Here is a 57,671-nt window from a genome sequence, read left to right as displayed (position 1 = left end):
CATCCTCTGCCGCGGATCACGTTGCCCTGCTTCTCTTCTTTGCCGAGATAGCTCTTGAGCCTCTGAGTATATGAGACCAGCGTGTCTCGTGCGCGGATGCCGATCTCCTCTGTCTGATTTCCGCTGACGGCGGTTTCAAGGACCGGCAGGAAACGCGCAGCGAAAGCCTTAACCACGTTCATGTCGGAAGTGTCCACATAAATTACCTGGCAGCTGCTGCAAAGGAGTTGCTTGGTGGTTGCGATGTGCTTTGCGAGGCCCTCAAGTTCGCTGTCTGCGCCGCTGACCTTTTCGAGCCCGGAGATATAGCAGAAACCGAGCTTCTGGCCCCACTCGATTATCTTAGCGCCTGTCGGTGCAAGTCCGCGCACTGCTTCGATCGCCATGTCGCTGCCCCAGACACTGATGGCATTTGAAAGCTCCGCCATCTTACGCATGCCCTGGATGTCAGTCGATGCTGTGTCGAAAACATAAATATAGTCCTTCAGTTCGGGACGGTATTCGATGAGCTGCATTATGAGCTTCAGCGACAGCCCGTTGTCCGCGGAAGGAAGCTTAACGATGTTGATGTTGCCTGTCATAAGGCCTTCAGCCAGCGAATATGCCGGGAGGAAATCCATGTTGCCTGCGGAGATGTGGAAGAGGACTCCGAGCGGCAGTTTCTTCACGCGTATCTGAGCAAAGCCGTCGATCGGATCCGTGACATACTCCTCAGTGTCGCCCAGTTCCGTAGTGAGTTTTTTATGCAGGTGTTCTTTGGAAAGCAGCGCCGTCGCCTGCTTCTTGTATGTGTCCACGACGTCTGCCGGGAAAGACTCCAGAAGGCTGTCGAATTTGCCTTTCAAAAGGTCTTCGCGCAGACAGTCAACAGCTTCTATTACCACCTCAGGCGAGAGCTGCTTTTTCGAAAGGATAACAGGTATCTTCTGTTCAAGCTCCGTGAGAAGGCGGTCCTGTTCAGAACTCTCATATGTCTTGCCGTCAAAGAGGATCATACCTTCACCCCCTTAAGGATGTCCGCGGCGCCGGCGGCACATGTCTTGATGTCTTCGGGAGCGACGCGTCCGACTATCTCAAGATACGGCGACTTCACGCCGCAGGGGCATTCGCTGCCGTCATGAAGGATCCCTAAGTCATCCGTCATTACCGACAGGATCGGCGTGGCCGTACACAGCGGCGAGATGAGATTTACGAGCCCCGTCTGACCGTTTTCGAGCGGCTCCAGAGTATCGGGATCGCGTATTACTATGTTGCTGTATACAGGCACGTGGAAATGGTGGTACGCGCAGTCCGTATAGAGTATCGGGTGCTCCACCGCGCCGAAAAATTCCACGATATTCTCTTCATCGATATCGAGCGTCTTCTTTGCGAGTTTATAGAAAGTGTCCTTGTCCGCAGCCTCCTGATAGAACTGCTTCCAGCCGCCTCCGAGCATTACTTTCGAGCCCTTCGGAAGCTTAAAGGAAAGCCCTCTTTCCTCCAGCAGTCTGAACAGGAAGAACGTGTATGAGGGGAATCCCATGAAGCGCACGGGCGCCCTGCCCTTCTCGTATTTTTTCAGCGCTTCAACTATGCTCTCGAAATCAGGTTTGTACCCGTCTGACGTGTGCTTTAAGATGAACTTGCGGCTGATGGCAGGAGCGAGGAATGTCGTAAGATATGCGGTCTTCGCGACGGCGGTCTTGTTGGAACGGTGCGGCTTGTAACCCATGACGATGTAACGGCAGGGCTTTGCCGTCATAATGCCGTGGTATCTCGTAACCTTTATGGACATCTTCAGTGCCGCCATGAGCGCGCCGAACTCAAAACGCACGTGACTCATCTTCCCGCTCGTGCCGGATGACGTCGCCATCACCATATAGCGCCCTGAACGGAAATCATGCTGCTTCATCAGCATCGTCGGAATGACAGGAATATCGGAAGGCCTGTTGATGTCTTTGGATGAACGGATACCCAGTCCTTCGCTGATCTTTTTGTAGTCATCGCAGTGCGTGATCAGGTGGTCGTAATTCTCCCTGCACGCGTCAAGAAAGATCTCCGCCTTCGAAAAGTCGTAAGGATCCTTACTCGAAAAGAGTTTTCTGCGAAGCTTCATAACGTGTTCCCCATATCAAAACAGCCGTCCGTACGGGAATATTATAACATGAGGTGATTCAGCAGTTCTCAGGTGTATATGTCCAGACCGAATATCTCTGCGGGATCTTATGAATGTAGTATCCCCTTGCGCGGTATATCTCCCTGCGTTCGATAAGGCTCCATCCCGGTCTCTCGTTTAAGTAATAACCGCTCTGACCGTCAGCGTAATAGTAGAGCTTAACGGGGTGTTCCAGAGACATTTCGAGCAGGCTTATAAAGCAGATGAAAGCATCGACTTCCATCGGCCTGTACATGAACAGCACGTTGTAATCGTTGTAGTCCAGTCCGAAAGCGTCGCCTTCGATTATCTCCACATTCGGATAACGCCTTGTCCAACGGCTAGCCACCGAAGCTACCTCAGGATTGATCTCTATGCCCGTGATCCTGCAAGGACACCCGTTGCCTACCAGATATGCTATGGCGCGGCCCTTTCCGCATCCGATATCGATAAATGAATCTTCAGGTTTCAGATCCAGGTCCCTGAGCACGATATCAAGTCCGTTGTAAGGTGCGGACTGGCATCCCGTCGCACCGATATCCTCTCCGAAAGGAGACGGAACAAACACGCCCAGCTTCTCGCCGCATATCTTCAGGTCCCTCTTATTGTCGAGGGCACATGAGATCCTGTTGGACAGGGATATGAACGGGTTGATCATGGGTCTGTTCCTTTTTTGCGGGATTTGTCTGATTATACCCCCGAAAAAGGTTCCCGGAAAAAACTGATCTTAAAACCGCGGCATCAATGTCCACTATTAAAAAATCGACCATTTCCCGGCAGAAGCAATACGATATGGATAAATACCCGATTTTTCCAGATTTATCCATATAATTCACCTGAAAATATGGATAAATACCCTCAAAAATGCATTTTATCCATATCGCGGCAATTAGCACCTGCAGCCTTCGCCGTCACAGACTATTCCCGTCTTCGTATGATTATTCCGTTCTTTAAGCTGCGAGTTCCGCAGACGCCTTTGGCGTCGAGGACCTGTCCGAAGCAGCAAAGAACGGAATGATCATAACCATTTTTTCTTCTTAAAGAACAGCAGGCTTGCGATAACGATCACGACGCTGGCGATGATGACGACGGGATAGCTCCATTCCCACTTGAGCTCAGGCATGTAGACGAAGTTCATTCCGTACCAGCCTACAATAAGAGTCAGTGGCATGAAGATGGTCGTGACTACCGTGAGCACGGTCATAATGCGGTTCTGCTTGATGTCCAGATGCGCCTTGTAAAGGTCTCGAAGCTGCATCGTATAGTCGCGCAGTGACAGCGATTCCTCATGAAGCCTTTCAGCACGGTTGATAAACAATCTGAAGTATCTTAAGTTCTCGAGCTTGAAGAATCCGTTCTCATTCTCTTCGAGTTCCTGGGCCAGATCTATGAGTTGCTCGTAATGGATGCGCAGATAGCGGATGTCGTTCCTGATGTCATTGAGACGGCCTGAAGGAAGGTTCTCGTCGCCTTCTATTATCTGCTTCTCCATCGAGTCGAGTTCGTCCTCATACTTCTCCATAAGTCTCAGGTCATCCCTGACTATCTGGTCAAGGAAGTCGTAAAGGAATCTCTCAAGGCTCGGCATCTTCCATTTTTTCGTGCGCTGGACGCCGTTAATGATATCCATGGCAGTACCGTGATCGTCTATGAACACAATGCCCTTCTCATCCAGCACGAAAGCAAACTTCATGTCATCGCCTGACGGGTTCTTCCTGTCGGGGATGGCAAATGTTCCTGTGAGGGAATCGTAGTTGACTTCTGCCTTGGTCGTATAGATATCAGTGATGTCGGGATCGATATCGATGCCCATCTCAAAACTGTCTTTTTTGGTTTTCCATTCCTCGGAAGTAAGGACCGCAACATACTGTTTGCGGGACCCTTTTATATCTTCACGGGCCACTTTTTTCAACGTCTCTTCGATCAGAAAATACACTTCAGGTCACCCTCCCAAATCCAGATCAGCATACATTTTACCATCTGTTCCTGTTCTTAGATATCAAGTTCTTTCATGATCTTCTGACCTAATGCCAGGATCCCGTCATCGAGCACGGCGAAAATGATCTCTATCTCATAGTCCGGATTATCTCTGATAAAGTCCCTGCAGGAAAGAAGCGCTCTCTCCCATGCCTGATCCTTAGGATAACCGTAGATGCCGGCAGAGATGAGCGGGAAGCCGATGGAGTGGCAGCCGTTCTCTTTCGCGACCTCAAGCGACCTTTGGTATGCGCTGTAAAGGAGCTCGGGTTCATTCCTGTTTCCGCTGTGCCATACAGGACCGACCGCGTGGATTATGTTCTTTGCCGGAAGCTTGAAGCCGGGAGTGATTACCGCATCGCCTGTTTTGCAGTGACCGATCTTCGCGCATGCCGCCTGGAGCTTTATCGCGCCTGCCGCCCTGAAGATCGCGCCGCATACGCCGCCTCCCATCATGAGGGCATCGTTTGCCGCGTTGACTATCGCATCGGTCTCTAAAGCAGTGATGCTTATCTTCTGAATGCTTATGCTGCTCATAAACACCTCCGGAGATTTTTTATTTATTATAGACTGTTGGTGTAAGGAGACAATCAGATCTTCTCACATCTGACGGTGAGCCTTGCGCTTCCGCCGTATGTGCAGGTGTAAAGAGACAAAGCCCATCCGCCCGAGAGCATGCCGTCGATATCGGTGCCGTCGAGGACTTCGATCTGCTTAACCATGTAGCGGGTGATCTCACCATCCATGTCAGTGAAAAACACCTCGTCGCCGGGCTTCAGGGTCTTGAGCTTTCCGAAGCCGCTCCTGTAATTGTGGCCCGCAATGACAAAGTCGTCTGTGTAGGGCGAGCCGTAATAACGGCAGACGGACTTGTGAAGATAGTCTTCGTTCCATGTGTCGTAGACAGGCATTTCGAGATCGGCGGAAGGGATCGCGAGGATGCCGTCAAATACGCCGTCACCTATCTGCTTGGTCTTCATCTCCGTCGACTGATCCCTGACCATCTCCAGCGGTTCGGAACCGGAGGACTCCGGACCGGCTTCGGCGTCCATCTCAGACCTCACCTTCTCCGAGAGGCTGCGGGAGGATTCGTCGAAGGAGTTGTTTTCGAGCATGTTAAAGAAAAAGAGCCCTCCTGCTCCGAGGAGCAGGATGAGGCCCGTGATTATCAGTATGTTTCCTAAAAGTCTGCGCTTATTCTTCATCTTTCCTCTTTCCGGGGAGCTTGATGAGGATGCCCGCGCATATAAGGAACGCGCCCGCAAAGACCATGACCGGCACAGGCCAGCTGACCTGTCCCGTCTGGACCAGCTGCGAGGTATTGGTTACCGTAAAATCAAAACCTGACGAAGCATATGTGGCCTTATAGTCGGCGGGAACATCGATCTCTTTGACGCTCCACTTCTTATCGGCCCGCATGTTCGTCCATTCGTACTGCCAGTTGTTGGCTGAATTCAGTTTGACCGTCTCGTATACTCCGTCTTCGTTCGACAGCTCGATCTTAACGGACTCAGGACGCGACTTCCCGTCATCGTTCCAGACCTTTTTGACAGTGACCTTAACAGGCGGATAGTAGGATATCTTCGGTTCGGCAACGCCGTCGTAGACCCATTCGGATGTGTCCTCATCGAAATAAGGAAGGAAATACATAAAAGGAACAAAAGAAGTAAATCCTTCCGGAAGGGATGTTGCTGAAACGAGATATACCCCGTTTTCGAGTCCGTCGAAGATTATCTTTCCGCCGTTATCTGTCTTTTTGGTAATACCGCTGATATCGTGTTCATCAGTATATTTGACCAGGTCGTCGATCATGGACTGGGTAATCTTGCCCTCAAGACTGATCTTCGAAGAAGCGTAATCACCGGTCAGCGTGTAACGCACAGCGCCTCCCGAGATCTCGCAAGAAGCGACCTTATAGAGTGTTATCTCCGCGCCGGAAGCATAACGCACTTCGTCGCCCTGGGACTTTAAGGTCATGGTAAGACTTACCGGTCTGTCGGGATCCGGCATGTCGAAGCCGAGAACGGACATGACGGGCACGATACTTACTGCAAGCGCAATAAGCAGTGACACGCATAACTTTTTAAGTTTTCTCATCATGTCTCTTCCTTCTCCTCTCGATAACTGCCGCCGCTATGGTGACCGCTATGAACATCGGCACGGCAATGACCGTCGCAACGATAGTCTTGTCGATCTTAAACGCCTCATTCGATACGAAGATCGGCGTCCTGCCTTTCTCACCTTCGACCCTGACGCCGCGCACCAGAAGCCTGTGAGTATTGATCCCGTAAGGAGTACATGTCACCAAGGTGCAGTAATCCTTGCCTTCCCTGATGGTCAGTTCCGAAGTCTCCTCCGGAAGCACCACCTTGATCTGGTCGACCTCGTACGTAAGTACACGGTCCAGGACGGTGATGGTGAACCTGTCACCTATCTCCATCTCGTCAAGATCGGTAAAGAGCTTTGCCGAGGGAAGTCCCCTGTGTCCCGAAAGGACACAATGGGTATTCTCGCCTCCGACCGGAAGGCTCGTGCCCTCCAGGTGACCTGCCCCGATCTGGAGTACTCCCTCATCCACACCATGGTAGATGGGGATCTCCACACCGATCTTATCAATGTCAATGTACCCCATAATGCCGGTTCCCGTAATGTCTAAGATGTCATTATATCCCGTGACTTCGGACGGCTTATAGAGCGGAGCATTGGCGGAGTATAACCTGCTGTTGTAATCTTCAGCCTGGGAGATCAACTCCTGCCGGCGCTCCTCTTCGGTGTTCTGATACACCGTGTTGTAATCTGTTATCACCCTGGCCGAGTGCTTCGAATGAATGTAATTGCTGACTGTCGGATAGAGCAGCAGCGCCGCGCCTGCCACCAGCAAGACAACTATAAGTACACTCAGCCAACGTCCTTTCATCAGCCTTTGTTAACGCTCTTCTTTTTATAGATAAGGAGCGAAACGCCTGCGAGCATCAGTACTGTACCTGCAACATAGAAGAGTGTGGTACCCATACCGCCCGTGATGGGGAGGTCGGATGTCTTCATGTTGTCTACGATCATGATGGAGATCGGAGTAGCGGTAATGTCTGTATTGTCAAATGTGTATGTCCAAACAGGAGTTGATCCTGAAAGGTTGCATGCGATTACCAGAGTATGCTCAACATCGCTCTTAACGTAACCCTTAGGAGCCTTTGTCTCCTTGATCTTGTATGTGCCTGCACCGAGACGGGAGAGGTCGATCAGACCGTTTTCGCCGACTTCGAAATCAACGACAGTCTCAGTACCCTCGAGTTCTTCCTTCTCCGTTACCATATCGAGCTTATACTTGCCTGTGTCATAAAGATCATCATTTGTACCGTCAGGTGCTTCTGTCGTATATGTACCGTCCTTAAGGCGATAGTATGTTCCGTTAGTGTTATCGAGAACATAACGCTGTGCAGTTGTTACCACGACATTGCTGGACAGACCCGTGATCTGGAATTCCGCACCGGCAAGAGTCTTGGTGGTATCGTTTGCATCAACCTTCTTGAGCTCTACCTGTGTTGTATAAGTGATCGTCTTTGAATCGGGTGTCTGGCCGTGAGGCTCGTTGTTTGTGGGAACGTTTCCGGAATAGTCCTGATAAGGGCTGTTGGAATATACGAGATTTGCGGTATTGGGGTTTCCTGCATCAGTAACTACGGCTTTGTCGTTCAGCGTAGCCGTGTATGTTATCGTCATGGCCTTGCCTGCGAAATCATCGCTGATACCCTTCGCGAGCATCTTTGCGGCATCAAATACGATCTGAAGGGAAGTTGTTCCGTCTCCATTTACGGTCTTTGAGAATGTGAAATCGCCGGTAGCTCCTTCCGTAAGTGTCGTTACGGGAGATGTTGCGATCGTGATCGTGGGAGCAGAATCGCCCTTGTATGTGAGACCTGCGCTCAGTTCATCGTTTACTACAAAGCAATACTTGTCCGTATATCCCTTGCCTCTGAGGTCGGGGATAGCCGTGGAGATCTTGTAGTTGATGTCGTCACCTACGCTTGCCGTGTTCTTCTTTCCGTCAGCCGTGATATTTGCATTAACTGTTGCGGATTCGATGATCTTATCAAGTGTCGGGATCTCTTCCTTTGTGTTGATGGTAATGGATTCATTTCCGACAACCCTGAGCATGAACTTGGAGATCGCACTCGGTTTGCCGTCAACAGTGATCGTATCAACGACCATGTAGTAACCGGAATCATCAACGCTTACTGTAGTCTGGGCGGCATTTGCATTGAGCGTTGCCTCCTCGGGCGAGCCTGTAAGATAACCGGAAATGACTTTTGCAAAACCGTCAAGCGGAGCAGAGTCATTTTCAAGGTCCTTCAAGGCATCGAGCACTTCATCGACATCCGCACATGCGGGAGTCTTGTTGAGTGCCGTTGCACCGGAAACTGCATTGAGAAGCGCGTTCATATCGGATGTGTCCACATTGTCACCCCAGGTTACGTTGTAGAGCTTTCCGTCTGTTGTTACGTCACCTTTGAATATCTGATAAACCTCATAAGTATGCTTTGAGTTATCAGTAGTATCCTTCTTTTTAATGGTGATCGTGTACGGGCCGGCAGCAAATGCCGAAAGGCCCATCGCCATTATCATAACGAATGCTATGAAAACGGATGTGATCTTTTTCATCGTCTTTGTCATTTTCTTTGTTCCTTTCTCATAGTTATTTATTTTTTGTTTTTTATTACTATCTCGAAAATCTAATGTCACAGATCCACCTCCTTACGCCGTCTGAGCATCAACAGTGTGATCGCGCTTCCGATCAGTACCGTGCCGACGGCAAGATATGGTACGATGCCTCCACCTCCGGTATCGGGCATCTTGAACTTAACGTTGTTGATAAACTTAAACGAGTAATCGTCGCCTTCGACTACAATGTTGGCTTCGAGCATTCCTCCGGAGTTCGGCTTCTCGGATATCGTTACATGAACGACGTACTCCTTTTCGCTGAAGATCACATTAGGCATCTTTGCCTGCTCTTCGGCGTCGCGTTTCTCCTTCAGTGTGTATGTGTGCACGCCTGGTTCATCGAAGGTGATCGGATCGAAAGTAACCTTACCGTTAATGTCGTTGACTTTGGACACGACCTTTCCGTTCTCATCGACCAACAGGAAGGTAAAGTCGCCGTCTTGGAGCTTGCCGTTGGTAAGTTCCTTCGTGGCACCGAACGTTACAGTCGCGAGGTTCGCGTGGACCGTGAAATCAAGACCTGAATGGTTAGGACATTTGTTGTAAGCATCGATGATATATCTCTCGCCGAGATCAAAGATCGCTCTGTCGACCGTCTTCATGATCGAATCAGTATCGGTCTCGGGATCCGTCAGCGGATAATGCGTCGGATCCGCAACTCCGTCTATTACCTTGGTATAGTAGTCCTGATCGTACTGCGGATGGTATTCTTCCGTGTGATAAGGAATCCAGTCCTTGAGATCAGGATCCCACTTTTCCTTGGTTATCAGCGTCGGTACTATATGCATTCCGACATCGAAAACGACACTCTTTACATCCTGATACAGGAAGCGTTTATCACTCATGTCAGGTTCGTGTTCATCCCAGCTGTATCCGGCAGGGAGGGTGTATTTCGAGGTCAGCTCATACTGCGAGTCACCAGGATAGAAATCAGGATCGTGCCAGTAGTCGGAGGTCTCAAAACCCGTGCAGCCTTCGATCCTTGTGAATACGTGGTTTTCGTCTTCCTGCGACATCAGTACGGGATTGCCGTCAGCGCCCTTTATCGTGCACGAATTGACCTTGCTTACGAAAGACTGGTACTCGGTCGTGATCTTTAAGATCTCGCCGTTCTCACCGATCTCAAAACTGGTATTCGAATAGACACCGCCGTCAGCGATCTCAATATCGGCATGGTCCAAGTACTTATAGTAATCCCACCACAAAGCATCGTACGGATAGTGTTCAACGATCCTGACACCCTTGGCTCCATACGCGGTAATGAAATATACAGTGTTCTCATTCTGACCGTTCCGATCGTATCTGTCAGCCGTGAATCTGAAACCTCTCCTTCCGTTCTCTTCGAAACGGTCCCAGGTATCTGAAGTCGAAAGAACCCAGCCCTGGGGATTTACTCCGTTATCCAGATACGGATAGTTATCTCCGTCAGGTGTTCCGATAACGGTTACTTTATCAAGGTAATTGACATCAAAGGTAACCGTAGTCCACTGAGGGAAGCTCGGATCATCAAGATCGATCACCACTTCCTTATCTTCCATAGGCAATACCCTGATCGAGAAACACGATTCATCAAGATCGCCTATGCCGTTTCCATATGCGTCGACCAGCTGTACGGCTACTTCGCAAGCCCTTAATGCGGTAACGGTGGCTGTTACCCTTCCGCCCACATTAGTCTGCGTGATCGAGAGATTTCCGCCGTTTCTATCCGGGTATTCGACAAATTCATAAGCATCGCCGTTGGAGGATGTTCCGATCAGTTCGACTGTTTCTCCGGGAAGCAGGATATATGGGAACTTAATGTCGTTGAGTATGTATTCATTATCCGGCGTCAGATGTCCGGCAGCTTGATCGTCCATGCCCGCTCTTTTGGCAATGAACGCGTGAACATTGTTCTGATCCTTCTCACCCGTTCCCGTAACAACATATATCGAGAACCCTTCAGCCGTAAACTGTGCCTCAGACTGTGATACAACGGCACCCTCGACTTCCTCGGCGCCTTCGTCTCCGATGTGGAACAGCTGATACTCGCCTGCATCGAGCTGCATTTCTTCAGGGATCATGATGTTAACTTCAACGGCAAAGCCTTCAAAAGGCTCCGTCTCATTGCCTTCGCTGTCCGTGAAAGTGATGTCGACGGCGATGGAACCCTTTACCACCTTATCCTCAGCAACGGCACTTTCGGCACTGGAGATGACATCTTCATCATCGACATCTCTTGCGCTCATCGTAACGCCTTCGGGGAAAGCACCCTCGGGTGCGGTTGCTTTTACTTCGATGCCGGACTCTGTAGTTGCAGAGAATTCAAGCATGGGCTGAGCATCAGTGTTTTCGGACTGCGCATCGGCACCTTCCGTAACATCAACGGATCCGTCTGTATTTATATTTAAAGAATTAACAGAAACATATCCGAATAAAGCAGCATCTTCAGCACTGTATGAGCAGGCACCGACCTTTCCGTCAACGTCGCCTTCGATCGTGCTTATCATGCCCTCAGCAACATCGGCGATAATGCCTGCGCGGTCGTACTTGCCGTCGCCGTCATTGTCGGTGAGCAGTATGTCGCCCGGCATCGGCAGAACACTCATATCTGAGATGAGACCGGCCTCCTCGAGCTTTACCTGCCATGCCCAGCATCCTGAGCCTGAAGGGATCTGATCGTTTGAGATACCCGCATAATGCATGCAGAAGGATACGAACATGACGTTCCAGTCACCCGTGGGGTTGCCGTACCAGTCGCCGTATCTCGTGTAACCGTCGGCATTCTCCTCATATCCTGTCTGTGATACGGCACAGGCCATGAGATCAGAAGAATATGTACCTGTCAACTGAGGGAGAGTCTTCTCCCAGTCCGCCTGGTTTTCGCGCTCAGGGACGGCGCTGATATAGCAGGCATCAGTGTGTGTATGCTCTTCCATACCGCAGATGAGCCTTGTCTCATAGCATTCATCGGTATGCTCGTGGTCCTCTTCGCAGATAAGGACCTTCTCATAACATTCTTCAGTATGGGAGTGCTCCGTAAGACCGCATGAGGGCTCGTCCTCCAACGCAGTACCGACACCCTTCATCAGCCAGAAGACATTGCCGGAAACGACAAGCGACAAAGCCAGGACAAGAGCCGTTGTACGTCTCCTTGCCGCCCTCAGCCTGTTGAGCCATAAGATGTAATTCTCTACACGCTTATTCAATGTCACTTACTCCCGAACGGCCATGCCTTGAACCATACACGGCCGACTATCTGGTCTTCCCCGACGGCTCCTACCGCCGAGCTCCTGCTGTCGATAGATGTCGATCTCTGGTCACCCATCACGAAAACCCTTCCTTCGGGCACCGTGTAGGGAAACTCGATATCACACTCTCCGAGGCTCTTATCGGTAACGTAAGGCTCTTCTATCGCCACACCGTTGACCGACACATTGCCTTCCCTGTCTATGTCCACGCTGTCGCCTCCGACAGCGATAACACGCTTTATAAGCAGCTTGTTCTGCCATGCGACGCAGCACAGCTGGCCGCTTGAATATTCATGTGCATTGAGCAGAACGAGCACGTCCCCGTCCGATAAAGTCGGTTCCATGCTGTCACCCGATACCTGTATTGCGGTGAAGAGAAAAGTGGACAATAAAACAGCAACTGCAGCAACTACAGTCAGTGTTCCCAACGTCGTAATGATCGTCCTGGTTACTCTCGCCCTTTTCCTGAGCCTGCGTCTCTCTTCAGCAACCTGTTTCGGGACGGGGATCTTCTTGATGCCCCGTTCGTTCTCGTTCATCAGGTTGTATAAAGTGTCGACAAGCTCCTTGCGGCTTAAGTCGCTCAGATCCTCTTTCCGCACCTTTTTTCCGCTCCATTCGTGCACAATAACAGCTGGTATACTTATTGCGGATTATAGGAATCTCAAATTACATTGACCTGAAAGCACTGTTACAGATACATTACAGCGGGTTTTAACAGACACAAACGCCGAAAATTGTACGAATAAAACGGCCTTTTCATTATGTGATAAGATTATCTCTGTTCTATGTAACCGGGGGAACTTATAGAAAATGAGCGAAAACAATGACGGCAACGTCGGCATCGACAAAAGAAAACTGACGCCGGCCGAAAAGAGACGCAAAGAGAATTTCGACAGGATCGAGCAAGACATGATCTCCAAAGGCTATAAGCGCGTCGACCTGACGATAAGCATAGCCAAAGCCAATACTGTCGGCCTTCTTGTCACGCTGCCGGTCATATTGGTCATATATGTGATCTATCAGCTTGTTAATCACGATTTCGACTTTGAAAGCATAGATAACCTGCCGTGGCCGGATTATGTAAACCTGATAATTTTCCTCGGCTCGATGGTATTGTTCATATTGATACACGAGGGCATCCACGGCCTTTGCTGGTCTTTTGGGACTCCGAACCACTTAAAGGACATAGAATTCGGCTTCATAGTCCAGATGGTGACTCCCTATGCCACATGCAAAGTGCCGCTCTCAAAGCCCATGTACATATTCGGCTCCCTCATGCCCATGACGATATTGGGCGTGATCCCGTCCATCGCCATGATATTTGTCGGGAACGGCCTGTTCCTCAGCATATTCCTGATCCAGATCCTTTGCGGCGCGGGAGACTTCCTGATCTCACTGAAACTACTTAAGTACAGTTCCAAAGGCAAGGACGTCGTATTGCTCGACCATCCGTACGAATGCGGTCTGGTCGCTTTCGAAAAGCCTGCGGAATGATCATCCGGGCTTGAAATATTTCCGGAAGTCATTTCGCGGATAAAGTTAAAACACCGGCAGAAAATCCCGTCAGATCATCGCATGATAGATCTTCGTGCAGTCGTCCTCATTGAGCGTGACAAAGCCCGAGATCGTGCCGTCGCGGCCGTCGCCGTAACACAGGTTCTTAACGAGAGTGGGAATGTCTTCTTCCTTACCGCCAAGTTCGCCCAAAGTCGAAGGCATGCCGATCGAGATGAGGAAATCCTTAAATGCATCGATGCCCTCTTCGGCGGTTTCAACGCCCCAAACGCGGTTTGCGACCTGAGTAAAGCGGGCAACATCGTGGTTCATTACATACTTAAAGACTGCAGGCATCGTGACGGCAAGTCCTGCGCCGTGGGCGCAGTCGTAGAGAGCGGAGAGCTCATGCTCGATGTTGTGGCTGTTCCAGTCCTGGGATCTGCCGACGCCGCAGGAATTCGTGTGAGCCATCGTGCCTGCCCACATTATGTTGGCGCGTGCCTGATAGTCGTTGGGATCTGCGATGACCTTGGGTCCTTCATTCTTCATGGTGATAAGGAGCGCTTCAATAAGGCGGTCCGTGACCTCAACGTCTTTGGAGTTGGTGAGATATCTCTCATAAAGATGCGCCATTATGTCCGTAATACCGCAAGCTGTCTGATAAGGAGGCAGAGTCTGTGTGAGCTCGGGATTGAGGATGCTGAACTTCGGCCTGATCCCTTCGCCGCTCGCGCCTCTTTTAAACATTCCCTCTTCCTTTGTGATGACCGAATCGCCGGAACCTTCGCTTCCGGCAGCGGCGATCGTGAGGACAGTACCGACAGGAAGTGCCTTCTCGATGGGCTTTCCGCAGTAGAAATCCCAGAAGTCACCGTCGTAAACAGTGCCTGCCGCTATAGCCTTTGAGGAGTCGATGGCACTTCCGCCGCCTACTGCGAGGACAAAATCGATCCCCTCTCTGCGGCAGAGCTCAATACCTTCATAAACAAGACCGCTCCTGGGATTCGGCTTGACTCCGCCCAATTCCACATAGGGAATGCCGGCTTCATCGAGCGAGGCCTTAACGCGGTCCAAAAGACCTGATCTTACAACGCTTCCGCCGCCGTAATGGATGAGGACCTTAGTACCTCCAAAAGCCCTGACGAGCTTTCCAGCCTCACTCTCGGTGCCCTTGCCGAATACGAACTTTGTGGGTGAATAGAAAGTGAAATTCTCCATTGTGATCCTCCTTAAACGGTCTTTATGTTATTGAATGCTGTATCTTCAGATATTATTTGCCTTGGCAACCGCTTCTTCGAGCGTCATGCCTGAAAAATCCTGAGCGTGGAATATCTGTCCGTTGACAGTGTCATCCACAAAAGCACCGACGATAACGCCGGGAATGGCGCTCTCGGGCGCGTTGGGTGCATTGGGGCCGCCCAGGTCTGTCCTGCACCATCCGGGATCTGTCAGGTTCATGGCAACACCCGTACCGCCGAGTCTCGATGCCATGTCCTTTGTGATCTTGTCGAGCGCTGCCTTTGCAGCGGAATATCCTGCCTGCTCGGGCTCCTTGTCTATGCCGCTCGTGGTATTCACGATGCGTCCGAAGCCGCGTTCCGTCATCTTCGGAAGGAAATGGTAGCAGATCATGGCAGGGGCTACCGTATTGACGTTGAAGCTTACAGCAAAATCATCTGCCGGAGTCTTATAGTAATCTGTCCTGTATGCGATCTGAAGTCCTGCGTTGTTCAGTACTACATCGACATCCACGCCCAAAGCGTCAATGTTTTCGAGCATCTTCAGAACTGAAGGGATGTCGTTTAAGTCAGCTGCAAAAGAATGGCATTTGACGCCTGATGCTATGAGCTCTTCTTCGAGCTGAGCCGTATGTTCCGTGTTCCTTGACTGGAGGATCAGGTTGCAGCCTCTGTCTGCCATGGCTTTGGAAGCAAGCCTTCCGATGCCTCTTGAAGCACCGGTTACCAATACCCATTTACCCTTAAGATCGAGCATAAGAACACCTCACCATAAGTATTTGATGCAATAATTGTAACAACAACGCCATGGCAAAATATTCAATTTATCTTTGGTTTTTATTCAGGTTTTGATGTGATTACCTGCTCACTGCCTTCAGCGCCGTCTTCCGCTCATACATGCTCTTGTCGGCTCTTATGAAGACCTCGGTATAACTATCGTCCTGTTCGGGATCGAAAACAGCCATTCCGCTCGAAATGACTACCGAACCTGTGCGGAGATTCTCATCTATCAGTTCATCAAACTTCTGTTTTAGAAGTTCCCGGTTCTCGAAATCGCTTCCCTTGAGGATCGCGACGAATTCGTCACCTCCGATACGGTAAACGGGACTGTGCTTATAGTGCTCGCAAATGATCCTGCAGGCGCTCTTCAGATACTCATCACCGGCATCATGTCCCAATGTGTCATTGATGACCTTAAGACCGTTCAGGTCAAAAACGACGACCCCGTATCCTTCCAGCGAAGATTCTTTTGTCTGAAGCTCAAGCTCTTTTAATGACTCAAGGTAAGCAAGTTTGTTCTTAACGCCCGTAAGTCCGTCCCTGTATGCTTTCTGGTTGGCATTCTCCATCTCGAGACCGTATTTTATATCTTTTTCCCGGTATATGAATGAATGGATCGCACATGTGGCAAAAAGACAACCCAGAGCATAGAACGGCATAAACGGGAACAGCATCTGCAGAGCGATAAATACCGCCATGATGATGCCGGAAAGACCGACGGTGACGTAGTGAAACTTTTTTATTCCTTCTGATCTGCCCGCTGTCACAAATGAATATATCGCAGTAACAAAGAACATTATCATCTGCAGGAATAGAGCAATATACCTTGCCGGGAGCGCCAAGTACTCCTTGTCTGCCGTAAAAGAGAATACTATCGGAACAAACAGGTTGACGGTAAGGATAAGGAGCTCAAAAAGGAATATAAACCATCCGCCGAACAATAGTATCTTCGAAAGCCTGCTCTTGCTCTCGGTAAATAAGACAACGCTCTTTACCCAGAATACGACCGACAGGACCATTGTGGAAAAATCCAGCATCGTATCAATATATGCGACAACGATCCACCGCTGTTCATAGAACAGACCCCACAATGCATCAACTAGAAAATACGCTATCAACGACAGTAAAAAACGGCGGTATTGAGTACGGAGTTCACTCGCCCTTGAACCCTTTACCTTCCTCAGCGCCTCAAAATTGACGATCACGAGGATGATTATCGATATTATTCCTATACTGGCATAATACACGGATACTTCCCTCATTTGTCTGTAATATTCAAATTATAATAGGAAGCATCGGGGTAGGAAATAAAGATTTTTGATTATTTACCGAATGTTTATAGGTTGTTTCTAAGATGCTGTCTTTATCCGGGCAGCATCTTCTCACGGTAAGGATTTTCACTCGAAGCATCAAAACCCGGAAGCAGGTACCTGTCAGGCATGTAATCATGCACATCCACATCCAGGAAGTAATTGCAGAACACGATGGCACAGTATGTGATCTTCGTGTTGCCCGTCTGTCCCTCAGGGATCATTGCATATACGAATCCGTTATATTCGTCGGAATCCATTGCGACCAGATCGTAACCGTCCGGCTCACCGGTGACTGTGTAGATGCCCTTATAATCATCAATGCCGATCGCCTGAAGCCTTTCGAGCTCCGCATCATAGGAATCGCCGTAATCCAGCGTCATGTAAACGATGTACTGGGGATCCCACGGATTGTAATACATGAGCTGGAACTCATCCGCACGGGCATTTACAGTCTCAGGGAAGATATCAAAGATAGGCTGTTTGCCCATGCTGTATTCACTGTCCAGTTTGCCGTCATGAATATATGTGTTGTACTCCGAAATATCATTCGTCACTTTTACCTTTGCACCGTAAAACAGCGCGGCAAACATGCCGATGACCAGGAAACCTATTACTATATAGTGCGTCACCACCGCAAGGAGCACTATGGTTATTACCCTAATTGCCGTGACAAGTTTTCTGTGTTTGGATATCTTCTTAAGAAGACCCGTAACATACAGAGTGATAATAGACATTGCCACAAAAGCCAGGAATGTCAGGAGTATCGCTGACGACCTCCTTAAGTCGGGATTGTTTATATCGTACGCTATTATCTGGAGCACCAGAGCTATCAGTGTTACGGACACGCCGGCGATCCCCGCTATCTGGACGCCCCTTAACATGTTGCCTTTCTCGTTGCCCGCATAGACCGCCATCTTTTCGGCGACCTCTTTAGTTTCTTTATCCATCATCTCGCTTTTCCTTTCCCCGTCTATGATCTCCCTGACGTCGACATCATAGAAATCGGCTATCTCAACAAGTAATGAGATGTCCGGAAGATTGGTGCCGGTCTCCCATCTTGAGACAGTCCTGTTGCTGACATTGAACTGTTTAGCCAGCTGCTCCTGGGTGATCCCCTTTTCATTACGTAAGGTCTTCAGAAACTTTCCTGTCTTATTCTGATCCAAGATCCGGTACCTCCTTTCGAACAGGGTCAGGATAAGTCATTCCTGCCGGAAAGAACACGACACAAAGCGAGAATTGCCGTGTTTTAGCGCAATTGGACACGGTATGTCCAATCAAATGAGGATATTATACTCCCCAATGTATCATCGTTCATAACGAAAATGAAAACACAATGACACATTAGAAATCACACGTAATAGTAAAATGAAATCAGTTACAAAAAGGTGGGTGGCGCTTATGGATGAAACATATGATTCAGATAAAAAGAAGAATATGGAAAAGGCTACCGTCACCCCGCTGATCCCTCTGAACGATCCCCGAAATGAGGATTCGCTCGACCTGATAGATTTCATGACCCTCCTCTACGAAAGGGAACATATCTGAGAGGATCGGAAAATGCAACATTATTACAGCCGCGAATGAGATATTCATACGCGGCTGTTTTAATGATGTTTAAATGATCACAGAAGTTTGAACTTGTTCGCGGTCGGCTTGCCGTGGCCGTAGTAGAGCGTTCTCTCACCGAGCGACTTTATCTTATCTGCCGTACGCTTTATCTCTTCAAGGTCGCTGTAGAGGTGTCCCGTCGCTGGACTTATCCAGTTATCCAACGCATCGCCGACGATAAGGTACTTTCCTTCCACATCAACGCCGATAGAGCCCTTTGTGTGGCCGGGAAGTTCAATGATCTTAGCGTTTATTCCGTAGGATGACAGGTCATCGCCTTCCTCTACGGTGATGATGTTTCCGGGCTTTTCAACTTTAGTCTCTCGCAACACTTTCAGTGACGCGTCGAGCACTACTTTTCCGACCAGTCCATAAGACTTCAGCGGCTGCTTGTCGTAGCTGTCGAAGAGTTCCATATCGGCCGCATGACACGCTACCGGGATCCCGAAATGCTCAGCGAGCTTGGCGGCATTTTCGGCATGATCGAAATGCACGTGCGTGAGCACGATAAGCCGCATGTTAAACTTGCTGCATTCCCCGAGGACTCTCTCGTAACCTTCGGCGCTCGCGGTGTCGACAAGTATTGCATCTTTCCCTTCGGAGACAATGTAGCAGTTATCCGTCTTGTTCTTTATCCAATGTATCTGACTCATAATGATATGTATTGTACACCAAGTGCACCGAGTTTCTTTCTTATCTTCCGAACCCTGTCATCAGGAAATCTCCTTCCGATGCAGTTTTCGAGCATTACCACTTTAACCCCCGTCTTTGCCGCTCCCTTCGCTGTCGCACCTACGCATCCGCACTCATCGAGACCGCACAGAACCACTTCGCCGTAGCCTTCCCTGCTCATGTGATCGCGGAACTCTTTCGATGAATAAGTATCAGACAGATTCTTGTCGAAGAAGAGGTCGGACACGATGTCCAGATCCTTGTATAGTTTTGCTCCTTCAGTCCCCTTTATCGAGAAACCGATGAACCACCTGTTCGTAATGATGTCAGGGAACACCTGTGAGATGTAAATGATGTCGTAACCCTTATCTTTATAGAATGCGGCAGCCCTGTTGACGTTCTTTACAAGCTGATCGGTATCGTAGGAAAACATGGGCTTTCTTTTTGCCCAAAGATAGTCGTTCTGCATGTCTATTACGATGAGAGCTCTTTTGTCTTCCATGAGTGTTTATTTCCTTCATTCCATATTATTGAACGTGTTCAATAATATCACAGGAATATGGCGGTTGCAATATGCGTGGATCGGATTAACAGCGAAGCCGTGCTCTTGCATACGCCTTTCGCTCTCATAGAAACAACCCCGCAGGATCACTCCCGCGGGGCTGTGTAATGCATGAATTTTCAGAGATATCAATCGTCGATCGAATTGTCTGTTGCTCTTGCGTAGATGGCTTCGACTTCCTTGCCCGGAGCCTTTGTAGCGAGTGTTACAACGACTGCGATGATGAGACCGCAGATGAAGCCCGGAACGATCTCATAGATGCCTGTGTTGGAAACAGCTGCAGGAATGATCGTGTTCGTAAAGAGCAGGAGCCATGCGATATCGGCAACTGCACCGCCGATGATGCCGGCAACTGCGCCTGCGTAGTTGAAGCGCTTCCAGAACAGAGAGAGGATAACGACGGGACCGAAGGCTGAGCCGAAGAGACCCCATGCGTTCTCTACCATGTTCATAATGTCTGCAGCCCAGGACTGAGGGCTGTCCAGACCCTGGCGCGCGATGAAGAAAGCAACTATCGCAACTACCAGAACGACGACACGGCCGACCCAGAGCATCTCATTGTCGGTTGCCTTGTTCTTGCGTACGAGGGGCTTGTAGATGTCGCTCGTGAATGCCGATGACGCAACGAGGAGCTGGGAGTCAGCAGTGGACATTGCGGCAGCGATGATGGCCGAGAGCAGAATGCCTGCGATGAAGCCGGGGAAGATCCTGCTTACGATCTCGATGAAGATGTTCTTGCGTCCGTCGGGAAGGAGCATCTCAGCAAGGGAAGTTCCGTCAGCGAAGACATAAGTTCTTCCGAGATAAGCGATTACTGCGGCTGCGCCAAGTGTGAGGATAACCCAAACGATGGCGACAGTTGCGGATTTCTTGATCTGGGAAGGCTTCTCGATGGACATGAAACGTACGAGGATGTGAGGCATACCGAAATAGCCCAGGCCCCAGCCCAGACCGGTGACGATCTCCTGCCAGGGAGCAACGAAAGGATTTGTGCCGAAAGCATCGACGCCGTCCTTGAAAGCTCCATAGTAAGAAGGATCGTACTTGCCTACTGCCTGCATGACGATCGGCACTGCAAGGAGCGCAACGAGCATCATGAGACCCTGGAAGAAGTCTGTCCAGCAAACGGCCTTGTAGCCGCCCAGGAATGTATAGATGAGGATCAGCACTGCGAAGCAGATCATCGCAAGGTGCGCATTATCCGAAAACCACGGGATGACTGATGTGAATACCGCTGTTCCCGCAACGAATCCGGATGCAACATATACCGTGAAACTGATGAGGAAGATGATAGCGCAAACGACCTTGAGCACGGGGCTCTGGCTTGCGAATCTGTTTGTAAGGTACTGAGGCAGAGTGATGGAGTCACCTGCAGCCTTTGAGAAACGGCGGAGCCTTGTGGCCACGAAGATCCAGTTACCGGCTGTTCCCAAAGCCAAACCGATACCGATCCAAACCTGTCCCATACCGAACGCAAAGAGCGAACCCGGGAAACCCATGAGGAGCCAGCCGCTCATGTCCGATGCCTGCGCACTCATCGCGGTGACAAACGGACCCATGTGCCTGCCTCCCAAGAAATACTCTTTCTCGTCACCGCCCTTGCTCTTTACGAAGAAATAGATTCCGATACCAAGGACGACCACGAAATAGAGTATGAAAGCAATGATCTTGTCCATAACATACTCCTTTGGGGATTGATAACTTCCGTATTATATCAGAAAAATACTGTATTGCACTAAAGCGCGGAGGTTCTCACATCTTCTCCAGATACTTTACCGGAACGCTCTTCGTCAGCCAGACTCCGTTTAAGGATTATTTAAGGAATAGATAACGGATATTTCAAGATTAATCCGGTACCGCGTATTAGAGTATAGTCAAGACAAGCGAAAAGGCGGTCATTCAGATGGAAAAGACAAAGAACAATTACGGCAGATTCCTCATGCTGTGGGCGGGTGAATTCATCTCGTCCATCGGCGGCGGACTTACGAGCTTCGGGTTGGGACTCTATATCTTCCAGAAGACGGGAAGCGCTGCGGACATGGCTCTTCTGACTTTCCTAGGCTTCGTTCCCTGTCTGCTGCTCACGGCTCCCGCGGGCGTTCTTGCCGACAAATATGACCGCCGTCTTCTCATGATGATAGGTGACGGACTCTCCGGCCTCGGCGTTCTTTTCATCCTGATCTGCATGCTTCAGGGCGAAGCACAGCTCTGGCAGATATATCTCGGAACAACCGTAAGCTCAGTATTTTCGGCACTTTTGGGACCCGCTTATACCGCCACCATCACTGACCTTCTGACAAAAGAACAGTTCTCAAAGGCTAACGGCCTGGTATCGATGGCGGGCTCCGCGAGATACCTCTTCTCGCCTGTCATCGCGGGATTCCTTCTTGCGGTAAGCGACATCAAGCTGATACTCATCATCGACATCTGCACATTCTTCCTGACGGTCATAGTCGCCGCAGTAGTAAGACACGGCATAAAGAACAACAATGAAGCCCGCGATAAGGAACCCTTCTTCAAGAGCATGAAAGAAGGCTGGGCAGCCGTAAGGAGCAAGAAGGGCATGCTCACCCTGATCGTCGTAACATCACTGATCTGCCTCTTCATGGGTTTCTTCCAGGTTCTTGGCGAACCCTTCGTTCTGTCATTTGCCGATTCGAAGACTCTGGGCGTCGTTGAGACTGTCGCAGCTTCGGGCATGCTGGTAACGAGCATCCTCTTGGGAATCAAGGGAATTAAGAAGCACTTCGTAAGGGCGCTCTGGATGGGACTTGCCGTATCAGGCATAGGCATGTCGCTCTTCGGGGTTTTCGAGAACAAGATCCTCGTGTGCATCTTCGGATTCGTATTCTTCGCCGCACTCCCTTTCGCAAACAACAGCCTGGATTTCCTCGTCAGGGCGAACATCCCGGACGAACTTCAGGGAAGGGCCTGGGGCCTTATAGGACTCATCTCGAATCTCGGTTATGTTGCAGCTTACGGCTTGAGCGGCATCACGGCTGACCTGGTCGGAAACATCACCGGGAAAGGCGTCGGAACAGGTTCGTCGATAACGATAATCTTCGCAGGCATATGCCTCGTGATCGTCGCTGTCTTCATGTCAGGTATCAAGAAGATACGTGTACTCGAAAAGTCCGCGCTGGAGAACCCTGCGGCAGGAGTTAAAAATGACGCTGCATAATCATCCGATCAAGAAATAAGATTTTCGCATATTGTGGAACATGAAATGAGAGCTGGAATCTGCTGACCATCTCAACTTTCACGGAAACGTCACGGAAACGGCGCCATCCGTGACAAAAAAATGCAAATTGCAAATTATCGTCAACGTCTTTTCAATATTTCGATACCTCGACTTTGGGAAGGTGAGCTTGAAATTATCCCAAGATGAGGTTTTCTTGCATTTGGGGATAAAAACTGAGTTCAAAATTATCCCTAAATGAAGTTTTCTTGAGGTTTGGGATAAAATGCGGGACGAAAATTATCCCAAGTGAAGTATTTTTAAGCTTTTGGGATAAAATCACCTCTGAAAATTATCCCTAGTGAAACATTTTTGAACTTTTGGGATAAAATCGCCCCTCTGAAAATGACTGATGAAACCGGGCATTTTCGTGACGTTTTGGTGAAATCCACCTTGAGAGAATAGTCTTTGGACTGCATTCTTCGCCGTGATGTCCACCCGGCCGATATTCACCTTACACCTTAAGTCTTACGAACCTGTACAGGAACTTCTTATAACCGGAGAAATCGCCGGATATCGTATTGAGGTAGTTCCTGCAGGTATCCTTGAGGAGCTTTAAGTCATCAGGGGTTATCTCGCCGTTGCCGAATGCGGCTCTGAGCGCGATGTCCGTTGCCTTCTTGGGTACGGCGACGTTAAACAGTTTTCCGATCAGCGAATAGTAATGGTAATACGAAGCAGCCTTCTCGTTGATGTTTGTTTTCGAGAACTCGCGGCGCCAGTAGAAGATGAAGCAGAGCCTCAGGATGCCCGCAAGGACGCAGAGTGCCAGGATCACGACAACGATCGTAAAGATGACTCTGATTATCTGCTTCTCGTTCTCGTTGAGAGTCTCGTTTATCGTTATTATCCCGGGCAGAGGATTCCCGGTCGTTCCGCCCGGAATCTGGCCCGGCACGATCGGCGTAGGCGTTATCACGGTAGGTTTGGACGTATCTTCTATGTCGACCGAAGGTGCGGTCGGATCAGAAGTCTCGTCTGACTCATCAGTCTCGTCCGGCGGAGGAGTATTTTCGTAGTTGTCTATGGAGAATCCGGCCGACTCGATGTCGGGATCGAAAAATGCAAGGCCGTCGATGTTGAAATTGCATGCGTCGCTTGCATAACCCGGTGTCGCGTCACCCATTACCCACCCGTACTCAGGCAGGAATACTTCGAACCAGGCGTGCGCCTGCGAAGCATAGACGAGACTCTCGGTACCGGAATATGACCTGTTGTCGACATATCCCCTGACGTATCTTGCGGGGACGCCGATCATGCGGAGAAGGATCATGGACGTTGCGGCATAGTGGATGCAGATGCCGCTCTCCGCGTCAGGTGAAAGGAACCACGGTACAAAGTCGGCATCCTCCGGCGGATAATCGGTATTCGCATCGTAAGGATGGAGATCTCTTACAAAATCCGTTACCCTTCTTACCTTCTCGGCATCGGAGAGCTCCAGGTTTCCATAATAGACTTCCTTGAACCAGGAAGGAATATTCGCGCTGACGAGCACCGCCCTCTCCGTGGCTTTCGGGACTTTGAGGCATGTATCGTAAACATAGTTCTTCAGGTACGACTCGGTATAGATGTTGCCCGTCTTTACAGGAAGCGCGGAAGCCGCATATGCACTGACATACTCATGTGTGGAATTGTAGGGATTGACCCTCAGATCGTCGTTCTCGTCGAGCGGATAGAAGTCCGTATAGTACGGCGAGATGTCGAGAGCGGATTCCTTAAGCTTATTGATGGTTATGAAATACTGGGGCTCTCCCTGCTTTGGCTCGTATTTTTCTTCATAGATCCTTTCCCAGATCCTGGAAGAAGAAAGAGTGTTGTCGCTGTAAGTGTCGAGCGACTCGAGCTTGAGATACAGTGTATGTCCGTTGAAAACACCCTGCGGGCCGTCGTATTCCATATTGTTATACCGTATGACTTCAAGTATTGTATCCTGCGGCGGGTTAAAAGGGCCGACCTTCGAGAGATTCGTGTTCATGTTGAACAGCGGTGAGAAGTAGTCGGTATTCGAATCCGAGTTGGGGTTCTTGTAGCCGTTAAGAGCGTTGTTGATCATCTCTATAAGAGGGTTGTCACTGTTTCTCGTCGCCCTCTCGGCAAAGTCTTTGGCCGAAGTGAGGATATCCACCGCCAGCTTGTTCTTGTCGTACTTCTCTTCCGGGAATACCGATCCGAAAAGGAACGTAAGCGCCACTACCGGAAGGAGGAATATGAGGAGTTCCTTCTCGGCATTTCCCCTGTTCTTTCTGCGGAAGACGTAAGTCAGAAGCAACATGAAGACGCCGATGGCAGCAACGAGGCTGGGCACCTGGGAAGGCGTCATGACGATATTTGCGACAGAGCATAAAAAGAAAGGCAGATACGGCAGGAGCGCGACGGGGATGAGCTTGCGCTTTATCAGCAGATAAGAAGTCACGCAGACCGCAATGACCATGTAGGCTAGAGCAAAGACAAACAGCGACAGATCGCCTTCATCGGGTGTCGGATAAACACCGGGGAGCTTATAGAAAGCGTATGTCTGGATGTAGTAGAGGAAAGCTTTGAATCCGTCCTTCATATTAAAGGCATTGAACACGGTCAGGATAAGGAACACCACGGGGAGTCCCGCCATGATGCCAAGAGAGACCTTCGGCTTAACAAGACAGTGGATGACGGTGAAAATGAGAGAAGCGGATAACACCGTAAGAATCGTAACGATGACATTGAACTTGAGATCGAAAGCGGTACTGTACATCAGGATGAAGCCTGCATTCAGGCATACCGAGATAAGGACCGTCAGAACGGCGGAAAGGATCTTCGGAGTGTTATCCTGTTTGACCGTGACCATTTTCTCAGTCAGCATGGATGCCCTCCCCTGCCGGCTTCTCTTTCACGGAAGCACCCGCAGACCGGTCTTCAGCAGCGTCCCTGCCCGATGTTATCCCTTCAAGGATAAAGTCATCAGGGAAGCCTTCTGACTGAGTCTCTTCATTAGGTATCCTCATTCGAAGGATCTGGGTTATGGCTCTCTCGAGATCGAATTCGGATTCTACTTCAAAAGCCACCTCGCTCCTGTCGGGCGGGATGACGCGTATCTTATGCGAAGTCTCGTGCTCGATATAGAATCTCGACGTGAAGAGGACCTGTCCCAGATGCCGGTCGAGCAGCTCCCTGTCTTCCGTCAGTCTCAGGATAACGCGGGAATGCCCGCCGTATTCCTCCAGTGATTCCTTAACGAGGAGCTTGTCCTTCTTTGCCGACATCTTCCAGTGTATCGACTTGACGGAGTCTCCCTGCTGATAATCCCTGATGTCGTAGATCTCGGTGTTGGGCTGCTTGGATTTACGGAGACTCTTGGCCTTGAATCCGTACATGTCGGGCATGATGTCCGGCATAACGGGAACCGGTCTTACAAGGATCTCGTTCTCCTTTTCGATCAGTCTTCTCGTACGGAAAAAACCGAAAAGGTCATATATCTCCAAATAGGACATCTGGTAGGAATATGCTCCGCAGTGCGAAGTGTCTATGGGTATCTTCGTGACGCCCTCATCGTGGATCCCTATTATGACCTTGCGCGATGTGCCTGCCATACGGTCGATGTAAGTCGTCCTGATATGGCAGAAAGAAAAATATGAGGCATATCCCTTCACGGTTACCCTTATGTAAGCCGGTGTGCCGACAAGAGAAGCGTTCGGGGCTTCCGTGCTGACCGAGAGCGTCTGCGCGGCGAAGATGCTCATGGCAAGCGCTATGAGCGGCACCAGCAGTATCACGATCAGGCAGAACCACGATACCCACATCTTGTAACAAAGGAAGAAGATGAAGGCTGATATGAGTGAGACTGTGTAGATACACCAAGTCTTCAGCATAAGACTGTCAGACCTTGGGTGCGAAAGTATCCTTGAGGATATCTTTTGCCACGTCAGTGGTTCTCCTGCTGTTGACTTCGGCTTCAGGCGTAAGGATGAGCCTGTGCGTGATGACGGGCAGGAATACTTTCTGGACATCGGAAGGGATGACATAGTTCCTTCCGCTCATGTAAGCATAAGCCTTTGACATGGAGGTGAGCGCCAGTGTGGCACGGGGGCTTCCGCCTCTTAACAGGTCGGGATTGCCTCTCGTCTTATTAATAAGTGCGATTATGTAGTCGACGATCTTCTCGTGAATGAATATGTTGTTGACCTCCTGCTGCATCTGCGACAGAATGACGTCATTGCATACGGTATGTACGTTATCCATGGGGTTGATGCCGTTCTTGCGCTGTTCGAGCATCGCCTTCTCATCCTTTGAGGACGGATATCCCATCGATATCCTTATCATGAAACGGTCGATCTGTGAATCCGGAAGGAGTGACGTGCCCGATGCGCCCGTAGGGTTCTGGGTCGCGAAAACGACGAACGGCTTTGGCAGTATGTATGTGTTGCCGTCGACCGTGACGCTGCTCTCCTCCATTGCCTCGAGAAGCGCTGACTGCGTACGCGAAGAAGCACGGTTCAATTCGTCTGCCAGAAACAGGTTGTGGAAGATCGCACCCGGCTGGTACTTCATCTGGTCAGTCGCCTTGTCGTACATCGAAAAGCCCGTGATATCCGACGGCAGTACGTCAGGCGTGAACTGGACACGGCCGAAGTTCAGTCCCATCGTTTTCGAAAAAGCGACTGCCATGGTGGTCTTTCCGACTCCCGGGACGTCCTCCATGAGGATGTGTCCTCCCGCAAGGATGGCCGTCAGCGTCTGGGCAATGATGTAGTCCTTGCCGCAGATAACCTTCTTCACTTCATGAATGATGCTCTCAACAGTATTGCTCATCTGATTATCCCCCGATAGAAATGCACCCGTAAAGTATACAACAAACATTATTCCGTTTCTTTAGGAAAGTATGTGATATTTGAGTGACGCGGGACATTGGGGGCATTGGAGGAAATCGAACTGCGATAACGAATCGTAATCTAAACATAAAGTCATTAATATAATCGCAATAATCAATATGTTATATTTCTTACATCTCTCATCGGGGATATGTATTTCAAGACTAACCAGGAAGACTGATCACAGATTTTGCGTCTTATCGGTCACTCCAAAAGATAGTCACCAATGAGTACGGTTTTTCGCAATAATCCGTACTGAAAATTGCACTTTTACTTCTATTTGCACTTTTGAGTACGGTTTTTGGCCAAATAACGTACTGTAACGTGCACTCCACATATATGAACACTCTCCGGGAACTGCAGATTCTTACTCTCCGATAGTTGCATGCTCTTCCGTGCTCCACTAACCTCTCACGCCTGAAAGCTCATCCCTTTTTCATCAGATAGAAAGCCGCCTGGCCCGAATAGATCGTTTCCGCCTTATACCCTTCGTCTTCCATCACGGAGAAGAAAGCGGGATTGCCTTTGGAGTTGGATGTTATGAAGTAGAACTCATCTGTCGAAAGATAGCCCATTGAATCGAGTTTTTCCTTCATAAGGTCGTAGTCGGCCGTCCTTATCCATTCGTCTGCAGCTTCGACATTGTCCGAACAGGATGACGAGTATCTTACGTCATGGATGAGATAGAAATTAAACAAGGCATCTTCACGCTGATAAAGAAGCGTCTTTTTGTTGTAAGCTTCGATGTCATACCATTCCGACACGATCTCACGGACATCGTCATCGTCCTTCTTCCATCCTTTTATTCCTGTCCTGTATATCTCCACTGCTCCGTATAGAGCAAAGCAGATAAGGACCGCAACGGTTACTGCCTTTCCTGCAGCTAAACTTTTCGCCTTTATGCGGTCGGACAGAACACCCAGTCCTGCTGAGCAGAGCACGATGACCGCAGGAATGAAAAAGAAAGAGTACTTACCGCCGAGATTTGCGGTGCCGAAGGAATCGGGATTCCAGGTGACGTTGTATCCGTAGAATGAACAGCTCACGGCTATGTAGTAGACCAGCCATGCAAAAGCGACTGACAGAACAGGATAGATAACGGCTTTCGCTTTGGTGAAAAGGCCGAAGCAACAGATGAGCAGGAGGACCAGAACGCCGAGATAAGTATAGTAACCGAACATAGATCTGAGCATCACTCCGCTGCCGGTAATGAGATCCGTCACAGGGCCTCTGACAAAGACGGGTGTATGTGATACCGAACTGCTTCCCTGCTTGCCCATCTGAGGGATCAGGAAGATAACGATCAGAGGGAAGACGGCGGCTGCAAAAGAGACAATGCCCGCAAGCAAAAACCTCTTTACAGCAGCGACTTTCTTTGCCACCGCAAAGCGGACCAATACGGCCGCGCACATACCGGCTATCATGAAAGCTGCACCATACTGGCTGTACAGCGCGAGACACGAGAAAGCGAAAAATCCTATGACCGACCTTAAGTCTTCCCTGTTCATCACCCTTATAAAGTACCAGACCGCCCATGCCATGAAGCACAGCATCAGGTTATACTCGGCACACTCAAGAGCGTAATAGACTATTCCGCGCGAGAACAGATAGAAAAAGACTGCAACATTGCTCCATATCCTGTCAGGGAGCACTTCCTCGACAGCGAGGAATATGCCGCCGGCGCCTGCCAGAGTGACAAGGATCCCTGTGAGCCTGAACAGAAATTCAGAGTCGAACACCTGAAGCCACAGGAACATCAGGACGTTATAAAGAGGCGGCTGGAAAGTAATCCTTATCCTCTCAAACATATTGGTCGTTCCGAGTCCGCCGGGCACGGTGCCGGTCATGTATTTCGAGTAGAAGTATTCAACCGCCTCGTCATACCAGAGGCCCGACTTCGTGGCGTTCAGGATGTAAAAGACGAGGGCTGCGAGCAATAGGCATGAAAAGCAGATCCATTTGGTCCGGGCATATCTGCCGGTCCCGTCCGCCGGGACCGTTAATGCTCCTTCTTTAATGATGTCTGGCTGTTTCCGCATAGGATAATAATATCATTGGCGGCTGCGCCCGTTAACACAAGGTGGCCCTCCGCCTTGAAAAACCCGCCCCAAAGTATGAAAATTATATCCGTATGGCACCTTATGTGCGCGAGAGGGCGTTTTACTGATGAAAGAGCGGATAGAAAGACTGATCGAAATGACACTTAACACCTGTCTTCCGTGGATCACGGAAAAGGACGGGAAAGTGATATTCACCGATCCGTTGGACAACGAAGAGATTTCCGCCCACTACGGCGCCACCCACATGGCGGCGGCACTTCTTATCTACGGCAGGCTCAAAGACCGGGATGACCTCGTGCAAAAAGGCGAAGCCCTCTTAAACAGCATTCTTGACCGCTGGGACGGGAGCAGACAGCTGCCCGGTTTTCACAACGATTTCAATAACTTTGCGCTCTGCCTTATAGAAAACAGCATCGACGTAGATATGGCCGCAAACACGGCCGGCAGCGCCGGAAACACCCTCCGCGAAAGGATCCGCAAAGCCGTTCTGGAAACGGCAGACACCCGTTTCGACACCGTAAACTGGCTGCCGATGAGATGGTTCGTGAATAAGTGCCGTTATGAATGGACAAACGATGAGACTTATAAAGAGAACTGCAGGCTCTGCAAGGAAAAGATAGATTCGGCGACTTTCACCGACGGCTTTATCGACGACATGCTACCTAAGGGCAGGAGCTTCAGCCTGCAGTATAACGTTGCGACAGTCGCTTTCATGCAGTTTCTCAGGATAAGCGGCGAGAATATTGATCTGGACATTCAGACGGGAGCTCTTCTTAATGCCGTCTGCCCTGACGGGGACATCAACTATATGGGGCGCGGGACCAATCAGATCTTCGCATGGGGATTATGGGTATATCTTCTCGCGAGCAGCGGTCAGGATGAGTGTGACCGTGCGCTCTCATATCTTGAGGAACGACTTCCCGCAATGCTCGAAAACAAAAACATCTTCCTTAACACTCAGCCGGGAGATGAGAAATATCTGTGGTGGGATTACCACTACTGCTCGGTCTACACCGCCCACCTGCTCTTGTGGCTCATCCTTGCATTGAGAGATCAGGGCGCCAAGAGCATAACCCCTAAGACCGTGACTGACGGAAGCAGCGGATTTCACATAATAAGGACAGAAGATGCATTCGTTGCTGTTTTCGACGGCAGGACGGAATATCTTGCAGAGCGCGGGCCTTCTGTCGAAGCTATATGGACACGTAAGTACGGAACTGTATTCAAAGGCTCCTTCGGCCCCTGGTACGGCGAATTCGGAAACCTCCACATCTGCCCTGACGCGGTAATAAGGAAGCATTTCGGGCTCATGAACATAAAGACGGATGCAGACAAAAACACAAAGAACAAAGTTATGAAGAAGCTCCGCCTCGCATCACAGGAAGATGCCGCAGAGGAAGTAAAGCCGGTTTTCGCCGCACCCCGTGTGGAGATAGCAGATAAGATCAGGATAACTTATCAGGCAGAAGATATTCCGGTGATAGTCAATATCCCCGACATGAACGGAATCGTAACCGCATTTAGCGGCGGACAGGAGCTTAAACTTACGGACGCATTGAAGATAAGAGACCAGTATGGATGGATCACGGTCAGGCAGCAGATCTTAAGATCGGGAAAGACAGTAGAGATCGAAGTGCCATGGGAATAAACAGAGTCAGTGTACTGGTTACGTTCTATAACCAGGAAGGATATGTCGACAAGGCCATGGAGAGCATCCTGTCGCAGAAGACCTCTTTCGGCGTGAAGATAATCGCGGGTGACGACGGTTCCTCCGACGGCACGGCGGATGCGGTAAGAAAATGGATGCAAAAGTATCCGGATAAGATCGAACTTTATGTCATGGAACGCGGCGAAGGCAAACAGATACCGGGGTTCAGGGCATCAAGGAACAGGATCAACATCTTAAAGCACGTCGATACCGAATACTTCATCTTCCTTGACGGCGACGACTATTTCAGCAATGACTCAAAACTCCAGAAGCAGGTAGACATCCTTGATTCGGCGGACAATCAGGACTGCACCGCATGCGGCCATAACACGGACATGCTCTATAAGGACAACACGAGAAAGCCTGCCACGGATCCCTCGCTTAAGGAGGGAAAGATCTCTGCCGCAGATTACTGGATAAGGCACTACATACACACCGACTCCCTGCTGTTCAGAAGCTCTGTCATACCCGGGCTGGATCTTAAGCTCCTCGAGAACAGCTTCAACGACAACCTTATAACATTCCCAGCCGTAAAGTCCGGGAAGATATATTACATACCTGAATCCTGGGCGGTATATGTCCAGACCAGCGACGGGATTTGGACCAAGGGAAATGAGGCGGTAAACCTCATCAGGAACATGATCTTCTACGATCTGGCAGTAAAGATCGCGCCGGAACTCAAAAAGCAGTCCCTGTGCAGGTTCAGTTATCTCTGGACAGACCTCTGGAAGATAAGAAAAGAGATAGATGCGTCAACTCTTGAAGCATATGAGGAGGAGGCAAGGAGCAAAGGCTTCGGCAACACTCTCCGCTGGATAAGATACCGTGACCTTAATGCATTTCAAAAGGCAGGACTCTGGATCAAGTCAGTCTCCGTCAGATGTTACGCCGGGATCTTAAGGCGCGTGCTCTGATACGCATCTGTCAATTAGGGAACGGCAAAAGATGGACGGCAAGCGCAACCTCAAGAACATAGTCTTTACACTGATAGGCCAGATCGTGGCCTTAGGACTTGCACTGGCCGTGCCGCGCTTCATGCTGACAGGTTACGGCTCGGACACCAACGGCCTTGTGAGCACCGTGACGCAGATAATGGCTTACATGGCAATGCTCGAAGCCGGCATCGGCCGTGCGACCAGAAATGAACTCTATAAATATATCCACGATAACGTATACGACGCAAAGAATGTATCGCGCATAGTATCGATATCGCAGAATACATACCGCAGGACAACAAGGCTTTATGCATTCATAGTAATCATTCTGGCTGCTGTCCTGCCGTTTGTCTTAAAGACTGATGCAGACCACCTGACAGTATTGCTGATAATACTGATAGAGGGCGCTTCAGGGATCGTATCATTTTATTTCGTACAGTGCTGGACAGATCTCCTGGCCGCGGAAGGCAAGCAGTATATCAGCTCCAACATAGACCTCATGTACAGGGTCCTTATCTATGCCGTAAAGATAATAATGGCGGCAGCAGGCATAAATATAATATTCATGGAGCTGGGATTTTTCGCTGCCACGATCGTAAAGCTCATCTTCTTCCGCATCTATGTAAGAAAGAACTATGCGTGGTTAAACATCACAAAGGGCACGAAGCGTGCGCAGCTCCCTGATAAGAATTCATTCATGGTCGCAGAGATCGCATGGACAGTCTTCTCATCCACTGACATGATCGTCCTGTCGGTATTCTGTTCGACAAAGATCTCGAGCGTATATTCTATCTACTACATGGTGTTCATCACGATCAACAAACTGATCGATGCTGTCTTCACGAGCCTTAAGTTCAATCTCGGGCAGAAATACCACGCCGACTCCGAAGAATACAAGAAGATGCACGATATGTTCAATTCGGTATTCCTGGGAACGGTAACATCACTGACCGCCGTTGCTTACTATCTCTGCATACCTTTCGTAAGACTTTATACTGCAGGAATCAGCGATGCTGATTACATCGACACCGCACTGCCCATGGGTTTCTCTCTGGTGCTCCTGCTCTCATGGTGCCGCATGGTCGCCGAACACCTGAACGGCATTGCGGGATTTGCAAGGCAGCTCGGCAGGATATCGGTAATAGAAGCAGCGGTAAACCTCACCCTGTCCGTGGTGCTGGTGAATTTTCTCGGGATACACGGAGTCTTATATGCGACCGTTATCGCGCTTCCTTTGAAGATCTTTTACTGCAACATACTTGCTGACAAAAAGATACTTAAAAGGAGCGGGGGCATCACCTGCAGGATACTCCTCACAAATCTCCTGCTCTTCTTTGCACTCGCAGTGCTGAAGGGATTCATCAGTCTTAACGTGGATTCATACGGCCAGTTCCTGGTCAAAGGATTCGGTCTTACCTTGTGTTCTTTGATGCTGTTCTTCACGGCAAATCTGTTTGCAAACAAGGATTTCGTCGTGCAGATCAGGCAATTTGCTTCATTCAGGAACAGACAGAATAAACAGTAAATTCCTTATTAGGAGACATCCTTTGCGCGTGATGAACCGGTCCTTACTTTCAGGGCAAGGAGCATCAGCCGGCATTTATCGATCAGGCGGTCTGATATATCCCAGAGCTGCTTCCTGTCGATCTTACCGCCGTAGCCGTATCCGGTGAAATCGTATTCGAAAATCATGTGAATGTATCTGTGGGCAAGAGCAGCCTTCACCTTTTTCCTGAGGGAGATATCCCCTATCCGTTCATCGCAGAATCCGAACAGTTCCGGATAAAGGCGCAACATCGATTCTATGTTTTTCCTCCAGTCGATGACTTCGGGATTCGTAATAGAACCCTTGTGGATCCTGTATCTGTATATCTTTTGGGGAACATATCTGACAGTCTTTGCACTAAGCAATGTCTTTACTGCCCAAAGCTCATCTTCGTGGAGCAGCCCCTTCTCGAAAAGCAATCCGTTATCTTTCAGGTATCCGGTGCGGTGTATCCCGAGCCAGACCGTTGCGGGAAAATCACCGCAGTCATCGAGCATCTTTTCCATGACACCGCATCCGGAGATGACCCCGTCACTTTCCTTGAGGCCGCGGTGTATAAAATAATCCCTTCGCTTTTGCGGAAATACGCTGCCCTCATCGTCAAAGGGCTCGGCATCCCATAAGATGATGTCCTCTGAAGAGCTTTCCGCCATGCTTATTATATTCGAAAACAGTTCCGGGACGACTTCATCGTCGGCATCGCAGAAGAATATGTATCTTCCCAGAGCTTTCCCCATGCCGGCATTCCTTGCTTCGGACGGACCTTCATTGGCCTTATGGATAACGCTGATGTTTCTGTGCTTTGCAGCATATCCGTCGGCAGCATCACCCGAGCCGTCATCTGAACCGTCGTCCACGAGTATTATCTGAACTCCGTTGATCCCGTCTGCCTTAAGAAGACTTCCGATGCATTTGTCCAGATATTTCCCGGCATTATAGACAGGTATTATCACGGACAGGCTGATACCGTCTTTATTCATATCCGTAAGATCTCCGTTCCCTGCCATGCCTTATCTTCCTTTATCAGTGTGCAAACACGTAAACAGCCAATACCATCAGCTTGTGCCTTAACTTTTTTGAGGTGCGCCATAACAGCTTCTTATCTATCTCCTTGCCGTAGCCGTAACGCCAGAAGCGGTACTTCAAGATCATGTGAAGATATCTTTTGGTAAGGTTCTCCTCCATGAGGCTCCTCAGAGGATCTCCGGAAAGAGCTTCTCCATAGTATTTGTAGAGTGCGGGATATACGTGCATCATGGCATCGACATTCTTCTTCATGTCCTTTGTCTCGGGATTGGTGACAGAGCCCTGACGTATCCTGTAAAGATATATCTTCTCCGGGATGTAATGCACGCTCTTCGCGCCCAGGAAAACGCGTGGTATCCACAGCTCGTCTTCGTAGAGCGTCCCCTTCTCGAAATAAAGATCATTCTCTAAAAGATAGCTTCTTCTATATGCTCCCAGACAGACGCTGGCAATAAGTCCTTTCCCGTCTCTTACGAGCGACTCTACGACCTGCCTGCCGGTATAGTCCTTCTCCGTTCTTTCGAGACCGCAGTGCGAGAAATACGAATCGTCCTTATGCGACAGCAGGCCTTTCTTTTCATACATTATCCCGCAGTCCCACAGGAACACGTCGCACGATGATGCCGAAGTGAGCCTGATGACCTTCTTAAAAAGTTCAGGCACGATCTCATCGTCTGAATCGCAGAAGAAGATATATTTGCCTCTGGCTTTTTCTATGCCCAGATTGCGCACGGCGGCGGCGCCTTCATTTTCCTTGTGTATCACGCTGATATTAGAGTGCTCTTCCGCATACCTGTCTGCCACGGCACCCGAACCGTCCGTCGAGCCGTCGTCGATAAGTATTATCTCAGTCTCATCTATTCCTTCGGTCGCAAGGAGCGAATCAAGACACATGGGGAGATATCTCTCTGCATTATAGACAGGTACGACAATGGACAGGTTCGTCTTATCAGGCATGCCGGTCACCGCCTCATTCAAACAACCGGTCTACTATCTTGGATAACTCCCCGCAGAATTCGGCATTATGCGATAACTTCGAATCGAGCTTTATGTCCTTTATAAGCTCATCATAATGGTCGATGCTGTATCCCAGCTCATTTATGTCTTCAATAAGGATGATGTTCTTGTAGCGTCTTTTGAACTCGCGGCATATCTCGATCTGGTGATCGTCTATGTGCTCGCCGAGCTTGTGGCTCCTAGGGACAACGATCGGCACCTTTCCGATCTGGATGACCTCGTTATAGCAGCAGGGACCGCCGTGGGTGATGACTATGCGGGCATCTGCGATGAACTGATCCATCTCGCTCTGCTTATAGAATTTCTGCCATTTGCAGTGCTTGGGTTCGACCGTGGAATATCCCGTCTGGACGATGACTTCCTCATCGTGATCCGCAGCCCACTTGTCCACACAGGCCACCAGCCTGTCGAATTGCTGCTCATGTGTTCCTACGGTAACGACTATCATGCTCAGAAAATGCTCCCCAGATATACTGCCTTGGGATAGATCTTCTTCATATCCTCCCACTGGACTATAAACACGTCTGCCATCTTATAGCACATCTTTCCCGTGAGCGACGCCTCGTTAATCCGGTCGAAAGTCTCGATGAAGATCAGCTTCGACTTCAGCATCTTCCCGACAAAAAAGAACGGGACTGCAGGCGCGGCGCCGGCAGATATTATGAGGTCGGGCCTCTCCTTGCGAAGGATCTTTATGGCTCTGTGGGTATTGATAATGAGCGCCTTAATGCTCCTGTTCGACGGATAGTAAACCGGATACATCTTCTCGCCCACCAAAAGGCTCCTGGCATCCTCCTTGTCGAAAGTTGCCCAGAAATGTTCCTTGTCTTCCCAGAACGGCTTTAAAAGATATAAATGATCCAGATGCCCGCCGGACGAGCCCACTAAGCACACCTTGATCTTCTTTTCGCTCATCTACTTCAAAACCGGAACCGTCAACACCATCACCTGTGTTATCCGGTCCGCCCTCCCGAATTCCGTTTTGCCTCTATAAAAAATCTTTTACCTCAAACAATAGAGAACACCCTTGAAAATATTATACTCCATGAAACTGATATGTGCGATTACCCGCCCGAAAACCAAACTTACGGCAATTCATAAGTCACATACCCTGTTTGTAGGTTAAAGTGCTTAATAATCGGGCTCTGTGTTACAATAAAGAACACGAGCGGAGGGTATCTGATGGAATTATTCAAGGTTTTTATCTGTGAAGACGAGAGTATCGTGCGCGAAGGCCTTCGCGATATGATCCCGTGGGAGAAATACGGTTTCGAGTTCGTCGGCGATGCACCCGACGGCGAGATGGCCCTGCCCATGATAAGAAAGCTCAAGCCCGACGTCCTCATCACAGACATCACCATGCCCTTCATGGACGGTCTTTCCCTGAGCAAGACCGTCACAAAGGAACTTCCGAACATCAAGATAATCGTAATCTCAGGCTACAGTGATTTTGAGTACGCGCGAAAAGCGATCGAGATCGGCGTCGAGCAGTATCTCTTAAAGCCCGTCACCAAGACAGACATGATCAATGCGCTCGAAGGAGTCAGGAAAAAGATCACCGAAGAGAATGAACAGAAAGATTACGTCAAGCTCTACGAGCAGGAATTCAAAAAGTTCGAGCGACTGACTCACAGGGTGTTCTTTGAGAAGCTCGTCGAGGGCTCGCTTTCCGTCCAGGAGATCTACGAGGAGGCCGACAAGCTCCACCTGAACCTCGCAGCAGACGGATATAACATTGTTATTTTCTCTATTAGGGACCTTGACCAGTCCACATATTCAGGCAATGCATCAGGCGTCACGGAGAACCTTTTGAACCAGTTCCTCCAGTACCCTGACTACATAATCTTCAGATGCAATATCTTCTCTTATGCCGTCCTCATCAAGGGCGACGAGGAGAACTTAAAGCGGATGGAGGACAAGTGCGTCAAGATGATAATGCAGCAGTGCGAGCCGTCGTCCACCCTCGACTGGCATGTCGCGGTCGGCGTCGCCACCAACAGACTGAGCGGCCTTTCATCCTGCTACCAGGATGCGAACAGGGCTTTTGCATACAGGCACATCTTCCCTAACCAGCATATCTTCACCTCCGAGCAGCTCAAGACCGAACAGTATATTCCTGATGAGAGCCAAATAAACAAGATAGATGCCGGGAAGTTCGACCCCATGATCATCCGCTATTTCGTTCAGACAGGTACGCTGAACGAAGTCGATACATTCACGGACGAATACCTGCAGAGCCTTGAGTCGAGCGTGCATTCGATCCTTTTCCGCTACTATCTTCTGGTAAGCATAAGGGTCAACGTCGAGCTCGCGCTCAAAGAGGCCGAGGTCGATTCGGAAGAGATCGCGAACAGCCTTCCCACTTTCGACACCAACATCACGGCCGAAGAAGTAAAACCTTATCTCAAGGAGGCCTTGACGGTCGCCATAAAGATGAGGGATGCCGAAGCCCAGAAGCGCGGCAACGACATCATCAACAATGCCGTGGACTACATCAATGAACACTATGCCGACGAAGACATCTCTCTTGATTCCGTCGCTGAGGAAATCAACATCAGCGCCAACTACCTGAGCGCGCTCTTCTCAAACAAGGTCGGACTGTCGTTCGTCGAATACATCACCAAGAAGAGAATGGCGAAAGCCAGGATCCTGCTGCGCAGCACGAGCAAGAAATCGGGCGAGATCGCCAACGAGATCGGCTACAAAGATCCGAGATATTTCTCATTCGTATTCAAGAAGAACCAGGGCTGCACACCCAGCCAGTACCGCAACGGAGAGACTGAGGAAGAATGAGCGCTCCTTCTGACAGGAGGAAGACTGCAAACACGGTACAGAAAAAGATGTACCGCCTCATGTTTCAGATGTTCATCCCGATCGCGGGCATCCTGATAATCATATTCGCCATGATCCTCACCCGTAACCTGATGTACGCGTCTGTGTCGGGCAACATCGTCAAGGTATCGGGCTTCAACCAGGACTTCAAGAACCAGGTCGACGAGCAGATGTACCAGTACGTCAGCGGCAGGAGCAGCGAGCTTCCGTGGGAGGACGTCGCTTCCGCAAGGATGCTCGCGGAAGACCTTCTGAAGAACACTTCAAATCCCGACGGACGCAAAGCCATGACCAACGTTCTTTCGCTCTGCGACAACCTGAGCACATACATACAGCGCATCGAGAGGACAAAGAGCTACGACGACCGCATGGACCAGCTCGAGTCGAACATCTACGGCATCACGCAGCTCATCGAAGACTACATGTATTCCTATCTGTACTACGAAGCCGGCGAGATGGCGAGCATCCAGAAGCAGCTCGATTTCTGGCTCACGATCGAGATCGTCTTCGTCGTGCTCGTCATGCTGATAGTCATACCTGTCGTTTTAAGCCGTGCCGTCAAGCTCTCGAAAAGCATCACCGAACCCATCGTCGCCATGAACAGCCGAGTCGAACAGATCGGTAGCGGCGACTTGAGTCCGCAGACCCCTGTCGAGACCGACGACCCGAGCCTTGCGCTCCTCAGCGCCGGTATCGAGGACATGGCGGCCAAGCTCGACAGGCAGATAGAACTGAACCGCCAGGAGCAGATCAAGCTGAGGGACATCGAACTCTCGCTCATCCAGGCACAGATCAATCCTCATTTCCTATACAACACGCTTGACGCGATCGTCTGGCTCATCGAGATCGGCAAGAACGATCAGGCCGAACAGATGGTAACGAGCCTTTCATCTTATTTCCGCTCGTTCCTGAGCGACGGCCGCGACATCGTAACCGTAGCCGAGGAAAAGCAGCACATCCAGAGCTACCTTGAGATCCAGCAGGTCCGTTACAGGGACATCATGGAATACGAGATCAACATCGACCCTTCCATTGAAGACACCAAGCTCCCCAAGATGACACTGCAGCCCCTCGTGGAAAATGCGATCTACCACGGGCTCAAGCCCAAGCGCGGCAAGGGAAAGATAATAGTCACCGGTACACGCGAAGACGACAACATAATCCTCAAGGTATCAGACACCGGTCTCGGCATGAACAGCGAGGAACTCGAAGTATTAAAGACGAGAGTATTAAACGAGGATACAACAAGCTTCGGCCTTACGTCCTCATACAAGAGACTTAAGATCCTCTATGGAGAAGCCTTCACCTTCGACATCGAGAGCAAACCCCAGGAAGGAACTTCCATAAGCATTCAGATACCCGGAAAGGCGGACATAGATAATGAGACGATTCTTTAGTATCCTGCTTTGCATATCCATGATCCTTGGCCTTGCCGGATGCACTGGCACCAAGCCGACCGAACCTACGGAAAACGGCGCTTTCGTCATCGGCTTCTCACAGGTAGGCTCAGAATCAGACTGGCGTATCGCAAATACCAAATCCATGACCGATACGTTCGCATTCGATGCGGACTACGAATTCATTATGGAAAATGCAAGACAGAAGCAGGAAAACCAGTTCGCCTCAGTAAGGCGCTTCATCCTTGACGGCGTCGACCTCATAATCATCGCACCCACGGTCGAGGAAGGCTGGCTCACGGTCCTTACCGAAGTCCACGACGCCGGCATTCCCGTCATCATCATGGACCGTTCAGTGGCAGTCTGGGACGACAACCTCTACCTCACCAACATCGGCTCCGACTTCCTCCGCCAGGGCAACCTTGCGGTCGAATGGCTCGAGCAGGAAACAGCGAAAGAAACCTTATCCGAAGAAGAGGAACCCGATGGTTCGACACCGGTTGAAACAACCGTTAAGATCCTGCACCTTCAGGGAACCATCGGTGCAACCGCTCAGATCCAGCGCACCAAAGCCCTCGAAGACGCAGTCGCCGCCCACAGCGACTGGGTAATAACAAGCCAGCTCTACGGCGACTTCACTGAAGCAAAAGCATACGAAGTAATGACCGAATACCTTAAAGAAAATCAGGACATAGACGTGCTCTACAGCGAGAATGACAACATGACATTCGGCGCCATGAGAGCACTTGACGAAGCAGGCATCACTTACGGCGAAGGCGGCCAGGTAAAGATCATCACATTCGATGCCACCAAAGAAGCCCTCCAGTACTGCCTCGACGGCAGGATCAACCTCTGTGTCGAGTGCAACCCGATGTTCGGTCCGCAGGTAAAAGACCTCATCGAGAAATACAGGAACGGCGAGACCATCCCCAAGCACGTATATGTCGACGAATCCGCCTACACCTCAAAAGACCTCACTCAGGAATTCGTGGACGCAAGGGAATACTGATCTCCGGTAAGATCACAACGATCCAAATAACACTTGCATCTATAAATCCGATATCAACCGATAAAACAGGGCCGCTCATCATACTTGAGCAACCCTGTCGAATAACCGTTTATATCTGTAGGTCTTATGCTGTCTTGTTTCCCGCAAGCTCCCTGATCTTCTCAAGAGAAAGACCGGAATATTCAGCAACCTCTTCCAAAGTTAACTTGTTGTTGGCAAGCATTTTAAGAGCATTTTCAGTTCTTGCCTTCATTTCTCCCTCTTCTCTCAACTCATCTATTACGCTTCCCATAGTCTTCGCTCCTTTCTCTGTTTCTTTATAAAACCTAACCCTGTCCGATAACTCTTTGTAGTTCATTTCCTCTGCTTCAGTACAGAAGAAATCGCTCATTAACTTTCCAAGTGCCGTTTCCGGCACTCTTGCCGATCCGTTTACGTATATGATATGTTCTCCGTCATTGAATGGCAAGTAACCGTCTGCTTCGATATGCCTTTCTATGCGGTATATAGGCCTGTTAAGACCCATCACATCATTCTCGGTTATGAAGATCACATAGTTCTCGTTTAACTCCGAGAAATCATCTCCCGGGTTCAACATATCAGCATCAATCATGCTCGAGTGATATCTTGCACGCTTGATGTCTGCTCCCTTATCAGCCCTCTGGACTTCAACGTTATATCTGACACCCTCCTTGTCGGTTGCATAGATGTCTAACCAGACATCACGTCCCCTAAGGCTCTTAAGCACCTTCTGCGACCTGACCTCTGTTACTGTCAGGTCATCCCTGTCTAGGATGATGTTCAGCAACAACTGTGCGCCTTCGATGTAGCCGTCAAAACATACTGTCATGAATGCGTCATCAATCAGACGAAGGGCTCTTACCCGCAGCATGTCTTCCTCACTGAGCTTCCTATCACGTTCTTTCATGCTGTACCTCCTTTTTCCATTTTTGTTAATATCATTCTAACAGAACATATGTGCTGTTAATTGGACTATTGAGGTGTTTAACGGCTTTCAGGTTTACTTTTGCGGCCAATTATCAGAGTTAATTATCAATACAAAATGATTTCACAAACAAAAGCAACACCCCAATCACTATGATCAGGGTGCCGTTGGACATTTCTCCTAGTAGTCTGGACTACAATGTTTTTCTCATAACTTCTCTCAAATATGAGAGGTTATGGGGTGGTTTGGGGTGGAAATTTTCAGTTTGTACCCGAAAACGCCCTATTTCCAATAGTTATCAGTTAATTGACTTGAGCGTCGGGAACATAAAAGCATACTCATCTATCTGTCTACTCCATCCACTTGAGCGGAATGGTAACATCTTTCGCGCTCCGTCCTTCGGCAAGCGAGACAGCAGTCTTCGCGAGCGCTTTGCAGAGAACTCCGTTATCGTATCCTAAAGCTGTCATGCCGTCACCGTAATCACGGTAATAGCAGCCGCTGTCAAAGCATGCGATGGTGATGTCTTCAGGAACGGAAATCCCTTTTTTACGGAGCAGACAGATCGCCTGATGTGCGAGCATGCCGTTCTGGCAGACAAGAGCATCATAATAAGAAGATACCTTATCCAAAAATGCGGAGAGGACTTCGTCACGGCCTGATATTATTTCCTTTTCCTGATCGTATGTCAGAAGGAGTGCGCCGTAATCCTCGAACGGAAGATCCGTGCCGAATACAGAGTCGATGTATCCCTCGTATCCTTCGCGGCCTTGAGAAGAATCCATGCGGAAGACGCAGGCCGTTTTCCTGCGGCCGTTTTCCTTAAACTGATCGGTTATCTTCTTTCCGCCTCTTCTGTAGTCGGGAGCAACGCAAAATGTTCCTTCGGGAGGGTATGCGGCATTGCACCAGATGACGGGTATCCGTGAATCAAAAGCCTCTTCAATAAGTCTTGTGACGGGGCCGGGGATAAGATCACGGGATGGTTCGATTATGACGGCGGCAGCGCGTTCCCCGATCGCACGCTTTATGGCAGCAGCCTCTTCACTGCTTCTTCCGGATGAGGAAAATGTCTTAAGTTCATATCCTGAAGCTGCAAGTTCCGTCTTAAGTCCCGAGATCAGCGCGGGGTTCTGATACCTGTCGCAGTCGTCGGTGATATAGAAGACCGTCATGTTGCGCGCCGTATCGTCAGCCAAGTAAGATCCCGATCCTCGCCGCTTGACGATCAGACCCTTAGCCTCGAGGATCTCAAGTGCGGTGCGGACGGTCTGTCTGCTGCACGAAAAAGTGCTGCAGAGTTCCTTCTCGGAAGGAAGCTTCGTCTTCCCTTCCGCTCTCATGCGCTTGAGTTCAAGTTCTAATTTATTTACTACAACTGTATACTTCTCAGCCACGGGACATCGGACTCCTTTTAACTACATTAATTATATTTCCGCGGTGTCCGTGAATATACGATAAATATTTGACGTAAAATTTCCGACCTGATAAACGGAGGAAAATTTATCCTCTTCAGGACCTGTGATGTGATGATTTCGGAGTGTTGCGGGACAGGTTGGGCAATATGACAATGGGAAAAGACGTAACGGTGCAAAAAGGTTACCGTAAATTTTTCGACAAATACGCAAAAGATTTTCGACATTTCCAAACAGAAACCATGGTTTATGTGCGGATCTGTCCGCAAACGGCGCGAAAAAGGAATATCTGTATTTATGCAGTTTTACCATTCTCATAAGGGCATACGAGATTCGTTGCGGATATATGGCGTTGGGTGTTTATTTGGGGCAGAGTACATCGGACTTCCAGACGGTCCGGGAAAAAATCTCAAAATGAAAAGGAGAATCATTATGAAGAAATTGGTTAAACTGTTGGTTTCTTCCCTTCTCGTTGCTGCTATGGCAATCGGAGTATGCGCTTGCGCCGGCGGCGGTAAAGGTGGAAACGGTGGCGGAAACAAGTTGATCAAAGTTGGTATCATCAACAACGATCCTAACGAGTCAGGTTATCGTACAGCTAACGACAAAGACATGAAGGCAACATTTACTGAGGCTAACGGCTATGAGGCTTCCTTCTATTATTCACTTAAGAATGAAGAGCAGATCGCTGCAGCTCAGAAGTTCATCCAGGACGACGTAGACTATCTCCTCATCTCCGCTGCCGGTACAAGCGGATGGGACGGCGTTCTTGAGCAGGCTAAGAAGGCCGGCATCAAGGTAATCCTCTTCGACAGAACAATCGACGCAAGCGAAGATCTCTATGAAGCATCTATCGTTTCCGATATGGCTAAGGAAGGTGAGCAGGCAGTTTCATGGCTCGCATCACAGAACCTTCCTGAATACAAGATCGTACACATCCAGGGCGTTATGGGCTCTTCCGCTCAGATCGGCCGTTCCGGCGCTCTTGATACTAAGGTAGCTGCAGAGTCCAACTGGAGCATCGTTACACAGCAGACAGCAGAGTGGTCTGAAGAGACAGCTCAGCAGATCGTTCAGGCTGTTATCGATTCCGGCGAGTCTTTCAACGTTATCTATGCAGAGAACGACAACATGGCTAAGGGTGCTGTTGCAGCTCTCGATAAGGCTAACATCTCTCACGGCGTCGGCAAGGACGTTATCATCATCGGTTTCGACTGCAACTCCTGGGCACTTCAGGAACTCGTAAACGGCAACTGGAACTACGATGGTCAGTGCAATCCTTTCCAGGCTTCCTACATCAACGACATCATCAAGAATGGTGCTAAGCAGAAGGTAGTCATCATGGAAGAGAAGGGCTTCGACGCTACAACTATCACAGCTGATGACGTTACTAAGTACGGTATCTGATAAAGGTAATTCGTTAATTAGTATTTAGCAAACCACAGGAATTGTGCGATGCGATGCAATCTCATCGCATCGCACATTCTTTTTAATGAAGGAACATTTAAGGAAAACAACAGGAGGAGAAGACCATGGAAAAAGGCGCTGTCTTGGAAATGCGCGGGATATGTAAATATTTCCCGGGTGTGCGCGCTCTTGAGCAGGTAGATTTCACTTTACGCGAAGGCGAGATCCATGCGCTGATGGGCGAGAACGGTGCAGGAAAATCAACACTCATCAAGGTGTTGACCGGCGTATATCCAAAAGACGGAGGAGAAGTGTGGCTTAAGGGATCTGATGATCCGATCCATATCAAGTCACCTCAGGATGCCCAGAATCACGGCATCGCCACGGTCTATCAGGAGATCACTCTCTGCCCCAACCTTACAGTTGCGGAGAATATGTATATAGCCCGTACTAAGGGCGCTTTCACAAACTGGAAGCAGATCAACCGCGACGCGGGAAAGCTCCTCGATGAGCTCGGCATCCCCGCAAATCCCGCAGAACAGCTCGGAAACTGCTCCATCGCGGTACAGCAGATGGTAGCCATCGCCAGAGCAGTCGACATGGACTGTAAAGTACTCATATTGGACGAGCCTACATCTTCCCTCGACGAACAGGAAGTTCAGAAACTCTTCAAGCTCATGCGCGACCTGAAGGCAAAGGGCGTAGGCATTATATTCGTTACCCACTTCCTGGAACAGGTCTACGAAGTGTGCGACCGCATCACGGTATTGCGCGACGGTCAGCTCGTTGGCGAATACATAATTGAGGATCTGCCGAGAGTCCAGCTCGTATCCAAGATGCTCGGTAAGGATTTCGACGACATGGCCGAGATCAAGAGCGATTCGGATGCTGAGAAGATCGACTATAACAGCACTCCCGTATATGAGGCAAAGGGACTTACGGGAACGACCGGGATCAAGCCTTTCGATTTCGAGATCCACAAGGGCGAAGTAAACGGATTTACGGGACTTCTGGGATCAGGAAGATCAGAGAGCGTACGTGCGATCTTCGGCGCTGACAGAGTAATCGGCGGCACGGTAAAGATCGACGGCGAAGAAGTAAAGATAAGAAAACCGTTGGATGCCATGAAGCACGGTATCAGCTATCTGCCTGAGGACAGAAAGATCGACGGCATCGTAGGCGACCTCTCGGTAAGAGACAACATCATCCTGGCACTCCAGGTCATGAGGGGATTCTTCAAACCGTTTACGAAAGCACAGGCTGAGGCTTTTGCGGATGAATACATCAAGCTCCTCAACATCAAGACCGCTTCTTCAGAGACACCTATCAAGTCACTGTCGGGCGGCAACCAGCAGAAGGTAATCCTTGCAAGATGGCTTCTTGCAAACCCCGTATATCTCATCCTCGACGAGCCTACAAGAGGTATCGACGTCGGAACAAAAGTCGAGATACAGAAACTCGTACTGAAACTTGCAGCGGAAGGCAAGAGCGTCACGTTCATATCTTCCGAGATAGACGAGATGATCCGCACCTGCTCGCGTCTTGTAGTCATGCGTGACGGCAAGGTCGTAGGCGAGCTCAAGGGCGACGATCTCAACCAGAATAAGATCATGGCAACTATCGCCGGAGGTGAATCCAAATGACAACATCCGAGAATAAATTAAGCTCCGGAAATTCCGCAAAAGGTTTTTTCAGCAAGCTTGTTTCAAACCAGCTCTTCATCCCGCTCGCAGCACTCCTGCTGCTGGTCGTATTCAATCTGGCTGCGGATCCCACTTTCTTCAAGATCTCGCTCGAACCCAGCAGCACCGGATATTACATCCTCTCAGGAAACCTTATATCCATAATCGATAACGCTTCCGAGCTTGCGATCCTCGCGATAGGAATGACACTCGTAACATCTGCTTCAGGCGGTCAGGATATCTCTGTAGGTTCCGCGATCGCCATTGCCGGATCCGTCGTATTAAGGGTCGTCAAGGGCTACTCCGAAGGCATCTCCGGCGGAGAGTTCGCAGGCATCATGATCGGCGCCTTCATACTCTGCGTAATCGTTTCCGCTCTCTTCGGCGCATTCAATGGCGCGCTCGTCGCTTACTTCAAGATACAGCCGATGGTCGCAACGCTTATCCTCTTTACAGCAGGACGTTCGATCGCGGCATGGATCAACAACAACGAAAACATCTCCATCAACGATACGAGATTCGGATACTTCGGAAACTTCCTTCCCGCTATCCCGATCCCGACGCCGGTATTCATCAGTGCTTTGTGCATGATCATAATCGCTGTCGTTCTCAAGGTCACCAACTTAAGACTCTACTCACAGGCAGTAGGTATCAACGCATCCTCTTCAAGACTCAACGGTATCAACCCCAAGACGATCAAGCTCCTTACCTTCATCATCCTTGGCGTCTGCGTTGCAGTCTGCGGATTCATCAAGGTATCACGTACTTCATCCATTACTTATGCGGTCATCGCAAACAATATCGAAATGGACGCCATCCTCGCAGTAGCTCTGGGCGGCAACAACTTAGGCGGCGGTAAGTTCAACATGACAGCTTCCATCCTCGGCGCTTACGTCATCCAGTTCCTTACGACGACTCTCTACAAGTTCAAGGTAAGCTCGAGTGCGATCTCCGCTTACAAGGCTGTCGTAGTCATCCTTCTCATCATCATGTCCGCTCCCATCGTACGCAAGTGGATCACCGATCAGAAGAATAAGCGTGCAGCTGCAAGATTAAGAAAGGAGGCTGCTTGATATGTCTGTAAACTCCAACGCATTAGGCGAAAAGAAACTCAAAGGCCGCGCCTCTCTTACAGATACGAATCTCCTTCTCATAATTACCATCGCGGTATTCATCGTAATGTATCTCTGCGCGATCATCTTCCTCGGAAAGGGTTTTACTAAGCCCCAGATGTTCTTCAACATCCTTAACGAGAATGCTTCACTTTTGGTCTTATCCTGCGGCATGACGCTCGTCATGATCACCGGAGGAATCGATATCTCGGTAGGTCAGGTCACATGTCTCGTATGCATGGCATGCGCCGTAAATCTCGAGATGAAAGGCGGCAACGTCCTCACATCCATGCTGATCGCACTGGGCATCGGTCTCGCATTCGGCATCGTTCAGGGATTCCTCGTAGCTTACCTCGAATTCCAGCCCTTCATAGTCACTCTGGCGGGAATGTTCTTTGCCAAAGGTCTTACGACCATCATATGCAGCGACCGTATCAGCGTAACCGAGCCCGGCTTTGAAGCTCTGAGCAAGACTGAAGTCAGCCTTCCCTTCATCGGTTCATACAACAAGGCAGGCGAATTCATTCCGGCATTTGCCGAGATCGGCGTCATCGTCGCTCTCCTCGTCGTCGCTCTCCTGTTCTGTCTCCTGAGATGGACCAAGCTCGGCCGCAACTTCTACGCTGTCGGCGGAAACAACCAGAGCGCAAACATGCTCGGTATCAACGTTAAGCTCACAAAGTTCCTCGCCCATGTCCTCTGCGGTCTCTGCGCAGGCATCGGCGGTTACCTCTTCTTCCTCCACGCACGTTCCGGATCGCCTCTGCACGCAACGGGCGCCGAGATGAACGCCATTGCTTCATCCATCATCGGCGGCACGATGCTCTCGGGCGGCGTCGGAAACATCGTCGGAACTCTCTTCGGCGTTCTCTCGCTCTCCACGATCAAGAACATCGTAACCTCTCTGGGATTAGACGATCCGTGGTGGACTAACATCACTGTTGCCGCAATGCTCTGTATCTTCCTCCTCGTTCAGAGTGTTATACTTGCTCGTAAGAACAATAATAAGAAATAATTTATTTTCAGGAGGCTCTTACAAGTGGACTTTAAGACAACAGCATTAGGAATCGAATTGGGTTCCACCCGCATCAAAGCGGTACTTATCGACAAAGACCATCTGCCTGTCGCTCAGGGTGATTTCGAGTGGGAAAACCGTCTCGAAAACGGCATCTGGACATATCCCATGGACCTGGTCCACAAGGGTATCCAGGAGTGCTACAAGGCTCTCAAGGCTGACGTTCAGGCCAAGTTCGGCGTCACTCTGACAGAGGTCGGCGGCATCGGCATCTCCGCCATGATGCACGGCTATCTTCCTTTCGATAAGGACGGAAAACAACTCGCGGAATTCCGCACATGGCGCAATACCATCACGGGCGAAGCAGCCGAAAAGCTCACTGAAGTTCTCGGATTCAACATCCCCCAGCGCTGGAGCATCGCTCACTACTATCAGGCGATATTAAATAATGAATCACATGTCGGCGACATCGATTACTTAACGACGCTCGCAGGCTATATCCACTGGCGCCTCACAGGCCTTAAGGTCATGGGTGTCGGCGAGGCATCCGGCATGTTCCCGATCGACAGCACGACCAACGATTACGATCAGGAAATGGTCTCCAAGTTCAATGCCCTTACAGGCGGCGACCTGCTGTCAATCCTTCCTAAGGTTCTCGTTGCAGGCGACGACGCAGGCACGCTCACGGAAGAAGGCGCAAAGTTCTTAGATCCCGACGGTGACCTCGCTGCAGGCATTCCGATCGCACCCTGCGAAGGCGATGCAGGCACTGGCATGGTCGCCACAAATTCCGTTCGTGTATACACAGGTAATGTAAGTGCCGGTACATCCGACTTCGCAATGGTCGTTGTAGATCACGCTCTCGGCGTTCACCGTGAGATCGACATGGTAACCACTCCGGCAGGCGCACCCGTCGCAATGGTCCACTGCAACAACTGCACATCTGACATCAATGCGTGGGTTAATCTTTTCGATCAGTTCGCTTCGTTATTCGGTGTTGAGATCTCAAAGAACGACCTCTACACCAAGCTCTTCCAGGTTGCGTTGAAGGGCGATCCCGACTGCGGCGGACTTCTTTCCTACAACTACTTCTCAGGTGAAGGCGTTACGGACCTGGATGAGGGCCGTCCGCTCTTCGCAAGAACACCCGACTGCAATTTCACGCTCGCAAACTTCATGAGGACTCACCTCCTCTCTGCTCTTGCAACTCTGAAGATCGGCATGGATATCCTTCAGGATACCGAGAGCGTAAGGATCGACAAGCTCTACGGCCACGGCGGTTTTTTCAAGACTCCCGAAGTCGGCCAGAAGATGCTGAGCGCTGCCGTCAACGCACCTGTGTCCGTAATGGAAACTGCAGGCGAAGGCGGACCTTACGGAATGGCTCTCCTCGTCTCCTACATGATCAACAAGGAAGACGGCGAATCACTCCCCGACTACCTCGACAACAAGGTATTCGCAGGCTCCAAGAGCGTAAGCGTGATGGCTGATGATGCCGACGTTAAGGGCTTTGCCGATTTCCTCGCTAAATACAAGGCAGCACTTCCCATGGAAAAGACAGCTACGGAGGTAATGTGATGTTAGAAGAACTCAAGCAAAAGGTTTTAGAGGCTAACCTCCTCCTCCCCAAGTACGGACTCGTTACATTCACATGGGGCAACGTATCAGGCATCGACCGCGAATCCGGTCTTGTTGTAATCAAGCCCTCCGGCGTCGAGTACGATGTCATGAAGGCTGAAGACATGGTCGTTGTAGACCTGGACGGAAAAGTCGTCGAAGGCAAATGGAAGCCCTCATCTGACACACCCACACACGTGGTTCTCTACAAGGCATTCCCCAACATCGGCGGCGTCGTTCACACGCACTCACGCTGGGCAGTAACTTTCGCCCAGGCAGGCATGGCGATCCCCGCAATGGGAACGACGCAGGGCGATTACTTCTACGGTGACATCCCCTGCACACGTCCCATGACCGATGAGGAGATTAAGGGCGAGTACGAGAAAGAGACGGGCAACGTAATAGTAGAGACATTTGCAGACAAAGACCCGGATGCGATCCCCGCAGTAAACGTCTTCTCACACGGACCTTTCACATGGGGAACGGATCCCTTCAACGCAGTACATAATGCAGTCGTCATGGAAGAAGTCGCATTCATGGATTATCATGCCATGACTCTCAACCCGGAAGCCGGAAGGATGCAGCAGACTCTGCTCGACAAGCATTATCTGAGAAAGCACGGCGCCAATGCCTACTACGGTCAGGGGTGACCCGTATTACTAACTTAGGAAAACAACATTCATAATAGTTTGCTTCTTGTCCCCGTAAGGACCCGCTGTGCCGTTATCGCAGCGGGTTCTTGCATTCAGCAGAAAAGATATCCGAACTTGGCTATCCTTGAAACAACAATGTCAATAACACGCTTTCTTATGGCTTCATCGTACATCTCAGCAGCGGTGATAATCGCTTCTGCTTCTTTTCTGCCGGCATTGATATGAATATGAGAGCCATATAACTTTTCCGCAATCTCGAGCTGTTCATCAAGATCTTCCGTAAACGTCTTCGCCTTAACTTCATTTCTCATCGCTTCATAGATGTCTGTACCCTGCGGAAAATCCATGCCCGTATCGGAAAGCAGACCCGCTCCACAGTCAAATACCGGACATAACCTGTAATCACCGTTTCTTTTTCTTATGACCGCAATGTTGTGAAGATGCCGGTCCTCATTAAGGAAGACTGTATCGATCGTCAGGATCTTGCTCATATATATGCCGAAATCTTTGATTCCTGACATTTCTTCAGTTCTGTCGACTATATACTTCAGTCTTTCCACGTGATCTTTGATCAGGTACACATCTGAATAAAAGCTCCGCCCCGTGTGATTATGATAAAGCCTCTCCAACGTTATCAGCATCTCGCCGTCATTTAGAAAATTCTGGCTCTTACAGCCGTTCATTACTTTGTTTTTGTACCGAATCGTCTCAAGTCCGTAAAGCACATACTCTTCTTTTTCAAGATCAGAATAAGTAAGCATATGCGAGATGACATACTCGGCAAGTCCCTCATACCCTGTCGAATCAGCCTTATACCAATAATCTCCGGCTTTCCACTTTAACTGGTTGCCTTTGGAAGATGCCCTGCCGATCTCAAACCGGCCTGTATCGAAGAGTTCGATCATAGTCTTACAACCTCGATATTGAAACCGTCTTCCGCCATTCTTCCTTCAGTTTTTTCTATTATCTGCAAGGGATCATAAAACGGGATCCCGATTTTCGCGAGTTCGATGTCAACACGGTGTCTTGTCCGCGGAAAACATCTGGACTCAAGGAAAGCTTCATATTCCTCATAATCAGGTTCCCTGTTGTTTCCGAAAGGAAGGTCCATACAATCGTAGCGGTAATTTGTGACCTTAACGAGTCTTTTTACTTCATCAACATCTATCACGGCGCAGATCATATCTCCGTCTTTATAGATCAGTCTCAAAGGGTATTCCTGTTCGGGCAGCCTGATCTTGTCTAAAATATCCGGATACATCCTCATAAGAAAAGCAACAACTGCCACCGGGCCGTCTATTACCGTGTCAGAGCTTTCCCATCTTTCTACGGTCTTTTTTGAGACATTCAGCAAATCCGCAAAAGCTGTCTGGCTCATCTTAAGCCTCAGTCTCAAGCTCTTGATATCTCTTCCGCTTATTCCTTTATCCGTAATGTAACCGTTCATCAGCATCATCCTCCGATTACATTATAGCGACATTTTGAGGGTGATACAACTAGATTTTACCCTTAAAATGTCGCTTTTATTAGATTGTTCTATTCAATCACACCGGATATCTGCTTTTTATGCGTGTCAGTCGCAGGTATATCCCGGTTTCTTGTAGAGTGATGCTTCTTCCGCAACGATCTGCGGATCGAAAACCTTGTCCTTCCACTCTGCCTTATCTATCTCCTTGATGGCGACCGAAACGCTCGAAGCGTCGCAACCCATCGTCTCTGTTATGGCCTTCGTGACTTCCTCTGCACATCTCATCTTCTGTTCTTCCGTTCTCCCCGGAAAACACTTGATCTCTACATGCGGCATATTTTTTCCTCCTATTCGTTAAGATCGCAGCTCAGACTGTTAGGCACGCCCCTCGGGCCCCTCACGGCATATATTCCGTATTCGTCGTTCAGCACTGCAAACGTAAATCTGTCTTTATCGTATCTTCTCAAGAGCTTTATCTTCATGAGCGCTTTTATGGTCAGGTTCTTGTCCTGGTAAAAGTACGGAATGTCAGTTTCCGTGACCCTGCATTTATAAAGGATCGCAGATACGGGAGCACCGACATAAAGATATACCGTGTCGCCCGTCCTTATGCCCGCACCCTGTTTCCAGTCGATCTCATCGGCTTTCTCAAAAGCGGCGATAACGTCGTAGTATTTCGGGTTTGACGGTATAAGCCACTCCTTAGGCGCCCGCTCCTTCTGCTTCTTTTTCGAAGACGCCGTTGCCGTATAGCTCATGTCAATAAGATCGAAAACCTTGCCCTCCGGAACGGTCCCGTCCAGCAGCACCGTGATCCAATGGACCTTGTTCATGTGGTAGGCGGGCATTATCCCTTCCTGTCTTACGAGGACGTCACGGAAGAAGGCGTCATCGACCTTGAGATTGATAACGGGAATGTGTCCCTTTGTCTTCAGGCCGAGCTTGTCCCCTCTGACCTCCATGACCAGGGCAAACCACTTTTTGTTGTCAACGTGCCTGAAAACGGCGTTGTCGTCGTACTTCTCCCACGGATATTCAGGCAGCACGCCATACATGTCTTTGATGTAAGAAAATACCAGTTCTTTCATAGGTTTATTCTACCACAAGGCGGACTGTTATAATCTAACCGTGCATTTCGAAAACGGGATAATAAGAACCCCTGTCCACGCTGTAAGAAGCAATGCCGGAAGACAGTTTTACGCAGACGCTGCAACATTCAGGAAGCACCGTCTGTATATATGGCAAAGACAATCAACGGAGGAACATAAAATGAACAGCGGCATCAAGGCAACACTTTGCACCACAATTGCTTTTGCCATCATGGCGGGGATCGTCACAGGCTGCAGAGAGAATCTTAAGAACACCGGCACAGGCAGCGCGGCCGGCACCACACAGACCAGCATAGAGCTGGTAACCAAAAGACCTGAATATGTATCCGCAAAAGATGCAAACGGCGATCTTCCCGAGAGCGGAAGCATCGGCGGTTATGAATATAAACTCCCGGGGCGCGATTCTTACCGTTCAATGGAAAAGGACAGAGGCTACTACATCGACATGCTCGAAGAGGAAAACTCCCCATATTATTACGTTATCTGCTCAGGCCTTAAAAATACTGGCGGATATGATATCAAGATCGTCGACATCGGAATGGACGGTCAGACCCTGATCGTCACGGTCGAAGAAACTTCACCTGATCCTATGTCCATGGTAACCGAGGCATTGGACTATCCGTACTGCGTGCTCATGACTGACAAAAAGGTCGCGTCCATCAAGATAGTTACCGCGCAGGGGTATGAATTCAAGAACATTAGCGGCTAAAGACACTTGAAGCGAGCATGGTAAATGCGAGAACTGAAGACAAACACTTTTTCATTTCGATATCCCCCGCGCCTTAGCAGCAGCGCATACTGATCATCACTCCGAGTCGCCTTAGCAGCGCATACTGATCATCACTCCGCGCCGCCTTAGCAGCAACGCAAATTTCCCGTCACTCCGCGCCCTTCATCTGCTCGTAAGTGATACCGTATTTCTCAGCTATATTCCTGGCATAAGAGCTCGTGTCGGGCGCGCTGCGCTTTACCCTGAACGTGTTCTTATCGTCTTTTATCTCCATTACGATGCTGACGATCTTACTGCTTCCCTCCCAGGCATTCATCTCGGGAATGCAGGAAGCGAGCTCATGTATGTGCGTGTTGAAGATAACTCCCGAGCCCTTGTCCTTAAGTATGTGCAGAAGGTCCTTGCAAAGGTAGAGCGCGTCGGCCGCCGAAGTCGTGGAGAAGGTCTCGTTAAAGAGTATCAGTGTATCCGCGCCGGCAAGCTTTACTATCTCCTTGATCCTTACTGCCTCTTCACCCAGTCTTCCGTAATTGATCGTCAGGTTCTCGTCGATCGGGAAGTGCGTGAGGATGTTTCCGAAAGGCATTCCGCTGCATGAACCCGCGGTGACGAACATGCCGAGCGATGCCATGACGGAGATGAGGCCCAGACCCTGTTCGAGGATCGTCTTTCCTCCCCTGTTCGGACCCGTGAGGATGAAGATCTTCTCATTGTCCGAGAAGGAGAAGTCGTTCTTTACGATCTCCTTTTGTGAGGTTATCGCGAGACGGATGTTGTAGAGATCCTTTATCCCGAGTTCCTTGTCCGGAACGATCTCCGGAAACGTGGTCTCATAACCGCGGTCGGCGAGTTTCTTTCCGAGATCCGCCACGTTGAGATAGAAAACAAGTCCGTTGTAGAGGTTTGTCAGAAGGCGCGAGTCGTATCCGGAGTGCTTCGTGATGAGGCGCTTGACCTCACCGTAATGCTTCCTCAGGTGCTTCTTGATATGAGGCGTCATGGCGGCCAGGAGCGGATCGCGGTATTTGACGTCGTTGAAAGGCGTCTTGATCTTTGACCCGACGGCGATGTCCATGATGGTATATGTCGATCTGGGTTTATAGTCGACGATCTCTATGGCCGAGACGGTGTCAATATCCAGATCGGGAGTAAAGGTCACGCCGACGACGGCTCCCTTGGCTGAGGACAGATCGTCGTGGATCTTGACGATGTCGGGCTTGACGGATTTGAAGTTCTCGTCCTCGACTGTCTCCTTCAGCGATTCACGGAGCGAGATGAGGCCTTCTGCCTTGATGTCGTTTTCGCACAATGCGGTATATAAGGATTCAACAACTTCGACAAAGACCTTGAGCTCTCTTAATCGCTCGAGAAGTGACGACAGGGAATCGTCGCGGTCGTGCAGCCTCTTGGCACCGTTGCCGTAGTACTGAAGGATCTTTATGGAATCTATGGACTGCCTGACGGCATTCCTCAGGCTCTCATTTGCCATAAAGTCTTTTACGATCTCCTGACGGTAGATCATGTCTGAAGGATCCTGAGGGATCTTCACCATGATGTCACGGAGTATCTCCTGCTCTTCCTGGTCGGCGGTCATGAAGTCTATGACCTCGTGGAGCGCGATGTCCTTTACCGTCTCAGCGGAAAGCGTACAGGATCTACCGTCCCCTTCTGTCTTGAATAAAATATCCATCTGTTATCCCCCTGACGGACCGGAAAGAAGTAATCTTCAGCGGTCCTGTTTCTGCCATACATTCTAAAAAAAATAATGATAATAAACAATGTGTGCAGGACATGAAATACTGAACTTTCCCTCAATGGTATAATGTTCGAAGCCATGGGACATCCTGTGTCCCATCCGCGGAAACAGGGCGTTTGCTCGTTTTGTGTCCTGTTTTTCGAGGCCGCTTGAAGCTAGACTCAAGCCATCACTCAAGGGAGGCAGACGAAAATGGATCAGCAGAAGATCGGTGAATTTCTTAAGACACTCCGCAAGGAAAAGAACCTTACACAGGAAGAACTTGCAGATAAGATGAATGTCTCAAGAAGGACAGTCTCAAGATGGGAAACAGGAAGCAATCTTCCCGACCTGGCCATCCTGGTCGAGCTTGCGGATCTCTACGATGTCGACATGAGGGAAATCTTCAACGGCGAGAGGAAAAACGAGACAATGGACAAAGAATTAAAAGAAACAATGCTCATGGCAGCAGATTATACTGACGACCACATGCAGAAGGTGTTAAGGAGATTCCAGCTGATGTTCGGCGCGTCAACCGTATGCGGCATCATCTATCTTATAGGCCTTTTCGTCGGGCCCGAAAACGGCTCACCCGTATTTGACTTCATCTCCGGCATCTGCCTCGGAATAATGTTCGGCATGCTGATAATAGGCATCCTCGTTACCGACAGGCATTTTGCAAAGATTACCGAATGGAAGCGCTCCTTGCTCGGCAAGACCAACAAGTAATCCTCAGGAGTACAACATGATAAACACAAATGAGATAACAAACCAAAAGTTCGTTATATTTTTGTCGGCCGCTTTTTTGGCGGCATACATCCCCCTTTCGATAGCAGGCATAGCATATAAGAACGGCAACACTCTGCTCTTCATGTTCCTGTTCAGGGTCATTGCGATCCTGATCCCGCTGGCCGCCGTGCTCATCGCAAAGCTCCCCTTCAAGAAGCTCGGATGGAAGCCGAAGTTCTCTTTCAAATACTTCATCTTCGCCTTAATAGGCCCTCAGTTACTCAGCTGGCTCGGTGCTGCCTTATTCTTCATCTTTAACCGCGAAGCATTCGGTGTAAGCATGGACGGCATCCTGGCAATGATCCCCTCTGACATCGCTTCCATGTCCGGCATGGCGGACATCGACCCTTATCCTTATCTGGGAGTCATGACGGTAATGTCACTGACGGTCATCCCGGTATCTCAGATCCTTCCATCCCTCGGCGAGGAAGCCGGCTGGAGAGGCGTCATGTATCCTTACCTCAAGACAAAGCTCGGTCCCGTCGCGGGAAAGCTCGCAGGCGGTGCGCTCTGGGGCATCTGGCACTGGCCTCTCGTGATCCTCGGAAGTTATTTCTATGAAGGTGAGTATTTCGGAAAGCCCGTTTTAGGACCCGTCGTTATCTGCATCGCACTCTGCGCTTTCGGCATCCTCATCGACTATGTATA

The 57,671-nt window shown here is 49.7% G+C and carries 51 protein-coding genes (2 of these 51 cut by a window edge); 18 read left to right on the top strand and 33 right to left on the bottom strand.

Annotated elements, in window-relative coordinates; translation table 11 throughout:
• From BO18_RS25930 to lepB, 11 genes are all read right to left on the bottom strand, one after another.
• Window positions 1–995, bottom strand: the 5' portion of a protein-coding gene (locus tag BO18_RS25930; RefSeq protein WP_034450624.1) for an acyl-CoA reductase. The gene continues 301 nt to the left of window position 1, outside the view; 995 of the gene's 1,296 nt are visible here — the first part of the coding sequence; the start codon lies at window positions 993–995; the stop codon falls past the left edge of the window.
• Window positions 992–2,095 (bottom strand): LuxE/PaaK family acyltransferase, encoded by a 1,104-nt coding sequence (locus BO18_RS25925; protein WP_034450622.1) that lies wholly within the window; start codon window positions 2,093–2,095, stop codon window positions 992–994. Before BO18_RS25925 ends, BO18_RS25930 begins: the two co-directional genes overlap by 4 nt.
• Before the next feature lie 58 nt (window positions 2,096–2,153).
• Window positions 2,154–2,792, bottom strand: a complete 639-nt coding sequence (locus BO18_RS25920) for a class I SAM-dependent methyltransferase (RefSeq protein WP_034450620.1) — start codon at window positions 2,790–2,792, stop codon at window positions 2,154–2,156.
• Between the two features lie 360 nt (window positions 2,793–3,152).
• Window positions 3,153–4,070, bottom strand: a complete 918-nt coding sequence (locus tag BO18_RS25915) for a magnesium transporter CorA family protein (protein WP_034450618.1) — start codon at window positions 4,068–4,070, stop codon at window positions 3,153–3,155.
• Between the two features lie 56 nt (window positions 4,071–4,126).
• The gene (locus BO18_RS25910; RefSeq protein ID WP_034450615.1) at window positions 4,127–4,648 is read right to left on the bottom strand and encodes a macro domain-containing protein; all 522 of its coding nucleotides are present in this window, start codon (window positions 4,646–4,648) and stop codon (window positions 4,127–4,129) included.
• A 53-nt stretch (window positions 4,649–4,701) separates the two neighbouring features.
• Window positions 4,702–5,316, bottom strand: coding sequence for a sortase (locus tag BO18_RS33615; RefSeq protein WP_051689181.1), 615 nt, complete (start codon window positions 5,314–5,316; stop codon window positions 4,702–4,704).
• Window positions 5,306–6,211, bottom strand: coding sequence for a Cna B-type domain-containing protein (locus BO18_RS25900; RefSeq protein WP_034450612.1), 906 nt, complete (start codon window positions 6,209–6,211; stop codon window positions 5,306–5,308). The genes BO18_RS33615 and BO18_RS25900 overlap by 11 nt, the downstream gene beginning before the upstream one ends.
• The gene (locus tag BO18_RS25895; RefSeq protein ID WP_034450610.1) at window positions 6,195–7,028 is read right to left on the bottom strand and encodes a class C sortase; all 834 of its coding nucleotides are present in this window, start codon (window positions 7,026–7,028) and stop codon (window positions 6,195–6,197) included. Before BO18_RS25895 ends, BO18_RS25900 begins: the two co-directional genes overlap by 17 nt.
• Window positions 7,028–8,782, bottom strand: a complete 1,755-nt coding sequence (locus BO18_RS25890; RefSeq protein ID WP_034450607.1) for a SpaH/EbpB family LPXTG-anchored major pilin — start codon at window positions 8,780–8,782, stop codon at window positions 7,028–7,030. The genes BO18_RS25895 and BO18_RS25890 overlap by 1 nt, the downstream gene beginning before the upstream one ends.
• 65 nt (window positions 8,783–8,847) lie before the next feature.
• Window positions 8,848–12,015 (bottom strand): Spy0128 family protein, encoded by a 3,168-nt coding sequence (locus BO18_RS25885; RefSeq protein WP_034450605.1) that lies wholly within the window; start codon window positions 12,013–12,015, stop codon window positions 8,848–8,850.
• A 2-nt stretch (window positions 12,016–12,017) separates the two neighbouring features.
• A complete protein-coding gene (gene lepB / locus BO18_RS25880) occupies window positions 12,018–12,659 on the bottom strand; it encodes a signal peptidase I (protein WP_242856607.1) in 642 nt (213 codons plus the stop codon).
• A gap of 211 nt (window positions 12,660–12,870) precedes the next feature.
• Here lepB and BO18_RS25875 point away from each other — a divergent pair, with 211 nt between their 5' ends.
• Window positions 12,871–13,554, top strand: a complete 684-nt coding sequence (locus tag BO18_RS25875) for a DUF3267 domain-containing protein (protein ID WP_051689180.1) — start codon at window positions 12,871–12,873, stop codon at window positions 13,552–13,554.
• 69 nt (window positions 13,555–13,623) lie between these two features.
• Here the strand turns inward: BO18_RS25875 and BO18_RS25870 are convergent, their stop codons facing one another.
• The 4 genes from BO18_RS25870 to BO18_RS33605 all read right to left on the bottom strand — a co-directional run bounded on the left by BO18_RS25870 (window position 13,624) and on the right by BO18_RS33605 (window position 18,054).
• Window positions 13,624–14,775 (bottom strand): iron-containing alcohol dehydrogenase, encoded by a 1,152-nt coding sequence (locus tag BO18_RS25870; RefSeq protein WP_034450603.1) that lies wholly within the window; start codon window positions 14,773–14,775, stop codon window positions 13,624–13,626.
• Between the two features lie 45 nt (window positions 14,776–14,820).
• Entirely contained in the window at window positions 14,821–15,552 is a 732-nt protein-coding gene (locus tag BO18_RS25865; protein WP_034450602.1) for an SDR family NAD(P)-dependent oxidoreductase, read from the bottom strand.
• A 100-nt stretch (window positions 15,553–15,652) separates the two neighbouring features.
• Window positions 15,653–16,822 (bottom strand): GGDEF domain-containing protein, encoded by a 1,170-nt coding sequence (locus BO18_RS33610; RefSeq protein WP_051689179.1) that lies wholly within the window; start codon window positions 16,820–16,822, stop codon window positions 15,653–15,655.
• Window positions 16,823–16,938: 116 nt separating this feature from the next.
• On the bottom strand, window positions 16,939–18,054 hold the full coding sequence (locus BO18_RS33605) for a helix-turn-helix domain-containing protein (RefSeq protein ID WP_051689178.1): 1,116 nt from the start codon (window positions 18,052–18,054) through the stop codon (window positions 16,939–16,941).
• Between the two features lie 235 nt (window positions 18,055–18,289).
• Between BO18_RS33605 and BO18_RS35130 the strand changes: the two genes are divergently transcribed.
• Window positions 18,290–18,436, top strand: a complete 147-nt coding sequence (locus BO18_RS35130) for a hypothetical protein (RefSeq protein ID WP_185752573.1) — start codon at window positions 18,290–18,292, stop codon at window positions 18,434–18,436.
• Between the two features lie 77 nt (window positions 18,437–18,513).
• On the opposite strand, the gene BO18_RS25850 is transcribed toward BO18_RS35130, so the two are convergent.
• The 3 genes from BO18_RS25850 to BO18_RS25840 form a co-directional block, all read right to left on the bottom strand.
• A complete protein-coding gene (locus BO18_RS25850) occupies window positions 18,514–19,152 on the bottom strand; it encodes an MBL fold metallo-hydrolase (RefSeq protein WP_034450600.1) in 639 nt (212 codons plus the stop codon).
• Window positions 19,149–19,673 carry a cysteine hydrolase family protein gene (locus tag BO18_RS25845; protein ID WP_034450599.1) on the bottom strand — a complete coding sequence of 175 codons (525 nt, stop codon included), beginning with the start codon at window positions 19,671–19,673 and terminating at the stop codon, window positions 19,149–19,151. Before BO18_RS25845 ends, BO18_RS25850 begins: the two co-directional genes overlap by 4 nt.
• A gap of 188 nt (window positions 19,674–19,861) precedes the next feature.
• A complete protein-coding gene (locus tag BO18_RS25840) occupies window positions 19,862–21,409 on the bottom strand; it encodes a sodium/proline symporter (RefSeq protein WP_034450597.1) in 1,548 nt (515 codons plus the stop codon).
• A 227-nt stretch (window positions 21,410–21,636) separates the two neighbouring features.
• Here BO18_RS25840 and BO18_RS25835 point away from each other — a divergent pair, with 227 nt between their 5' ends.
• Window positions 21,637–22,914: an MFS transporter gene (locus tag BO18_RS25835; RefSeq protein ID WP_051689177.1), complete on the top strand. Its 1,278-nt coding sequence runs from the start codon at window positions 21,637–21,639 to the stop codon at window positions 22,912–22,914.
• Window positions 22,915–23,425: 511 nt separating this feature from the next.
• On the opposite strand, the gene BO18_RS25830 is transcribed toward BO18_RS25835, so the two are convergent.
• The 4 genes from BO18_RS25830 to BO18_RS25815 form a co-directional block, all read right to left on the bottom strand.
• Complete coding sequence (locus tag BO18_RS25830) at window positions 23,426–25,810, bottom strand: transglutaminase-like domain-containing protein (RefSeq protein ID WP_034450595.1); 2,385 nt, start codon at window positions 25,808–25,810, stop codon at window positions 23,426–23,428.
• Entirely contained in the window at window positions 25,800–26,816 is a 1,017-nt protein-coding gene (locus BO18_RS25825; RefSeq protein WP_034450594.1) for a DUF58 domain-containing protein, read from the bottom strand. Before BO18_RS25825 ends, BO18_RS25830 begins: the two co-directional genes overlap by 11 nt.
• A gap of 7 nt (window positions 26,817–26,823) precedes the next feature.
• A complete protein-coding gene (locus BO18_RS25820; RefSeq protein WP_034450592.1) occupies window positions 26,824–27,756 on the bottom strand; it encodes an AAA family ATPase in 933 nt (310 codons plus the stop codon).
• 484 nt (window positions 27,757–28,240) lie between these two features.
• Window positions 28,241–29,854: a glycosyltransferase family 39 protein gene (locus BO18_RS25815; RefSeq protein ID WP_034450591.1), complete on the bottom strand. Its 1,614-nt coding sequence runs from the start codon at window positions 29,852–29,854 to the stop codon at window positions 28,241–28,243.
• Window positions 29,855–29,981: 127 nt separating this feature from the next.
• On the opposite strand from BO18_RS25815, the gene BO18_RS25810 reads away from it, so the two are divergent.
• Genes BO18_RS25810 through BO18_RS25800 form a run of 3 tightly spaced genes read left to right on the top strand, consistent with a single transcriptional unit; the run spans window position 29,982 to window position 34,043 of the window.
• Window positions 29,982–31,523 carry a hypothetical protein gene (locus tag BO18_RS25810; protein ID WP_034450589.1) on the top strand — a complete coding sequence of 514 codons (1,542 nt, stop codon included), beginning with the start codon at window positions 29,982–29,984 and terminating at the stop codon, window positions 31,521–31,523.
• A complete protein-coding gene (locus tag BO18_RS25805) occupies window positions 31,454–32,497 on the top strand; it encodes a glycosyltransferase family 2 protein (protein ID WP_081861256.1) in 1,044 nt (347 codons plus the stop codon). The genes BO18_RS25810 and BO18_RS25805 overlap by 70 nt, the downstream gene beginning before the upstream one ends.
• Window positions 32,498–32,528: 31 nt before the next feature.
• Entirely contained in the window at window positions 32,529–34,043 is a 1,515-nt protein-coding gene (locus BO18_RS25800; RefSeq protein ID WP_051689176.1) for a lipopolysaccharide biosynthesis protein, read from the top strand.
• A gap of 8 nt (window positions 34,044–34,051) precedes the next feature.
• Here the strand turns inward: BO18_RS25800 and BO18_RS25795 are convergent, their stop codons facing one another.
• From BO18_RS25795 to pssD, 4 genes are read right to left on the bottom strand one after another with little or no spacing between them, the layout of a single operon-like run.
• Window positions 34,052–35,071 (bottom strand): glycosyltransferase, encoded by a 1,020-nt coding sequence (locus BO18_RS25795; protein ID WP_051689175.1) that lies wholly within the window; start codon window positions 35,069–35,071, stop codon window positions 34,052–34,054.
• A 16-nt stretch (window positions 35,072–35,087) separates the two neighbouring features.
• Window positions 35,088–36,047: a glycosyltransferase gene (locus BO18_RS25790; protein WP_051689174.1), complete on the bottom strand. Its 960-nt coding sequence runs from the start codon at window positions 36,045–36,047 to the stop codon at window positions 35,088–35,090.
• 13 nt (window positions 36,048–36,060) lie between these two features.
• Entirely contained in the window at window positions 36,061–36,555 is a 495-nt protein-coding gene (locus BO18_RS25785) for a glycosyltransferase (RefSeq protein WP_034450586.1), read from the bottom strand.
• A 2-nt stretch (window positions 36,556–36,557) separates the two neighbouring features.
• Window positions 36,558–37,022, bottom strand: coding sequence for a PssD/Cps14F family polysaccharide biosynthesis glycosyltransferase (gene pssD / locus BO18_RS25780; protein ID WP_034450584.1), 465 nt, complete (start codon window positions 37,020–37,022; stop codon window positions 36,558–36,560).
• Window positions 37,023–37,289: 267 nt separating this feature from the next.
• Between pssD and BO18_RS25775 the strand changes: the two genes are divergently transcribed.
• The 3 genes from BO18_RS25775 to BO18_RS25765 are packed head-to-tail and all read left to right on the top strand — an operon-like array spanning window position 37,290 to window position 41,345.
• On the top strand, window positions 37,290–38,900 hold the full coding sequence (locus BO18_RS25775; protein ID WP_034450582.1) for a response regulator transcription factor: 1,611 nt from the start codon (window positions 37,290–37,292) through the stop codon (window positions 38,898–38,900).
• The gene (locus BO18_RS25770) at window positions 38,897–40,336 is read left to right on the top strand and encodes a sensor histidine kinase (RefSeq protein WP_051689173.1); all 1,440 of its coding nucleotides are present in this window, start codon (window positions 38,897–38,899) and stop codon (window positions 40,334–40,336) included. Before BO18_RS25775 ends, BO18_RS25770 begins: the two co-directional genes overlap by 4 nt.
• Window positions 40,320–41,345: an ABC transporter substrate-binding protein gene (locus BO18_RS25765; RefSeq protein ID WP_051689172.1), complete on the top strand. Its 1,026-nt coding sequence runs from the start codon at window positions 40,320–40,322 to the stop codon at window positions 41,343–41,345. The genes BO18_RS25770 and BO18_RS25765 overlap by 17 nt, the downstream gene beginning before the upstream one ends.
• A 124-nt stretch (window positions 41,346–41,469) precedes the next feature.
• On the opposite strand, the gene BO18_RS25760 is transcribed toward BO18_RS25765, so the two are convergent.
• Together BO18_RS25760 and BO18_RS25755 are read right to left on the bottom strand one after the other, a co-directional pair.
• Window positions 41,470–42,273 carry a PD-(D/E)XK nuclease family transposase gene (locus BO18_RS25760; protein ID WP_034450581.1) on the bottom strand — a complete coding sequence of 268 codons (804 nt, stop codon included), beginning with the start codon at window positions 42,271–42,273 and terminating at the stop codon, window positions 41,470–41,472.
• A 368-nt stretch (window positions 42,274–42,641) separates the two neighbouring features.
• On the bottom strand, window positions 42,642–43,688 hold the full coding sequence (locus BO18_RS25755; protein ID WP_034450579.1) for a GntR family transcriptional regulator: 1,047 nt from the start codon (window positions 43,686–43,688) through the stop codon (window positions 42,642–42,644).
• A 450-nt stretch (window positions 43,689–44,138) separates the two neighbouring features.
• On the opposite strand from BO18_RS25755, the gene BO18_RS25750 reads away from it, so the two are divergent.
• The 6 genes from BO18_RS25750 to araD all read left to right on the top strand — a co-directional run bounded on the left by BO18_RS25750 (window position 44,139) and on the right by araD (window position 51,189).
• Window positions 44,139–45,113: an ABC transporter substrate-binding protein gene (locus BO18_RS25750; protein WP_034450577.1), complete on the top strand. Its 975-nt coding sequence runs from the start codon at window positions 44,139–44,141 to the stop codon at window positions 45,111–45,113.
• A 125-nt stretch (window positions 45,114–45,238) separates the two neighbouring features.
• Window positions 45,239–46,756 carry a sugar ABC transporter ATP-binding protein gene (locus tag BO18_RS25745; RefSeq protein WP_034450576.1) on the top strand — a complete coding sequence of 506 codons (1,518 nt, stop codon included), beginning with the start codon at window positions 45,239–45,241 and terminating at the stop codon, window positions 46,754–46,756.
• Window positions 46,753–47,868, top strand: a complete 1,116-nt coding sequence (locus BO18_RS25740; RefSeq protein WP_034450574.1) for an ABC transporter permease — start codon at window positions 46,753–46,755, stop codon at window positions 47,866–47,868. The genes BO18_RS25745 and BO18_RS25740 overlap by 4 nt, the downstream gene beginning before the upstream one ends.
• 1 nt (window position 47,869) lies before the next feature.
• Window positions 47,870–48,922, top strand: a complete 1,053-nt coding sequence (locus tag BO18_RS25735) for an ABC transporter permease subunit (protein ID WP_034450572.1) — start codon at window positions 47,870–47,872, stop codon at window positions 48,920–48,922.
• 24 nt (window positions 48,923–48,946) lie between these two features.
• Window positions 48,947–50,500 (top strand): xylulokinase, encoded by a 1,554-nt coding sequence (locus BO18_RS25730; RefSeq protein WP_034450570.1) that lies wholly within the window; start codon window positions 48,947–48,949, stop codon window positions 50,498–50,500.
• Window positions 50,500–51,189: an L-ribulose-5-phosphate 4-epimerase gene (gene araD / locus BO18_RS25725; protein WP_034450569.1), complete on the top strand. Its 690-nt coding sequence runs from the start codon at window positions 50,500–50,502 to the stop codon at window positions 51,187–51,189. Before BO18_RS25730 ends, araD begins: the two co-directional genes overlap by 1 nt.
• A 95-nt stretch (window positions 51,190–51,284) precedes the next feature.
• Here araD and BO18_RS25720 read toward each other — a convergent pair whose 3' ends face one another.
• The 4 genes from BO18_RS25720 to BO18_RS25705 all read right to left on the bottom strand — a co-directional run bounded on the left by BO18_RS25720 (window position 51,285) and on the right by BO18_RS25705 (window position 53,748).
• Window positions 51,285–52,097: a hypothetical protein gene (locus BO18_RS25720; RefSeq protein ID WP_034450567.1), complete on the bottom strand. Its 813-nt coding sequence runs from the start codon at window positions 52,095–52,097 to the stop codon at window positions 51,285–51,287.
• Window positions 52,094–52,639, bottom strand: coding sequence for a helix-turn-helix domain-containing protein (locus BO18_RS25715; protein WP_051689169.1), 546 nt, complete (start codon window positions 52,637–52,639; stop codon window positions 52,094–52,096). Before BO18_RS25715 ends, BO18_RS25720 begins: the two co-directional genes overlap by 4 nt.
• A gap of 126 nt (window positions 52,640–52,765) precedes the next feature.
• On the bottom strand, window positions 52,766–52,996 hold the full coding sequence (locus BO18_RS25710; protein WP_034450564.1) for a tautomerase family protein: 231 nt from the start codon (window positions 52,994–52,996) through the stop codon (window positions 52,766–52,768).
• Window positions 52,997–53,007: 11 nt separating this feature from the next.
• Entirely contained in the window at window positions 53,008–53,748 is a 741-nt protein-coding gene (locus BO18_RS25705; RefSeq protein WP_034450563.1) for an MmcQ/YjbR family DNA-binding protein, read from the bottom strand.
• Between the two features lie 181 nt (window positions 53,749–53,929).
• Between BO18_RS25705 and BO18_RS25700 the strand changes: the two genes are divergently transcribed.
• Window positions 53,930–54,478, top strand: a complete 549-nt coding sequence (locus tag BO18_RS25700; protein WP_034450562.1) for a protease complex subunit PrcB family protein — start codon at window positions 53,930–53,932, stop codon at window positions 54,476–54,478.
• A 169-nt stretch (window positions 54,479–54,647) separates the two neighbouring features.
• On the opposite strand, the gene BO18_RS25695 is transcribed toward BO18_RS25700, so the two are convergent.
• Complete coding sequence (locus tag BO18_RS25695; protein ID WP_034450560.1) at window positions 54,648–56,189, bottom strand: MutS-related protein; 1,542 nt, start codon at window positions 56,187–56,189, stop codon at window positions 54,648–54,650.
• Window positions 56,190–56,447: 258 nt separating this feature from the next.
• Between BO18_RS25695 and BO18_RS25690 the strand changes: the two genes are divergently transcribed.
• Both BO18_RS25690 and BO18_RS25685 read left to right on the top strand, forming a co-directional pair.
• The gene (locus BO18_RS25690; RefSeq protein ID WP_034450558.1) at window positions 56,448–56,963 is read left to right on the top strand and encodes a helix-turn-helix domain-containing protein; all 516 of its coding nucleotides are present in this window, start codon (window positions 56,448–56,450) and stop codon (window positions 56,961–56,963) included.
• 16 nt (window positions 56,964–56,979) lie between these two features.
• Window positions 56,980–57,671 carry the 5' portion of a CPBP family intramembrane glutamic endopeptidase gene (locus BO18_RS25685; RefSeq protein ID WP_034450557.1) on the top strand. The gene runs 205 nt beyond the window's last position, so 692 of the gene's 897 nt are visible here — the first part of the coding sequence; the start codon lies at window positions 56,980–56,982; its stop codon lies beyond the right edge, outside the window.

The organism is Butyrivibrio sp. AE2032 (assembly GCF_000702965.1).
The sequence above is the reverse complement of the archived record's forward strand: the minus strand, read 5'-3'. Positions and strand labels throughout refer to the sequence as shown.

Coding starts and splice junctions, on each gene's coding strand:
- BO18_RS25690 (WP_034450558.1), top strand. CDS start 56,448: ATGGATCAGCAGAAGATCGGTGAATTTCTTAAGACACTCCGCAAGGAA.
- BO18_RS25790 (WP_051689174.1), bottom strand. CDS start 36,047: ATGCCTGATAAGACGAACCTGTCCATTGTCGTACCTGTCTATAATGCA.
- BO18_RS25805 (WP_081861256.1), top strand. CDS start 31,454: ATGGATCACGGTCAGGCAGCAGATCTTAAGATCGGGAAAGACAGTAGA.
- BO18_RS25775 (WP_034450582.1), top strand. CDS start 37,290: ATGGAATTATTCAAGGTTTTTATCTGTGAAGACGAGAGTATCGTGCGC.
- BO18_RS25830 (WP_034450595.1), bottom strand. CDS start 25,810: ATGCTGACTGAGAAAATGGTCACGGTCAAACAGGATAACACTCCGAAG.
- BO18_RS25715 (WP_051689169.1), bottom strand. CDS start 52,639: ATGAACGGTTACATTACGGATAAAGGAATAAGCGGAAGAGATATCAAG.
- BO18_RS25810 (WP_034450589.1), top strand. CDS start 29,982: ATGAAAGAGCGGATAGAAAGACTGATCGAAATGACACTTAACACCTGT.
- BO18_RS25795 (WP_051689175.1), bottom strand. CDS start 35,071: ATGGCAGGGAACGGAGATCTTACGGATATGAATAAAGACGGTATCAGC.
- BO18_RS25910 (WP_034450615.1), bottom strand. CDS start 4,648: ATGAGCAGCATAAGCATTCAGAAGATAAGCATCACTGCTTTAGAGACC.
- BO18_RS25770 (WP_051689173.1), top strand. CDS start 38,897: ATGAGCGCTCCTTCTGACAGGAGGAAGACTGCAAACACGGTACAGAAA.
- BO18_RS25740 (WP_034450574.1), top strand. CDS start 46,753: ATGACAACATCCGAGAATAAATTAAGCTCCGGAAATTCCGCAAAAGGT.
- BO18_RS25840 (WP_034450597.1), bottom strand. CDS start 21,409: ATGGACAAGATCATTGCTTTCATACTCTATTTCGTGGTCGTCCTTGGT.
- BO18_RS25920 (WP_034450620.1), bottom strand. CDS start 2,792: ATGATCAACCCGTTCATATCCCTGTCCAACAGGATCTCATGTGCCCTC.
- BO18_RS25845 (WP_034450599.1), bottom strand. CDS start 19,673: ATGGAAGACAAAAGAGCTCTCATCGTAATAGACATGCAGAACGACTAT.
- BO18_RS25875 (WP_051689180.1), top strand. CDS start 12,871: ATGAGCGAAAACAATGACGGCAACGTCGGCATCGACAAAAGAAAACTG.
- BO18_RS25760 (WP_034450581.1), bottom strand. CDS start 42,273: ATGAAAGAACGTGATAGGAAGCTCAGTGAGGAAGACATGCTGCGGGTA.
- BO18_RS25765 (WP_051689172.1), top strand. CDS start 40,320: ATGAGACGATTCTTTAGTATCCTGCTTTGCATATCCATGATCCTTGGC.
- BO18_RS25745 (WP_034450576.1), top strand. CDS start 45,239: ATGGAAAAAGGCGCTGTCTTGGAAATGCGCGGGATATGTAAATATTTC.
- BO18_RS25815 (WP_034450591.1), bottom strand. CDS start 29,854: ATGCGGAAACAGCCAGACATCATTAAAGAAGGAGCATTAACGGTCCCG.
- BO18_RS25735 (WP_034450572.1), top strand. CDS start 47,870: ATGTCTGTAAACTCCAACGCATTAGGCGAAAAGAAACTCAAAGGCCGC.
- BO18_RS25865 (WP_034450602.1), bottom strand. CDS start 15,552: ATGCTCGATCTTAAGGGTAAATGGGTATTGGTAACCGGTGCTTCAAGA.
- BO18_RS25835 (WP_051689177.1), top strand. CDS start 21,637: ATGGAAAAGACAAAGAACAATTACGGCAGATTCCTCATGCTGTGGGCG.
- BO18_RS25895 (WP_034450610.1), bottom strand. CDS start 7,028: ATGAAAGGACGTTGGCTGAGTGTACTTATAGTTGTCTTGCTGGTGGCA.
- BO18_RS33615 (WP_051689181.1), bottom strand. CDS start 5,316: ATGAAGAATAAGCGCAGACTTTTAGGAAACATACTGATAATCACGGGC.
- BO18_RS25825 (WP_034450594.1), bottom strand. CDS start 26,816: ATGCTGAAGACTTGGTGTATCTACACAGTCTCACTCATATCAGCCTTC.
- BO18_RS35130 (WP_185752573.1), top strand. CDS start 18,290: ATGGATGAAACATATGATTCAGATAAAAAGAAGAATATGGAAAAGGCT.
- BO18_RS25890 (WP_034450607.1), bottom strand. CDS start 8,782: ATGACAAAGACGATGAAAAAGATCACATCCGTTTTCATAGCATTCGTT.
- BO18_RS25800 (WP_051689176.1), top strand. CDS start 32,529: ATGGACGGCAAGCGCAACCTCAAGAACATAGTCTTTACACTGATAGGC.
- BO18_RS25900 (WP_034450612.1), bottom strand. CDS start 6,211: ATGATGAGAAAACTTAAAAAGTTATGCGTGTCACTGCTTATTGCGCTT.
- araD (WP_034450569.1), top strand. CDS start 50,500: ATGTTAGAAGAACTCAAGCAAAAGGTTTTAGAGGCTAACCTCCTCCTC.
- BO18_RS25750 (WP_034450577.1), top strand. CDS start 44,139: ATGAAGAAATTGGTTAAACTGTTGGTTTCTTCCCTTCTCGTTGCTGCT.
- BO18_RS25785 (WP_034450586.1), bottom strand. CDS start 36,555: ATGATAGTCGTTACCGTAGGAACACATGAGCAGCAATTCGACAGGCTG.
- BO18_RS25710 (WP_034450564.1), bottom strand. CDS start 52,996: ATGCCGCATGTAGAGATCAAGTGTTTTCCGGGGAGAACGGAAGAACAG.
- BO18_RS25705 (WP_034450563.1), bottom strand. CDS start 53,748: ATGAAAGAACTGGTATTTTCTTACATCAAAGACATGTATGGCGTGCTG.
- BO18_RS25720 (WP_034450567.1), bottom strand. CDS start 52,097: ATGATCGAACTCTTCGATACAGGCCGGTTTGAGATCGGCAGGGCATCT.
- BO18_RS25700 (WP_034450562.1), top strand. CDS start 53,930: ATGAACAGCGGCATCAAGGCAACACTTTGCACCACAATTGCTTTTGCC.
- BO18_RS25925 (WP_034450622.1), bottom strand. CDS start 2,095: ATGAAGCTTCGCAGAAAACTCTTTTCGAGTAAGGATCCTTACGACTTT.
- BO18_RS25850 (WP_034450600.1), bottom strand. CDS start 19,152: ATGAGTCAGATACATTGGATAAAGAACAAGACGGATAACTGCTACATT.
- pssD (WP_034450584.1), bottom strand. CDS start 37,022: ATGAGCGAAAAGAAGATCAAGGTGTGCTTAGTGGGCTCGTCCGGCGGG.
- BO18_RS25695 (WP_034450560.1), bottom strand. CDS start 56,189: ATGGATATTTTATTCAAGACAGAAGGGGACGGTAGATCCTGTACGCTT.
- BO18_RS25870 (WP_034450603.1), bottom strand. CDS start 14,775: ATGGAGAATTTCACTTTCTATTCACCCACAAAGTTCGTATTCGGCAAG.
- BO18_RS25820 (WP_034450592.1), bottom strand. CDS start 27,756: ATGAGCAATACTGTTGAGAGCATCATTCATGAAGTGAAGAAGGTTATC.